At 55.0% G+C, this 57,671-nt stretch carries 37 protein-coding genes, 1 tRNA gene and 1 pseudogene (2 of these 39 running past the window's edge); 7 read left to right on the forward strand and 32 right to left on the reverse strand.

Annotated elements, in window-relative coordinates; translation table 11 throughout:
- Positions 1-64 carry the beginning of an AlgP family protein gene (locus tag TU76_RS18340; RefSeq protein ID WP_046808609.1) on the reverse strand. Its footprint begins 881 nt before the window's first position, so only the first 64 of its 945 coding nucleotides appear in the window; the start codon lies at positions 62-64; its stop codon lies off the left edge, out of view.
- Positions 65-311: 247 nt separating this feature from the next.
- Here TU76_RS18340 and TU76_RS18345 point away from each other — a divergent pair, with 247 nt between their 5' ends.
- Positions 312-977 carry an FKBP-type peptidyl-prolyl cis-trans isomerase gene (locus TU76_RS18345; RefSeq protein ID WP_046808608.1) on the forward strand — a complete coding sequence of 222 codons (666 nt, stop codon included), beginning with the start codon at positions 312-314 and terminating at the stop codon, positions 975-977.
- Positions 978-1,035: 58 nt separating this feature from the next.
- Here the strand turns inward: TU76_RS18345 and TU76_RS18350 are convergent, their stop codons facing one another.
- The 8 genes and pseudogenes from TU76_RS18350 to TU76_RS25495 all read right to left on the reverse strand — a co-directional run.
- The gene (locus TU76_RS18350) at positions 1,036-1,506 is read right to left on the reverse strand and encodes an Rsd/AlgQ family anti-sigma factor (RefSeq protein ID WP_019824437.1); all 471 of its coding nucleotides are present in this window, start codon (positions 1,504-1,506) and stop codon (positions 1,036-1,038) included.
- 191 nt (positions 1,507-1,697) lie between these two features.
- A complete protein-coding gene (locus TU76_RS18355) occupies positions 1,698-2,225 on the reverse strand; it encodes a disulfide bond formation protein B (RefSeq protein WP_019824436.1) in 528 nt (175 codons plus the stop codon).
- Between the two features lie 221 nt (positions 2,226-2,446).
- Positions 2,447-3,688 carry a heme biosynthesis protein HemY gene (locus TU76_RS18360; protein ID WP_019824435.1) on the reverse strand — a complete coding sequence of 414 codons (1,242 nt, stop codon included), beginning with the start codon at positions 3,686-3,688 and terminating at the stop codon, positions 2,447-2,449.
- Positions 3,685-4,812 (reverse strand): uroporphyrinogen-III C-methyltransferase, encoded by a 1,128-nt coding sequence (locus TU76_RS18365; protein ID WP_048352275.1) that lies wholly within the window; start codon positions 4,810-4,812, stop codon positions 3,685-3,687. Before TU76_RS18365 ends, TU76_RS18360 begins: the two co-directional genes overlap by 4 nt.
- A 16-nt stretch (positions 4,813-4,828) precedes the next feature.
- Positions 4,829-5,596 (reverse strand): uroporphyrinogen-III synthase, encoded by a 768-nt coding sequence (locus tag TU76_RS18370; protein WP_046808607.1) that lies wholly within the window; start codon positions 5,594-5,596, stop codon positions 4,829-4,831.
- On the reverse strand, positions 5,593-6,534 hold the full coding sequence (gene hemC, locus TU76_RS18375) for a hydroxymethylbilane synthase (RefSeq protein ID WP_019824432.1): 942 nt from the start codon (positions 6,532-6,534) through the stop codon (positions 5,593-5,595). Before hemC ends, TU76_RS18370 begins: the two co-directional genes overlap by 4 nt.
- Positions 6,535-6,661: 127 nt before the next feature.
- The gene (locus TU76_RS18380; protein ID WP_019824430.1) at positions 6,662-7,408 is read right to left on the reverse strand and encodes a LytR/AlgR family response regulator transcription factor; all 747 of its coding nucleotides are present in this window, start codon (positions 7,406-7,408) and stop codon (positions 6,662-6,664) included.
- A pseudogene (locus TU76_RS25495) lies at positions 7,405-7,524 on the reverse strand (sensor histidine kinase); the annotation flags it as partial. The gene TU76_RS18380 and the pseudogene TU76_RS25495, both read right to left, overlap by 4 nt.
- Positions 7,525-7,794: 270 nt before the next feature.
- Here TU76_RS25495 and argH point away from each other — a divergent pair.
- A complete protein-coding gene (gene argH / locus TU76_RS18385; RefSeq protein WP_019824428.1) occupies positions 7,795-9,189 on the forward strand; it encodes an argininosuccinate lyase in 1,395 nt (464 codons plus the stop codon).
- A 67-nt stretch (positions 9,190-9,256) separates the two neighbouring features.
- Here the strand turns inward: argH and TU76_RS18390 are convergent, their stop codons facing one another.
- Positions 9,257-9,916: a glutathione S-transferase family protein gene (locus tag TU76_RS18390; RefSeq protein ID WP_019824426.1), complete on the reverse strand. Its 660-nt coding sequence runs from the start codon at positions 9,914-9,916 to the stop codon at positions 9,257-9,259.
- Between the two features lie 124 nt (positions 9,917-10,040).
- On the opposite strand from TU76_RS18390, the gene TU76_RS18395 reads away from it, so the two are divergent.
- Positions 10,041-10,325, forward strand: coding sequence for a hypothetical protein (locus TU76_RS18395; protein WP_019824424.1), 285 nt, complete (start codon positions 10,041-10,043; stop codon positions 10,323-10,325).
- A gap of 8 nt (positions 10,326-10,333) precedes the next feature.
- Here TU76_RS18395 and dibA read toward each other — a convergent pair whose 3' ends face one another.
- A complete protein-coding gene (gene dibA, locus TU76_RS18400; RefSeq protein ID WP_046808604.1) occupies positions 10,334-12,256 on the reverse strand; it encodes a phosphodiesterase DibA in 1,923 nt (640 codons plus the stop codon).
- A 149-nt stretch (positions 12,257-12,405) separates the two neighbouring features.
- Between dibA and desA the strand changes: the two genes are divergently transcribed.
- On the forward strand, positions 12,406-13,590 hold the full coding sequence (gene desA, locus TU76_RS18405) for a delta-9 fatty acid desaturase DesA (protein WP_019824421.1): 1,185 nt from the start codon (positions 12,406-12,408) through the stop codon (positions 13,588-13,590).
- A gap of 113 nt (positions 13,591-13,703) precedes the next feature.
- Here the strand turns inward: desA and TU76_RS18410 are convergent, their stop codons facing one another.
- The 3 genes from TU76_RS18410 to gabD form a co-directional block, all read right to left on the reverse strand.
- The gene (locus TU76_RS18410) at positions 13,704-14,918 is read right to left on the reverse strand and encodes an HDOD domain-containing protein (RefSeq protein WP_048352276.1); all 1,215 of its coding nucleotides are present in this window, start codon (positions 14,916-14,918) and stop codon (positions 13,704-13,706) included.
- Between the two features lie 144 nt (positions 14,919-15,062).
- A complete protein-coding gene (gene gabT, locus TU76_RS18415) occupies positions 15,063-16,346 on the reverse strand; it encodes a 4-aminobutyrate--2-oxoglutarate transaminase (protein ID WP_048352277.1) in 1,284 nt (427 codons plus the stop codon).
- Between the two features lie 177 nt (positions 16,347-16,523).
- Positions 16,524-17,966 carry an NADP-dependent succinate-semialdehyde dehydrogenase gene (gene gabD, locus TU76_RS18420; RefSeq protein WP_019824415.1) on the reverse strand — a complete coding sequence of 481 codons (1,443 nt, stop codon included), beginning with the start codon at positions 17,964-17,966 and terminating at the stop codon, positions 16,524-16,526.
- 348 nt (positions 17,967-18,314) lie between these two features.
- Here gabD and TU76_RS18425 point away from each other — a divergent pair.
- A tRNA-Arg gene (locus TU76_RS18425) sits at positions 18,315-18,391 on the forward strand.
- Positions 18,392-18,677: 286 nt separating this feature from the next.
- Here TU76_RS18425 and TU76_RS18430 read toward each other — a convergent pair.
- The 18 genes from TU76_RS18430 to TU76_RS25785 form a co-directional block, all read right to left on the reverse strand.
- Positions 18,678-19,778: a hypothetical protein gene (locus TU76_RS18430; protein WP_048352278.1), complete on the reverse strand. Its 1,101-nt coding sequence runs from the start codon at positions 19,776-19,778 to the stop codon at positions 18,678-18,680.
- Positions 19,779-19,990: 212 nt separating this feature from the next.
- Positions 19,991-21,829 (reverse strand): hypothetical protein, encoded by a 1,839-nt coding sequence (locus tag TU76_RS18435; protein WP_231984133.1) that lies wholly within the window; start codon positions 21,827-21,829, stop codon positions 19,991-19,993.
- Positions 21,829-24,279, reverse strand: coding sequence for an AAA family ATPase (locus TU76_RS18440; RefSeq protein ID WP_048352279.1), 2,451 nt, complete (start codon positions 24,277-24,279; stop codon positions 21,829-21,831). The genes TU76_RS18435 and TU76_RS18440 overlap by 1 nt, the downstream gene beginning before the upstream one ends.
- The gene (locus tag TU76_RS18445; RefSeq protein WP_048352280.1) at positions 24,279-25,769 is read right to left on the reverse strand and encodes a hypothetical protein; all 1,491 of its coding nucleotides are present in this window, start codon (positions 25,767-25,769) and stop codon (positions 24,279-24,281) included. Before TU76_RS18445 ends, TU76_RS18440 begins: the two co-directional genes overlap by 1 nt.
- A complete protein-coding gene (locus TU76_RS18450; protein WP_048352281.1) occupies positions 25,753-29,151 on the reverse strand; it encodes a DEAD/DEAH box helicase in 3,399 nt (1,132 codons plus the stop codon). The genes TU76_RS18445 and TU76_RS18450 overlap by 17 nt, the downstream gene beginning before the upstream one ends.
- 6 nt (positions 29,152-29,157) lie before the next feature.
- Positions 29,158-30,561, reverse strand: coding sequence for a protein kinase domain-containing protein (locus TU76_RS18455; RefSeq protein WP_048352297.1), 1,404 nt, complete (start codon positions 30,559-30,561; stop codon positions 29,158-29,160).
- A 5-nt stretch (positions 30,562-30,566) separates the two neighbouring features.
- Positions 30,567-31,259 carry a PP2C family serine/threonine-protein phosphatase gene (locus TU76_RS18460; protein ID WP_048352282.1) on the reverse strand — a complete coding sequence of 231 codons (693 nt, stop codon included), beginning with the start codon at positions 31,257-31,259 and terminating at the stop codon, positions 30,567-30,569.
- The gene (locus tag TU76_RS18465; protein WP_048352283.1) at positions 31,259-31,918 is read right to left on the reverse strand and encodes a vWA domain-containing protein; all 660 of its coding nucleotides are present in this window, start codon (positions 31,916-31,918) and stop codon (positions 31,259-31,261) included. The genes TU76_RS18460 and TU76_RS18465 overlap by 1 nt, the downstream gene beginning before the upstream one ends.
- Before the next feature lie 290 nt (positions 31,919-32,208).
- Positions 32,209-38,544, reverse strand: coding sequence for a DEAD/DEAH box helicase (locus tag TU76_RS18470; RefSeq protein ID WP_048352284.1), 6,336 nt, complete (start codon positions 38,542-38,544; stop codon positions 32,209-32,211).
- Entirely contained in the window at positions 38,537-41,872 is a 3,336-nt protein-coding gene (locus tag TU76_RS18475) for an STY4851/ECs_5259 family protein (protein ID WP_048352285.1), read from the reverse strand. Before TU76_RS18475 ends, TU76_RS18470 begins: the two co-directional genes overlap by 8 nt.
- Before the next feature lie 517 nt (positions 41,873-42,389).
- Positions 42,390-42,722, reverse strand: coding sequence for a hypothetical protein (locus TU76_RS18480; protein ID WP_048352286.1), 333 nt, complete (start codon positions 42,720-42,722; stop codon positions 42,390-42,392).
- A 12-nt stretch (positions 42,723-42,734) separates the two neighbouring features.
- A complete protein-coding gene (locus TU76_RS18485; protein ID WP_048352287.1) occupies positions 42,735-43,709 on the reverse strand; it encodes a 5'-nucleotidase in 975 nt (324 codons plus the stop codon).
- A 63-nt stretch (positions 43,710-43,772) separates the two neighbouring features.
- A complete protein-coding gene (locus tag TU76_RS24470; RefSeq protein ID WP_048352288.1) occupies positions 43,773-44,948 on the reverse strand; it encodes a restriction endonuclease subunit S in 1,176 nt (391 codons plus the stop codon).
- On the reverse strand, positions 44,945-46,549 hold the full coding sequence (locus TU76_RS18495) for a type I restriction-modification system subunit M (RefSeq protein WP_048352289.1): 1,605 nt from the start codon (positions 46,547-46,549) through the stop codon (positions 44,945-44,947). The genes TU76_RS24470 and TU76_RS18495 overlap by 4 nt, the downstream gene beginning before the upstream one ends.
- Positions 46,550-46,581: 32 nt before the next feature.
- Entirely contained in the window at positions 46,582-48,438 is a 1,857-nt protein-coding gene (locus tag TU76_RS18500; protein WP_048352290.1) for a DNA recombination protein RmuC, read from the reverse strand.
- A 2-nt stretch (positions 48,439-48,440) separates the two neighbouring features.
- Entirely contained in the window at positions 48,441-51,827 is a 3,387-nt protein-coding gene (locus tag TU76_RS18505) for a type I restriction endonuclease subunit R (RefSeq protein WP_048352291.1), read from the reverse strand.
- A gap of 50 nt (positions 51,828-51,877) precedes the next feature.
- Positions 51,878-53,359: a sigma-54-dependent transcriptional regulator gene (locus TU76_RS18510; RefSeq protein WP_048352292.1), complete on the reverse strand. Its 1,482-nt coding sequence runs from the start codon at positions 53,357-53,359 to the stop codon at positions 51,878-51,880.
- 155 nt (positions 53,360-53,514) lie between these two features.
- Positions 53,515-53,640 (reverse strand): hypothetical protein, encoded by a 126-nt coding sequence (locus tag TU76_RS25785; RefSeq protein ID WP_269457741.1) that lies wholly within the window; start codon positions 53,638-53,640, stop codon positions 53,515-53,517.
- 48 nt (positions 53,641-53,688) lie between these two features.
- Between TU76_RS25785 and TU76_RS18515 the strand changes: the two genes are divergently transcribed.
- Together TU76_RS18515 and TU76_RS18520 are read left to right on the forward strand one after the other, a co-directional pair.
- On the forward strand, positions 53,689-55,452 hold the full coding sequence (locus tag TU76_RS18515) for a DUF262 domain-containing protein (protein WP_048654711.1): 1,764 nt from the start codon (positions 53,689-53,691) through the stop codon (positions 55,450-55,452).
- On the forward strand, positions 55,449-57,671 hold the 5' portion of the coding sequence (locus tag TU76_RS18520; protein WP_048654712.1) for a DUF262 domain-containing protein. Its footprint extends 168 nt past the window's final position; only the first 2,223 of its 2,391 coding nucleotides appear in the window; the start codon lies at positions 55,449-55,451; its stop codon lies off the right edge, out of view. Before TU76_RS18515 ends, TU76_RS18520 begins: the two co-directional genes overlap by 4 nt.

Here is a 57,671-nt window from a genome sequence, read left to right on the forward strand (position 1 = left end):
GACTGCCTGAGAGCTGTTGGAGCAAGTGCAACGGCGTATTAACGGGCTTCTTATTGGCCGACATGGTTTACCTCCTGGCTGAAGTGAGTGCGGCTCATACTAGACCTCTGTAACTACCGCCGCTAGGGCATGTTGACACTAAGGATAGCTGTGCGTTGCATGACGTCGAAAAACTTGTGCTGGATCAATCTTTAACAATCACAGCGACTAAATTTTGCGGGTGGTTCAACGTTATCCAAACCCCTGAATAAATCATCGGTGCACGCTTTAGCGCTGGCATAATCCCTCGCACTTCACGCCGGAGAACTACCATGCCGCGTTACTTGTTAATGACGTTGTTGTGCCTTGCACCTTTGGCTCATGCAGCCCCGGCGCCATCCCCCGATGCCCCGCACGACCTGGCCTATAGCCTGGGTGCCAGCCTGGGAGAGCGCTTGCGCCAGGAAATGCCGGACCTACAAATAAAGGCGTTGATTGAGGGGCTGCGCACGGCCTATCAAGGCAAGCCGCTGGCGCTAAGTGATGAGCGTATTGAACAGGTATTGACGCAGCACCAGGCCCAGGCCGACAACACACAAAACTCGCCCGAAAGTGACACTGCATCCGAGCCTGAGCGTGATTTTTTGTTGAAGGAAAAACAGCAGCCTCAGGCTCGTGAACTGGCTGACGGCATTATCCTGACAGAACTCAAACCCGGTACGGGGGCAAAACCTGACGCACAGGACTCAGTCTATGTGAGCTATGTGGGCCGCCTGCCCGATGGCACAGTGTTCGACCACAGCAACCAGCCTCAATGGTTTCGCCTGGACAGCGTAATCGCGGGCTGGCGCAGCGCACTGGTGCAGATGCCCGTCGGCGCGAAATGGCGATTGGTGATCCCTTCCAGTCAGGCTTACGGGGCTGAGGGTGCGGGGGATTTGATTGATCCCGATACGCCGCTGGTGTTTGAAATCGAACTGTTCTCTATCAGAAAGTGAATGCTCCACAACAAAAAACGGTGCGCCATGGCGCACCGTTTTTTTTACTGCCAACTGCTTAAGCCTGAGCGGCTTCTTTCTGTTTGTGCGCGTTATGCAGCACCTCAATCAGGCAGTCTTCAAGCTCAAAACGCTCATCCAGCAAGGCGCCAAGAATCTTGATTTCTTCTGCCAGCTTGTCGCAGTCGGGTCGATGGGCCTTACCGTCGCAATGATCGTTGAAGGCCAGGGCAGCTTCGGTAATCACGTTGATTCGCGGGTAGATGGTCTCGGCCAAGGCAAGCCCGCGCTCATCATTGAAGGCCTGGGCCTCCTGATTCAGCTGCTCGTAAATCTCGAAATGGCCTGCAGAAACGTAGTCGACCAGGATCTGGCAAAACTCTTTTTGAGGCCCACGCTTGGGATTGTTTTGCTGATCGATCAGAGCAGCATAAGCACTCACAAGTTTACGGCGCTCATGCAACCAGCGATCAACCAGTTGGTGGACGCCGTTGAATCGTTCCTGAGCACTCTCACATCTTTCGAGCATGATGATCTCTCTTCCCTTGTGGGCCCATGCCACCCGACTTCAGCCGGGCCTATGTGAACCAAAACCTGCGCGATTGCACCGGCATTGGGCGGCATAACTCCAGTAATACGTGCGGGCCAGATTATGCCCGCACGGCAACTGCTTCAAGGTACGCAGGAGAGAAAATTCATACAAGTGTTTAATCCAGACTGCTACGTCACGTCGCAGCCACGGCGTAATTTGCCAGCATGCATTGAGCGTGTTATCTGAAAGATGCTCAGCACAAGCAGGCCGATAAAGGCCAACAGGCTTAGCTCGGGAACGCTCAAATCAAAAATGGTCCAGTGAATATGCGTGCAGTCTTCACTGCCCCGATAAATCATTGAAAAAATTTCGCCGGGCGACATGTTGCGCCAGACACAGGTCAGCTCCGGCTGACAGAACATCAACTGCTCTGGCGTCAACACTTGCAGCCTTACCTGTCTCAAGGCACTCGCAGCGCCTCCAAGTGCCAACAACGTGGACGCAATGGAATAGCACCACAGGCCAAAACGCCGTGGGCCATGCACAAAAGCCAATAGGTTGACGAGACAGAACCCCAGCAGGAAAAGCCGTTGCACCTGACATAACGAACAGGGCTTGAGCCCGGGCCCATACTCCAGATATAGAGTTGCACCCATCACCAAGGCGCCGATGAGAAAGGCCAAAAAGAAAATGAAACGTGAGCCTGCCAAAAACATGGCTTTTCCGTAACAAAAGAGACAGTCGGTTACGGTAGATGAAAGCCATTGGCCCTTTCAAGGTGGGCCTATGCGGATACTTCTTGAAGAAAGTAAGGAATTACCAACAAGAGCTGAAGGCTTCTAGTGTATTGCGCGTAGGAAATACCGACTCGTTAACGTATTCGCTGGGTTAAGCAACCCGTCTGACGTGCGCTTAAACACGCGCCAGACGGCTTGTTTCAGAGGCTGGTGGCCGTCACTGGCAAAGGTGATGCCAGCAAACGCTCATCCAGCAGATTCAACCCTTCCTGAAACAGTTGATTGCTGCGCGTTGTATCCCCTAGCTGAGCCAGCAGTCGCGCCAGCTCTGCACAGGTTTCAGGATTGCGCTCAACCTTCAGGCTGCTTTCGAGATAGTCCCGGGCCTTGCCCCACAAGCTGTTTTGCAAGCACAAGCGGCCAAGGGTCAATAGCAGACTAGCGTCCCCCGGGTGGGTTTTTAGCCATCCTTCAGCGACCTGCAACTGCTTGACCGGGTCGCTGCCGCGCACCAGGCCATAGAGCCGCACAAGATGACTGTCGTAACTGCGCTTGAGCGCTCCACGCAAGACTTCTTCGGCTTCTGTTTGCGCGCCCAACTGGCGTAACTGCTCAGCGTAGGCCAGAACCAGTGCGGGCTCCTGGCGCTGAGCCGAGGTGAGTTGTTGCCAGGAACGTTGCAGAGATTGCAGCCCTGCCTCGCCTTCAGTTTCGCGCTGGGCCGCTAGGCTCAGATTTTGTCCCCAGGCCCGACGCTCAAGCTCTGCAAGCTCCTTGGCCGGCAAAACCTTGTCCTTGCGCAACTCAGGCAACAGACGAATCAGCGCCGCCCAGTCGCCACGCTGCTGGTGCAGACGCTGCAACTGGCGTAGCACCTGGACGTTATGCGGATGACGCTCGTGCATGGCTTGCAGGGTCATCAGCGCGCCATCTGTATCGGCGCGGTCCACTTGTAACTGGGCATGGCTCAAGGCAATGGCCAGTTCAGCCTGGGGCTGACGTTCCAGTGCACGTTCGAGCAAGTTATCGCTTTCTTCGTAATGCCCCTGTTCGTTGGCGGCGCGTGCGGCGCCCAGATAGTAGAGCAAGGGTTGAGGCTCAGCTTCAGCAGCACGCGCCAGGTGCTTTTGCGCACTGGCCCAACGACCTTCAGCGAGGTCCATCTGGCCTTGCTCGATGGCGATCTGCACCCGACGGGTGCGATTACGCCGCGACCACGGGTTCACCAACCCGGTAGAAGCCGTAACCAGCTCTACCAGCAGTTTGATCCCCCACACCAGCAACCACAGGACCGCCAGCAGAGCGAGCGTTGCCCATACGCTGGATTCGTAGCGAAAGCTTTTGTAAGCAATCAGCACATAGCCCGCGTCCTCAGCGATTGCCAGGCCGATGCAGGCCGCAGCTGCAATCAACAAAAACACAATCACGTAGAAACGCTTCATGGAAGAGTCTCCTGCGCCGGGTTGGCAGCGGCTTTACCTGGCTCGTCGGCTCGCACATGCCGACGCTCAAGATAAGCCTGCACCGCGCTCAGGGTGGCAGCAAGGTCCGGGGTTTTAATCGTGACCGGCTGCTTGCCGAGTTCGATTACTTGCTCAAGAATTTTTTTACTCTGCGGGTTATCCGGGTTGAAGTTGCCCTTGAGGACTTCTTGCGCTTGCGCCAAGGCCTGGGTGTACACCGATTCCTGACCATTGAGGGCCGCCCATTGGGCTTGCTCGAGTGCAAGACTCAAGGCCAGGCGAACTTGCGTCAGGCTTTGACCTGCCAACAGTGGGCGCACATTTTTGTCGGCATTGAAGTCAATACGAATGTAGTGCGAGATTTCATCCCACCACTGCGCCCAACGGCTCGCGCCATCACCGTCTGCCGTCAGGCCTGCCAGCGAATCACCTTGATTCTGATAGGCCGGGGCCAGGGCGCTGAGCTGTGCAACCTGATCACGCAAGGCGGCCAATTGCAAAAACAGGCCCGTGCGATCCGGTTGCTCAATGCTGCGCAGTGCCGCCAGACTTTTTGCCAGTTGTTCACGGGCCGCGAAAGAACCCGGATCATTTTGCTCGCGCAAAATGGCGTCCGCACCCTGAACCAGCGCCTCGGCGCTGGTGATGTCTTGCAGAGCCGACAGGCGCAAGGTCGCCAACCGCAGCAAGTGCTCGGCCTCGGCCAGACGCCAGTCTTTGCGGCTTTCACCCAGCACGGTTTCGAGGCGCTGGTTCAGGCGCTGCTGATCGCCTTGCAGCTGCACAACCAGTTGACGCTGGTTATCCAGCTCGCCCGCGGAGGGCAATTGGTTGACGCGCGTCAGCAACTGTTGCTCACCCTGCTTGATCGACAGCGTTTGCGCAGCCAGGGCGGGTACGTCGCTTAGCTGCTGCTGGGTGGTGGCTTGCAACTGACGCACCTGCCACACACCCCAGCCGCCGACGGCAATACCGGCAGCGCCCAGCAATAGGGCGAAAACGGCCAGACCATTGCCTCGACCCTGCGGCGCAGGCTCAGCATTTTTAGCCTGCGCTTCTGGCGCGGGCTGTACGTGTTCTTTGGACAAGACTGTTTCGCTCACGAATCCATCCTTTGCATTAGAAAGCAGGTGCGGGATGCTCCCGCAGCGCCGCCAGCAAAGCCGCGGCACTCGCGCCACGACAATCCACAACGTTTTGCGCCCCGGCGCTGCGTGCCATCTCAGCAACCCGAGGGCTTGGAACAAACAATGGCAAGCTTCCAAGTTGCGACCAGGTATCGCCTGCCAATTGGCGTAAATGTTCAAAACCCTGCCCACTGCTGACCACCAGCGCGTTCAGGCGTTCCACTTTAACTCGCTGATACAGGGTCGCAGGCGGGTATGACGGCAGTTCGCGACGATAGAGCTCAAGGTAGTCGACCTGCGCCCCAAGGCTACGCAGACGGTCCGCCAGCATCTCACGACCGCCCTCCCCGCGCAGGATCAGTACCTTGGGCTGATCACGGCCAACCGCTGATTCAAACTCAGGCATCGCCAGCAAGGCTTCGCTGTCATCCCCGCATTGAGGGTAGCTAACATCGAGGCCGTAGTCGGCGAGAATCTGCGCGGTGGCGGCGCCAACGCTGAACCACTTCTGTCGCGGCGCTTGTGGCCAGTATTGATTGACCAGCTCAAGCCCCAGGCGCGCCGCAGGCTTGCTGACGACAATTACCGCGCAGTAACGGTCAATACTCTCAACCAGCGCACGCTGCGCGTCGGTCAGGGCCAATGGCCTGATCGCCAGAAGTGGCAAGCTGCTGCTGTAAACCCCCGCAGCCGCCAGTTCATGGGCCAGGGCTGCCGACTCCTCGGCAGGCCGGGTCAGCAACAAGCGCCAGCCGGTCACTCGTGACCTGCCTCACCATAGACGGCTTTAAGGATATCCCCTGCGCCCTGGGCCAGCAGCGCCTCGGCCACTTGCACACCCAGCTCGGTAGCCGAAGTACGCGGCGCTCGGGCATCGGCGCTCAGCAACACGCCGCCGCTTGGCTCACCGACCAGCCCGCGCAGCCAGATTTGCTCGCCTTCCAGCACCGCATAGCACGCGATCGGTACCTGGCAGCCACCATTGAGATGCTTGTTCAGAGCACGCTCTGCCGTTACGCGCACGGCGGTATCGGCATGGTGCAAGGGTGACAGCAAGGCATGGATTTGGGTGTCAGCGCTGCGGCACTCGATGCCTACGGCACCCTGGCCGCCAGCGGGCAGGCTGTCATCGATGCTGATGGCAGAGGTGATGCGATCTTCGAAGCCGAGGCGGATCAGACCGGCAGCTGCCAGGATGATGGCGTCGTATTCGCCCGCATCGAGTTTGGCCAGGCGGGTGTTGACGTTGCCCCGCAGAAAGCGGATCTCAAGATCCGGACGGCGAGTCAGCAATTGAGCCTGGCGGCGCAGGCTGGACGTGCCGACAACGCTGCCATGCGGCAAGTCATCGAGACTGGAGAAGGTGTTGGAGACGAAGGCATCACGCGGGTCTTCACGCTCGCAAATGCAAAACAGGCCCAGACCTTCCGGGAAGTCCATCGGCACGTCCTTCATGGAGTGCACGGCGATGTCGGCTTCGTTTTCAAGCAGAGCCGTTTCCAGCTCCTTGACGAACAGCCCCTTGCCGCCGATTTTCGACAGCGGCGAGTCCAGCAGCTTGTCACCACGGCTAACCATGGGCACCAGGGTCACCAAAATACCTGGGTGAGCCTGCTCTAAACGGGCTTTAACGTATTCGGCCTGCCACAGAGCCAGGGCGCTTTTACGGGTAGCGATGCGGATTTCGCGAGAGGACATGGATCAATCCGTACTGAAAAGATACGGCTGATAATAACAGCTCAGCCAAAACAGCTTTGACTTGTATCAGAAAGTCCTCGGCCTCCCTGGCCCGAAAACGGCGCTCCAGCGCCTTTTTCAGCGCGAACTACAGCTGCTGCATCATTTTGCGCACTCCCGCCACATGCCGTCGGCTCACGATCAGTGCGTCACCGTTGAGCCCTCGAAGGAACAACTGAAAGTGCCCCAGCGGCGTGCGCTGCAAACGCTCGATCCGGTCACGCGCTACCAGTGCATTACGGTGAATTCGCACAAAGCGCTCACCAAACTCGTCCTCGAGCGCCTTGAGCGGTTCATCAAGCAATACTTCGCCGCCAGCGTGACGCAAGGTCACGTACTTATGGTCGGCTATAAAGTAGATCACCTGGTCGATCGGGATCAGTTCAATGCCTTTGCGGGTTCTGGCACTGATGTGACTGCGCGGGCCACTGCCGGTTTGCGCAGCAGGCCGGGTGAGCGCGGCCAGTTGCACGCGGTTGGGCCGATGGGCCTCTTTCAAGGCGGCGCTCAAGTCCTGCGCAGTGACCGGCTTGATTACATAGCTGACGCCGCTGTCTTGCAGGGCCTGCACGGAAAATTCGTCAGGCGCCACGCAAAACACCACCGATGGAGGTAGCTCGCGCTCGCATAATTTGGCTGCAACCTGCAACCCGTCCAGGCCCGGCAAACGGATATCGAGCAAAACGACATCCGGTTTCAGGTTTTCGATCAGGGTGAGTGCCTCTTCGCCATTTGTGGCGCCAGGCTCCAGCAACGTGTAGCCCCCAAGCGTGCTGAGCAAGTGGCTCAAATGCTCGCGGGCCAGGGTTTCGTCATCAACGATCAGGACATTCATATAGCGCTGTATTCCTGCGTGAGTCTCGCACAAGGATAGCGTAGACAGGTGAAGTGACGACTGTCACGGCGATCCACGCTAAGACTAGCGCGAAGGCCAAAAAGTGCCGTAAACCTCACAGCAAAATTCACCTGTCTCGGTTGCTCGATTTAATACCGGATACGTCTGGCGATCTACAAAGACCTGCAGCGACTGATCCATACGACCAACTGTAGACGGTTGCCAAGACGAAAGTATTCAAACGATACATTTCGTTTCGGATTTTTGTTTATACCGCACTTCACACAAAAACCTGCCGACCTGCGTCAACGCCTTGATTGGCAACCCTGTTATGATCCGCGGTAACTTTTTGTGTAACTCCCCCTCAGCCGATTACGAGCGAATCCATGAGCACCGACAAGACCAATCAGTCCTGGGGCGGCCGCTTCAGTGAACCCGTCGACGCCTTCGTTGCGCGTTTCACCGCCTCCGTCACTTTCGACCAGCGCCTTTATCGCCACGACATCATGGGCTCCGTGGCTCACGCCACCATGCTGGCCAAGGTTGGCGTACTGACCGATGCAGAGCGCGACAGCATCATCGATGGCCTCAAGTCCATCCAGAGCGAAATCGAAGCGGGCACGTTTGACTGGCGCATCGATCTGGAAGATGTGCACATGAACATCGAGGCGCGTCTGACCGACCGCATCGGCGTGACTGGCAAAAAACTGCACACTGGCCGCAGCCGTAACGACCAGGTAGCCACCGATATCCGCCTGTGGTTGCGTGATGAAATCGACGTGATCCTGGCCGAAATTACCCGCCTGCAAAAAGGCCTGCTGGACCAAGCCGAACGCGAAGCTGAAACCATCATGCCCGGCTTTACGCACCTGCAGACGGCACAGCCAGTGACATTCGGTCACCACATGCTGGCCTGGTTCGAGATGCTCAGCCGCGACTACGAACGTCTTGTCGACTGCCGCAAGCGTACCAACCGCATGCCCCTGGGCAGCGCCGCACTGGCGGGTACCACTTACCCGATCGACCGTGAGTTCACTGCTCAACTGCTGAACTTTGACGCTGTAGGCGGCAACTCGCTGGACAACGTGTCCGATCGCGACTTCGCCATCGAATTCTGCGCCGCGGCCAGCATTGCGATGATGCACCTGTCGCGCTTCTCCGAAGAACTGGTGCTCTGGACCAGCGCGCAGTTCCAGTTCATCGATCTGCCGGACCGTTTCTGCACCGGCAGCTCGATCATGCCGCAAAAGAAAAACCCCGACGTGCCAGAACTGGTACGTGGCAAAAGTGGCCGTGTATTCGGTGCACTGATGGGCCTGTTGACCCTGATGAAGGGCCAGCCGCTGGCCTACAACAAGGACAACCAGGAAGACAAGGAGCCGCTGTTCGACGCAGCCGATACCCTGCGCGACTCGTTGCGCGCCTTTGCCGACATGATCCCGGCGATCAAGCCAAAGCACGCAATCATGCGTGAAGCGGCATTGCGCGGGTTCTCGACCGCCACCGACCTGGCCGACTATCTGGTTCGCCGTGGCCTGCCGTTCCGTGACTGCCACGAAATCGTCGGCCATGCCGTTAAATACGGTGTCGAGACAGGCAAGGATCTGGCAGAAATGAGCCTCGAAGAACTGCGCCAGTTCAGCGATCAGATCGAAGACGACGTGTTTGCCGTGCTGACGTTGGAAGGCTCGGTCAATGCCCGCGATCACATCGGCGGCACCGCGCCCGCGCAAGTGAAAGCAGCTGTTGTTCGTGGCAAGGCGTTGTTGGCTACCCGCTAACTTCTGAGCAATACAAAAAAACGGGCACCTTCGGGTGCCCGTTTTTTATTCAGCGCCACTACCCGCGTTATTTCTTGCTGCTGATCCAGGCCAGAAACTGCGGCATGGCGGCCTCTTTGTCAGCGGCAATTTTTTGCACGTGCGGGTTTTGCTCCAGTCGCTCCAGCAACGCCCTGGCCCCCGGCATTTCAGCCAGCAGGTCCAGACCAAACACCTTGTGGCCTACGGCACAGGCCAGATTGACGCTGAAGACAAAGTAAATATCCGCAACACTCAGGGTTTCACCCGCCACATAAGGTGCGAACTTGCCGTGACGCCCCAATGAAGCCATGCCCTCCAGCAGCTCGGTCCGCGCTTTTTCCTTGATCGCTTCCGGCACTGTCATGCCGAAGAAAGCTTCGGCGTAGCACGCGCGTGCAGGTAATTCGATGTACAGCTCGATTTCCTTGGCCAGCGCCAGCACTTGAGCGCGCTCAAACGGATCCACCGGCAACAGTTTTGGGCCTGGCTGGGTCTGTTCGATGTACTCGAGGATCACGCTGGTTTCATTGACGTAACCTTGTTCAACGCCCAGTACCGGAACTTTGCCACGGGGGCTGATGGCGAGTGCCTCAGGGCTTTGACCGGCAAAAAACGGCACTTCCTCAAAAGGTACGCCCTTCTCCAGCAGCGCCAGTTTGACCATGTTGTAGTAGTTACTGACTGAGAATCCATAAAGCTTGAGCATCACAAAGCCTCCGGGCCGTGTAGGGGTTGGCAGCGACTCTTATAGAGCTTCGTTACTGGACTGGCTAGCAGCATCATCAGGCTGAATACCGTTAGACTGGCCGTCTTTACTTAAGGAGCCTGCCATGAGCGAGCCAGTTGATATCGATAACGAAGAAGAAGAGTTTGCCGAGTCCACGCTGATTCAGGCCATTGAAAACCAGATTGAAAGCGACAACCCGCCTGCCGCCAAAGCCACGTTCAACAAGCTGACGCTGGTCGGCTACGAGCGTGAAGACATTCTGCAGATGATGGCCCACGTGCTGGCCGTGGAGATTGACGCGATCCTCGAAGAAGACCGCGCCTTCAACACCGAGTGGTATGAAACCGCCCTGCGTGCACTGCCAACGTTGCCGCCAGAGAAGAACTGAACCACAGCTCAGGTGCGAATGGCAGGTGCCCGTTGCCAGTCAAGTTCCTTTGCCGGCATCGGACGCCCGAACCAGTAGCCCTGACCCAGGTTGCAGTTAAGGTCGAGCAGGAACCGCGCCTGCTCGACTTGCTCTATCCCTTCGGCATGCACCTGCAGGCCCATGCTTTGGCCTAGCGCGATAACCGCGCGCACGATCGCCACATCATCATTGTCACCGGGTAACCCGGCGACAAATCCCTGATCGATTTTCAGCTTCTGCACAGGTAATCGCTTGAGTCGCAGCAACGATGAAAAGCCGGTACCAAAATCATCGATGGCCAGGCGCAAACCCAGCGCTCGAAGGCGATGCATCTGCTCCAGTGCGACTTGAGAGTTATCCATCACCGCACTTTCGGTCACCTCCAGCTCCAGCAACGATGGGTCCAGCCCCGTGTCTGCCAGTACCGTTGAAACCAGCGTGTACAACTCAGGTCGCGCAAATAACCGGCTGGAAATGTTCACCGCCACAAATGACAATTTCAGGCCAGCCGCTTGCCACTGAACCATCTGCCAACAGGCCTGCTCCAGCACCCAGGCGTCAATTTCTGCAATCAATCCGGTGCGCTCGGCGATCGGAATAAACTCTCCGGGCGACAACAGCCCCCGCAGTGGATGCTCCCAGCGCACCAACGCTTCAACACCAATCAGGCGACTGGTGTGCAGATCGTGCACCGGCTGGTAATACACTCGCAGTTCTTGCTGCTCCAGGGCGCGGCGTAAATCACCGGCTACCTCGATACGGTATTGCGCATGGGCGGTCAGCTCTTCGGTGTACAAGGCGTAGCCTTCACGCCCGATGCTTTTAGCCTTGAACAGGGCCGAGTCGGCATTGCGCAACAGTTGCTCGGCGTTCAATGCATCTTTGGGGAACACGCTGATGCCAATACTGGCGCTGATAAACAACTGATGTTTATCGACATCGAATGCACCCTTCATGACTTCCAGGACCTGTTGCGCAGCATTGGCGGCATGAGCCACTTGCGGGCAATTATCGACCAGCACGGCAAATTCATCGCCACCCAGACGGGCCACCGTGAAGCCCTTGCCAAATATCCTCAGCAAACGATCAGCGACTGCCTTGAGCAAAAGATCACCGATGTTATGGCCAAGGCTGTCATTGATGATCTTGAAGTGATCAAGGTCGATCATCAGCAGCGCACAACCCGTCTCATGGCGTTGCGCAAACGCCAGGGCCTGCTCGGTACGGTCAGTAAACAACAGCCGATTGGGCAAGTCTGTCAGCGGATCATGGTGAACCAGTCGTGCCAGTTCGTTCTGGGAGTGCTTGATCGCCGAAATATCCGAAAAAACTGCGACATAGTGAGTGATCTGCCCCTTGTCATCAGTAATGGAGCGGACTGTCTGCCATTGCGGATAAACCTCGCCACTCTTGCGCCGGTTCCAGATCTCCCCGTGCCAGTCACCGCTTTCATCAATCGACTTGAACATCGCCTCATAGAATGCAGGACCGTGGCGACCCGACTTGAACATGTTCGGTCGGTGGCCCAGCACCTCTTCGACCGAATAGCCGGTGATCTCAACCAACGCTCGGTTCACATGCACAATCACGCCGCGACTGTCGCTGACCAGCACTCCTTCGCGCGTACAGTCAAAAACCACGGCTGCCTGGCGCAGGCGTTCTTGGTCCTGACGCTGGCGCTTCAAGCCGGGGCTTATGCCCAAAAAACCGAACAGGCGAGCCCGGGCAAAAAAAATCAACACGGCACTGAACAGAGCAAAAACATAGCCGTTTATCAGTTGCCACTTCGCCAGCTGGGCTGAATCATCGAAATAACTGTTCAATAAATGATCAGTTATCAGCAGCCAGAAAACCGATAGCAGCCCGTATAACAAGGCCGTACGCAAGGCATCTCGAGAGGAAACGGACATAAGAAAGATAAAGCACCTACAAAAAAATGGGAATTATAGTGTAAGAAACATCCAGGCACTCTTATCTGAAAGGGCGACTGGTTTTATCTGGCTGCATGGTGATAATGCGTGTTGCAGTTTTTTTCATCTTCCCGAGGGCCAAACAGCCTATGTGGTACAACGGTTTTCTCGACTTGTCGGCCTGGCAACTGGTGGCAGTCACTCTGTTGATGACCCACGTGACCATTATCGGTGTCACGGTTTATCTACACCGCTACTCAGCCCATCGCTCGCTGGAGCTCAACGGTGGCCTGAAACACTTTTTCCGCTTCTGGCTTTGGTTGACCACGGCACAGAACACCCGTGAGTGGACAGCCATCCACCGCAAACACCACGCCAAATGCGAAACCGTTGATGACCCGCACAGCCCGGTTATCAAAGGGTTATCGACCGTTTTGCGAAAAGGTGCAGAGCTGTATCGCGAAGAAGCTCAAAATCCTGAGACATTGCGTATTTACGGCAAAAATTGCCCTGAAGACTGGATTGAGCGAAATGTTTATTCGCGTTACAAAATGCTGGGTGTGGCAATCATGCTGGTCATCGACCTGCTGCTGTTCGGCGCCATCGGCCTGACCATCTGGGCCATCCAGATGATGTGGATCCCGGTATGGGCTGCAGGCGTGGTCAACGGTCTGGGCCATGCAGTGGGTTATCGCAACTTTGAGTGCCGCGACGCGGCCACCAATCTGGTGCCGTGGGGCATCATCATTGGCGGCGAAGAGCTGCACAACAACCATCACACCTACCCCAACTCGGCCAAGCTGTCGGTCAAGAAATGGGAGTTCGACCTGGGCTGGGCCTGGATAAAAGTCTTCAGCTTTTTGCGTCTGGCCAAGGTGCAGCGTGTCGCGCCAATTGCCCATCGGGTGGAAGGCAAAGGCAATCTGGACATGGACACCGCGATGGCGATCCTCAACAACCGTTTCCAGATCATGGCGCAGTACCGAAAGCTGGTCATTGCGCCTCTGGTTCAGCAAGAGCTGGCCAAGGTCGATCACTCGGTGCGCCACCAGTTCCGCCGTGCCAAGCGCCTGCTTTCCCGTGAGACCAGCCTGCTTGAAGAGCGTCATCACCAGCGTATCGAAACGATGCTGGAGCATAGCCATTCGCTCAAAGTGATTTACGAGAAGCGCCTGGCCCTGCAACAGATCTGGGTCAAGACCAGCACCAATGGTCACGACATGCTGGCAGCGATCAAGGAATGGATACACGAAGCAGAAGCCAGCGGGATTCAGTCGCTGCGCGAATTTGCTCACCAGCTCAAGACCTACTCGCTGCGACCTGCGGCGGTTTAAAGACTGGCCCCGCCTCCACCGATCAGGTGGGAGCGGGCTTGCTCGCGATGCAATCACCGCGGTTTGCCTGACAAACCGCGACGCCTGAATCGCGAGCAAGCCCGCTCCCACCGTTACGGTTTATCGATCAACTGCAAAAGCTGCGACATGCCTACTCGCAACAAGCGAGCCGTCTTCCCGCCAGCCACCTCGGCAATCCCCTCTTCCGATTCCAGATTGGCGACTTGCGCCGCCAGACTCATCACCAGCGCTTCGCGTGAATACACTCCGCCACCCAAGTGATAAATCGCCGCTATCAACTCACGCAACTCCAGCGGCAAACGCCAGCGCGTGCGCAAGGCCGAGCCGTAGGCGGCTCCGAATTCGCTCAATGACGCGTCAATGGCAAGGGTGTCGAGCTCGCCACCGGCCTGCTGCCACGCCTCAAGGCTGCGCAACAAGGCCAGATCGCCCAACCGATGCAACAACCCGGCACAGTAGCAACGCTCTTGATCTAGGTTAAGCATGCCCGCCAGCTCAAAACCATACTGCGCCGTACGCAATGACACAGCCCACTGCTGTTCGGCGTAATCCGCCAGGCAAGGGTCCGTCAGTTGCGCGCTGCGCTTTAGCGTCAGCCCAAGGACAAGGTTCATGCTCTGCGCAGGTCCGAGCAACTGCAACGCTTGGGCAAGTGTCTGGGCAGGGTCAATGCGGTGCTGTGCAGCGCTGTTGGCCGCCGCAATCATGACCGCGGTAATTTGTGGGTCAGTGCGTACGGCCTGCTCTAGCAGTGCAAGGTCCAACCCCTCGGGAGTGAGGCTGCTGTTGAGCGCCGACTGCGCATCCACCAGAAGCGGCGCGCCATCTGAAGAGGCTCGGTGCTGCTCCAGAAACCGCTTGAGGGTCATGCCGGGGACCAGTGCCGGCACTTCGCACGAAATCTCTTGCCCCGCGGTCAGCAGCAGCCCCTTGAGGCGCCTGGTCAGGCCGGCAATGTCCAGCGGTGTCGTCAGGTAGGCCGTGGGTGCCAGTGGCAATGCTTCGCGCACACTCGCGCTGTCATTGCGCGCACTCAGCAAAATAAAAGGCTGCGCTGGAACAGCCCGGCGCTGACGCACAGTGCGCAACAAATCCAGGCCGCTGACTCCGGGCAAATCACGATCAGCAATCACAAGTCCGTAGTGTTTTTTGCTCAACTGCGCGAGCGCCTGCTGACCATCCCCACATACATCCAGCTGAGCATCACAACGTACCGTCAGCACCACCTGCTTGAGCAAGTCCTGAGTCCAGGGGTCGGCCTCGGCGATCAATACAGTGGGCACCGCGCTTAAATCTACAACCGTCATCCAATTTTCTCTCCGCACAATGCCTGCACCTTAGTCAAAGGCCGTACGGGGTTACAGAAAAAATCACCCAAACAGATAGTTCAAACGCAAAAAAACCGCCGAAGCGGTTTTTTTGTGTCTCAGATCACACCCTCAAGGGTGGACTCAAGCCAGTTCAGCGAAGCACTCTTCGATGATGGCCAGGCCTTTGTCCAACTGCTCGTTTGGCGAAGTCAGTGGAACCAGCACACGCAGGACGTTGCCGTAAGTGCCGCACGACAGCAGGATCAAACCTTTATCGCGAGCCTTGGCAACCACTTGCGCCACTGCAGCCGCGTTTGGCTTGTGGGAGTCGCCGCCTTCGAACAGCTCGACCGCGATCATCGCACCCAGCGCACGCACGTCACCGATCACGGGGTACTTGGCCTGAATGGCCTTGAGGCCAGTGACCAGACGCTCGCCAACTTCTTTGCAGCGATCCAGCAGGTGTTCCTCTTCAAACACCTCAAGCACTGCCAGGGCAGCTGCGCAAGCAATCGGGCTACCAGCATAGGTGCCGCCCAGACCGCCTGGTGCAATGGCGTCCATGTATTCAGCCTTGCCACACACACCGGCCAACGGGAAGCCGCCCGCAATGGATTTGGCGAAGGTGGTCAGGTCGGCAGTAACGCCCATCTGTTCCATGGCGAAGAAGGTGCCAGTACGGCCAGCGCCGGTTTGCACTTCGTCAGCGATCAGCAAGATGCCGTGCTTGTCGCACAGTTCGCGCAGGCGGGCCATGAACGCTTTGGGCGCCACGTAGAAACCACCTTCGCCCTGTACCGGCTCGATGATGATGGCTGCGATGTCTTTAGGCTCGGCATCGTTTTTGAAGATGCGTTCGATGCTGGCGATGGAATCGACAACCGAGACGCCATGCATTTCGCACGGGAACAGAGCGCGGAAGATGCCGCCTGGCATCAGGCCCATGCCTGCCGAGTACGGTACGACTTTGCCGGTCAGGCCCAGGGTCATCATGGTGCGACCGTGGTACGCGCCAGTGAACGCGATCACGCCAGCACGGCCTGTAGCAGCGCGGGCAATTTTCACCGCGTTTTCTACGGCTTCAGAACCGGTGGTGACCAACAGGGTTTTCTTGTCGAAATTGCCCGGCACTTTGGCGTTGATCTTTTCGCACAGTTCAACGTACGGCTCGTAAGCCAGTACCTGGAAGCAGGTGTGGGTCAGTTTGGTCAGTTGCTCTTGCACCGCAGCAATGATTTTCGGGTGCAGGTGACCGGTGTTCAGTACCGCGATACCGCCTGCAAAGTCGATAAACTCACGACCTTCAACGTCAGTTACGGTGGCGTTCTTCGCTGACTCGGCAAAGATCGGGTGGATCTGGCCAACACCGCGCGGGACAGCAGCTTCACGGCGTTTCATCAGGGATGCGTTGGTCTTGTTGCTCATGGTGTTCCTCATTCGCCGCTCATCAAGCGGCGTGGTTCAAGGCTGACGCGCCGGGAAGACAACAGGCCAGCATGCGATGATCGACTGGCATGGCGCTCCCGGCCACAAAAATTAACAGTTTGAAACGCAGGGGAAGCATCGCTCTCGTGCCCCCTCTGCTTGAACCACCCGCCGGGTTTAGATGCCCAGGCAGAGATATTTGATTTCCAGATAATCTTCGATGCCGTACTTCGAGCCTTCACGGCCCAGGCCCGAAGCCTTGATCCCGCCGAACGGCGCGACTTCGTTGGAGATCAGGCCGGTGTTTACACCCACCATGCCGTATTCCAGGGCTTCAGCCACACGGAACACACGGCTCAAGTCGCGGGCATAGAAGTACGACGCCAGACCGAACTCGGTGTCGTTGGCCATTGCGATCACTTCAGCTTCGTCTTTGAAGCGGAACAGTGGCGCCAGCGGACCGAAGGTTTCTTCCTTCGCCACGGCTGCGTTTTTCGGCACGTTGATCAGAATGGTCGGCTCGAAGAAGCTGCCTTCCAGGCTGTTGCCGCCAGTCAGCAGAGTGGCGCCTTTGCTCAGTGCGTCAGCGATGTGCTCTTTGACCTTGGCCACGGCCTTGTCGTCAATCAGGGGGCCTGTGGTGGTGCCTTCGTCCAGACCGTTGCCGATCTTGAGTTTGGCCACGGCCACTTTCAGTTTTTCAGCGAACGCGTCGTAGACCGAATCCTGAATGTAGAGCCGATTTGCGCAAACACAGGTCTGGCCGTTGTTGCGGTATTTGGAAATGATCGCGCCTTCGACGGCCTTATCCAGGTCCGCGTCGTCAAACACGATGAAAGGTGCGTTGCCGCCCAGTTCCAGCGACACTTTCTTAATGTCTTTGGCGCATTCGGCCATCAGTTGACGACCGATTTCGGTCGAGCCCGTGAAAGACAGTTTGCGCACGATCGGGTTGCTGGTCAGCTCGCCGCCAATGTCACCCGCACTACCGGTCACAACGCTCAGCACGCCTTTAGGGATGCCGGCACGGTGTGCCAGCTCAACCAGTGCCAACGCCGAGAACGGAGTTTGCGAAGCAGGCTTGATCACCATGGTGCAGCCAGCAGCCAAGGCCGGGCCCGCTTTACGGGTGATCATGGCCGCAGGGAAATTCCACGGAGTAATGGCAGCGGTCACGCCAATCGGTTGTTTGATCACGATCAGACGCTTGTCTGGCTGATGGCCCGGGATCACGTCACCATAAACGCGCTTGGCTTCTTCGGCGAACCACTCGATGAACGAAGCGGCGTAAACGATTTCGCCCTTGGCTTCGGCCAGAGGCTTGCCTTGTTCCAGGGTCATGAGGCGACCAAGGTCGTCCTGGTTTTCGATCAGCAGCTCAAACCAGCGACGCAGCTTGTTTGCACGCTCTTTGGCGGTCAGTGCACGCCAAGCGGGCAACGCATTGTCAGCGGCTTCAATGGCACGACGGGTTTCAACCGCGCCCATTTTTGGCACTGTACCGATGATTTCACCGGTAGCCGGGTTGTTGACCTTAATTGTCTGGCCACCGTCCGCATCAACCCAAGCACCATCGATATAGGCTTGTTGGCGGAACAACTGTGCGTCTTTGAGCTGCATGTGGGCTTTCCTTAACAGCACCGCGCAGGCGCGGAGCGAATTATTAAAAGTAGAAAGGCGCCATAGAAGGCTGCCGTCAGGAAGTCATTCACTGCCAAAGTATCTAGAAAACGCACAAAGAGTTAGCCGTGCGGTTTAGCACTCAGACAAGAGCGTTTGAAATCTCAAACGAATCCTAGGGTCAAAGGGGGTAAAGGACAATAGCCTGTTCGAAAAAAAGAACAAGCGGCTATATTTTACGGCTTTTTCACCCGGCCACCATTAATAGCCCATAACGCACCAATAAACACCTGACGAATCAGCAGCATGGACGGGCGACACGCAGATGAGTATTATGGCGCCCGCGTCGCACCAGTAGCTCAGCTGGATAGAGTACTGCCCTCCGAAGGCAGTGGTCGTGGGTTCGAATCCCGCCTGGTGCACCATACAAAACAAGGCCTTAGGTGAAAACCTAGGGCCTTTTGTTTTGAGCTGTGCCAATTCTGTGCCTAAACCGTGCCTCCCTATCCCATGCGGCTTATGCGCTGAGTATGCCTTTGACTACTAGCTATGTGGGCTGGAAGAGCTGAGAGGATGTATCCATCCCTGCAATTGGCTCAGCCCAACGCGCCTTCCACATACACCAAGCCCTCATTGGCGGCTTGAGGTGCTAGGCCTAAGGCCTGGGGGCGCAAGACTCAACATTGCCCAAAACAGTTGTGGCAAGGCTTGTCAGAAACGCAGGCTGCTCAACTTGGCGATAAACATATCCACTATCCTCCCTGGATCCAGGTCAAATTTTTGCTCTTCACTGATGTTCCAGTCATCGTCATACGGTGATCGCCATGATGGCCAATGCAGGTCTGCTAGAGATGGCTCGAGAGAGCAGTTAGGTGCGGAGATCGAGAGCATAAGACTCAGCAGGATCTTTTCGCGCAGAACACCCCTTGGAACGCTATCAGCGGACTTCGCCAGAGCTTGAAAGAGCTTCTGGAGGTAGTGAATGAAGTGTTGCACCGCGTCGCCCAAAGGCGGTGCGGTTCCAAGCTCGTAAACTTCCACGAAAAGGGAGGCTTTCTCATCGCGCACTTCTTCTGACGCTTGCTGATGGAAGCTATCCGTCAGATGCAAGATATCGGTCGGCATCTCGTTTACGACGAAACTCCCCACGGAATACCTCGGCGCCTCTCCCGGGCTGCTATAGAAAACTCTGGCCGCAACAGCGACATCTTCGATTTTCTCAGCTGGAAACATTGCATTCACACCGAATCCTACTTGCGCAGCATCAGCGAGCGTAGATCGGACTAGCTCGATCAGCTCGACCCTATAGTCTCGATTGGTCGCGCCTTGGTAATCGAATATATGCCCATATCCGACATTCTCAACCTTGCCCAGCAACCGACGCAAACCCCGCCATCCGCCTGCGTAAAAGTTGCGCCAGCCCCATGACTCCCTGGTTTCGATAGCGGGTAGCGGAGTGGGAGCAGCTTCAAGAGAAGCTGACCGCTCCTCCAAGCTTTGATCCAACCTGGATTGCAACTCCTTGAGGGTCCGTTGCTGGCGGCGAAGCTCGCTGGCCAAACCCAGACCCATTGAGCTAAGGCGCGTTTGGCCCACAACCTCCTTATGGTTGATGGCAACCCGCGGGCGAAGCCCTGAGCCGAACACCTGCTCACACCAAGCGGCATAGGTCAAGTTTTCGCCAGTGGTGCGGGGCAGTCTGTTCGCCAGCTTCTTAAGGAGGGAAGTCTCCAGATAGGAGCAATCGACCAAAACGTCGAACCTCTTCAAAATCCTGAACTGAACCCACTGCTCTAACTCTTCACGGTCCATCCAGTTACTCCACTTCAAGTAGGATCAATGTTCGTTCTAATGTTATTCAACCACCGGACAACTTGGCATTGCCGAAACTGTGCGGGGCACATGTCTTAGCGCTGTGGGGTTGGGAGCTGACTCGGCTGGACGCGCACCGAAAGACATGTGCACGACCAAGGCGAGGTGGAGGCGGTGATAGATATCCCAACCCAACTCTGGCATTCCCCTGCTCATCTCAAGCCAGTTGATGCTGCAATCCGCGAAACATCTAAAGAGAATGCTCTGCGGCCGAGAGCAACAAAGCCCTTGCGACCTGAAACGGTTTGGTCAAATACAAGTTGTGTACCCTCACGCCGCAGGTAGCGTTCAGTGCCACATTTACCGCAGTTAGCTCGGAAGCCGATAGGACTTTGAAAAAAGACATCAGCCTTAGCTTCACAAACTGGGCATTTTTCCAAGGCGATGATTTCTTGATTATGTCGCTCCAGAGCTTCCGCTTGCCGAGAAGAGTTAGCAGTAACGAGAGCATCTTTGAGCACAGCAATCGAGTCTTTGGAGATAGCTTCCCTAAGCTCCAGTGCGTGATTCTGGCGGTCAACATGCAACCCTTTGATACCGTCAGCCAAAGCCAATGCCTTCATCGGAATCTTAGTTAACGGCTGCCCGTACGACTGCAAAACCATACGGTAAAGGACTGTATCAACGAGCTGGCCAAAGCGCTCCACGCAGTACATGTCAGATGGTGATAGAGCAATCCACTGCCCCTGATATGCAGCCTGTTGAGGCTCCTGCACAATAGCAGGCCAGGCGATGAATCTCTCCAGAGAAAGCTGCAGAGTTTCATCCAACAAATGCGCATCAGTTAACCATGGCACTACAGTGAGAAGAACTTCCTCAGAAGCATGCTCACCTGAAACAACGCTGACCAATTGCCAATCCAACCCGCTCTGCTGGAGACGTATACATCTGCCCGCCCATATGCCCTCGTCTTGCTCAGGCAGATATGGGCGTAGCGCATGACGCAGCACTAGACCGGCATAACGTGAGTAAGCATCAGCCAAATACTGATTATGACTGAACAGCTCTTCAGGACTGCTGCGAGTAGCCACCGTCGTTTGCTCCAGAAGATCCCAGAGTAACGCTAGATGCCGATAATGCGGGTCATGACTCAGGATGTTGGTCAAATGCAGCGCACCCACGACCTGGGCTTGCCGGCTGACCAACAGGTACACACCACTCTGCTGCAACTCCGAAATGACTCGGTGCAAATACTCAAGAGTTCCCAACGTTTGGCTCAACAACTCAGAAAGCCTACTGGTCGCAGCTTGGTCAAATGTCATCCCCCAGAGTCGGCAAACCTCGCGAGAAAGACGAAAATCAACGCCTTCAGATTCATAGAACTTCAGCGCCTGATCCAAGGTTGCCTGCAACCCCTTGAGCGCTGACAGGCGTCCCTGTAGATGGCGTTCGGTTTTATCAAGCAACCGGGCGTAAATACGGTTTTCGTAAATACCGTAGTCATCCTCGCTGAATCGTGCCAAAACCTTCTTGGGGATCACTCCGCTAAGTGTCTGCCGTTGCCAGAGCTCCGAATGGGATGCCAGATGAACCAAGGCCCCTTTAGCCAACCTACGTGCCCGTGCGACATCGGCGACCTCATCCTCGTAGTGAAGATCCAGCCGTGGCCTCTGAGAAATTTGATGCAGGTGACCTTGTTTCACCACATCAAGCAAATACTCCTCAAACGGCAGAAGATTACTCTGGGTATCAATGATCGCCGCCGGCATCAGCGGAGACATCAACGGATCCTGAGACAGGCCAACATCAATCGCCGCTACGGCTTTGCACAACGTCTCTATTTCCGCAGATTGCGCTTGCGGGGATAAAGAGAAAGAGTGCACCTCATTGCCCAGTTGGCAGCGTTCGCCTCCATCACTCACTAGAACGCCTGTAAAAACCGGCGTGTGCCCATTGAAGGCTGGCCCATTACCAGTGTGCTGATAACGGCCTGGCTCAATGATTTCTGGTAGCTGCCGAGACTGCTCGCCAGTGAGTCGGTCGAGCCACATCAGTGTCGACCGTCCAAGCGTCGAATATCCGCATCCAGCAATTCGATTGACTTCTGCGGCTCGCCATCAAGGCCAGCTTCAATCCAGAAGTCTTCTAAGGCGCCTCTCAAGTTTCTGACTGCTTCAACCCCTACGTTGTAGCGGCCTGTGACCTTACCCTGACGCATGACGCGTGTAGACAACAAGTGATCCAGCGCCTCGCCCGAAGAAGCACCGCATGCCAGCATCACCGGAATGAAATCCAACGCCTGCTTTTCAAAACGGTTGCCCCATCCCAACGCGAACCGGCTTCCCAATTGCTCAGTGAAGGCATCCCCCGTCAAGCGCTGCAGCAACTCTACAACCTCCTCCTTATGGTCTGCCCGAGCCTTGGTAAACGCTTTGCGCAGTGAGCGATAGGAGTAGCTTGCCGGCTCCATTCCCTTGATTTCAAAGCGATGATCCTGCTTAGGCAGCGTCATGACATGAGCACGATCATACGTCTTGTCAGCCAGTTCATTGGTGGTTTCGTCGTGGTTGGCTGTACCGATGAACCACACGTTCTCTGGAACCAGGATCTTTCGCCCTTCGCTCAGCATGGCGGGAGCATTGGGAAGCGCCGTCTCGGAAAGGCTGATCAAGCGCTCGCCCCGGTTGTTCTTTTCCAGCGCCGAGAGAAACTCGGCAAAGTATTGTTCTGGACGCGAGAGATTCATCTCATCCAGCAGGATGACGTTGCAGGTGTCCTGCCAACGAGGTGTCTGCGCTTTGTACAGCGCCTGCAGGCAATCCTTCTCATAAAACCGCCGCTCAAAAGCGTTGTAATGGCCGAGCAGATCATCTCGATCACGCCAGCCAGCCTGCACGGCAATGTCTGTGCAAAAACCACCCATCGCTTTGGTGAAAGCCTTGGCCAAGCTCGTTTTGCCTGTACCGCTGATACCCTGGAATACATGCAACTGGCTCATGGCCAAGCCGCCGAGCAATACTCGGATATCTTCGAGGGGGTAGAACAGCTCTACATGCTCTTCTGCCCGGGCAATACGGTGCTGCAACTGCTCGGCAAAGACCTTGAGGTCAGGCACCTCATCCAACTCCATCCTGGCCCTGTACTCACGGTCGGAATCCATAAGCGACATGGCCGGGAAGGGTGTCTGAGTTTTCTGGGAGTTGGTCAGTTGCTGGATTCGGCTTTCAAGGTCATCAATATGCACAGCCAGCGTGTTTTTATGCTGTTCCAGCACACGTTTCTCCCGCGCGACAGCCTCCAATTCAGTCGAGGCAACGCGCTTGCTGCTCATCTCTCGCCGCAACTCATCGAGCTCAGGCCGGATAACTGAGATATCCCGCTCCAGATCAGCTTTGCTGCTCCGCAGATATTCATTTTCTCTGTGCAGCTCGGTGGCGTCAGACTGTTCAAGATCACGCTTCAGGGCTCTATTGTTCTGCCTCAAGGTTTCCAACTGCTCAAGAATCTCAGCCCCCGATTGCTCACCCAGTGCCTGCCTGAGTTCCTGAATCTCTGCCCACTTCTCCTTCAATTCTTCGGCTTTATTCCAGGCGTTGTCACGCTGGCGCTCTAGCCTGGAAATGTCTTGGGCATGGCTGACACGCTCCACATCCATTTCAGCGGCGATACGCTGCTCCAGCCCATCCTCTGCAGCCTTGATGTCAGCCCACTCGCGATCAAGCCTGCTACGCGCACGATCTAGCTCCATTTTGCTTTGCTTGATTTCGTGCTCACGCTGATCCAACTGCCTGATACGTTCGGCCTCCCCCTCAGTGCAGTTGAACTTGACCTCGGCCAGACGCCGAGCTGCCTGAGAAAGCTCGCTATCCAGCTCGCGTTTCTCCTCCTGCAACTGCTGCAGTTGAGCCTCATATTGCTGAGTCAGCTGACGCTTACGATCCTCAAGCTGGCGTAACGCTTCTTCGTTTTGCTCGAAGAAATCGGCTTGCGCGTTTGCTTCACGCAGACTCAGCGAGCGCTCAGTATCCAGTTGCTCCGACTTCTTCTTGGCAAATACCTGCTGCTCACTCGCCAGATCGGCCCTATCACGCTCTAAGGCTACGCTTGCAGTCTCAAGCGCTTGCTGCTGATTCGTTACAGCCTGCTTGCTCACTTCAGCATCCGAAGCGATTATATTGGCCGCGTCCCAGCGCTCGGCATATTCGTCATACAGGCGCTCCTTGAACTTCACCAGCTCCCTGCACACATCCGCAAACTGCTCAATCCAACGAGCCAGATTGGTATCGCCATGAAAACGCTCGCATACGCTATGCAACCAGTCCGGATCGATCTGGATATCCAGGCTCATATCGAACGACTGGTAAACCTTGGATGCGCTCTCGAATGAAGCGCTCCATACAGGAACTAGCTTTTCCAACGAAGGACGTGAGGCTCCGGCCATGACTGGTACCGCCGCCGGAATCTGTTGCGGGCCAAATTTGTTCGAATTCTTCTTCCCCATTACATCCATTCCTTAAAACATGCAGTGAAGCTCAGGGCGTACTGAATGCTGTCCAGCGCCATCTGACGGGTGAGTTGTGTTGTTTCTCGTCCGGTAAAGCTGCTCTGGGCGTGACTACTTCGATTTCGCAGATCAGCAAGATCTAAAAGCTTATCCAGCTGAAGGTCACGATCACCCAACACCATGAGCGGATGCTGCGGCGTATTAAGAGTGCCTATGGCTGCGGCAAAAGTGAGCGCTTTAAGAGAGGACTCAGGTTTAGAGCAAGCCCAGATAACCTGATCAATCTTCTGTCTAGCCAGCAGCCTGATAACACCCTCGGTGAAGGCCGGGATCTGCAGCGCTAAGAGAATCCGTTGATTGAGCTTCTGGTCGGGTCTCTGCAGTTTTGGTAACTGCCCTACGTTCGCTGGATATGTGCGAATCAGCCACTGCATGACGACCTCCAGTAGCTTCTGACACTCCATCAGCGCCGCGTCCAACTCTTGGTCGTGGCTATCACCTTGATGAAGCTTCTCGTTGCGTACTAGTAGTGCAGCTAAATGGCGTTTGATATCGGGCTGGCGTTCCACCCAGGGGAATTCGACGAGAACCTGCAGCTCAGCCTGCTTACGCACTGCCTCCAGCCACTGCTCCACCGTCTGATCGTCCGCACGCGCCATACCCACTAATGACTCCAATCGGGCCAACAGTTTTGGGTCACGATCGATCACCTGCCGCAGAGTGCTCTGCAGCCACCAGGCATTTTCTCGGAGCTCAAACGGATCCCTGACTGACCACAGTTCAAGGCCGGAAGCATCCCCCGTTATCCAAACCAGAACCCGCGCTGATTGAGGAGCATCATCAAGTCGCTGCCCCCCCTGCAGACTGATTTGCCTAGGTACCCAACTACCCTGGTCAAGTTGTTGGTTGGCTCGATAGTCTTCCCGATAATCCCGGTAAGCCAGCATCAAGGATTCGTGATCAAGGGCTGGTAAGTCGGATTTCCCGCTTGGGATCATGAAGGGTTTGATCGTACGACCGGTTTTTCTTTCATCCGTGAACTCTGGATACCGAGCCAAAGGATCTCTGGGCTCGACCTGATTGATCTCTGCAATCAACCGCGGCCAGAACTTTCCGGTCAGAGCGTCTTGTAGCAAGTAGCCAGATTTAAGGTTGCCATCGCCTTCCGCCTCATCATTCAGGGTCTTTTCGCCCTTGGGAGTCAGCGCACTCGCACCATCAACTAACCACCCATTGCTAATGCCCTGTGCAAGCACCAGCTTGATCAAATTCAGATGAAGTCCGGTTAGCTCGGCAATGATCTCGGGATGGCTGGTACGCGCACGGATAAGACCAAACACTGCACGCTGAAAAAGATTCAGCAAAGGCCGTTTAGCCTCGGGGTATAGCACGCGATGCACTAAAACCGGCCAGAGGACAGGCTTTTTAGCCCCTCTTGGAGCCGCGCCAAACTTCAGATATGAGCGGGTCTCAGCGAATACAGCCATGCTCACCTCCGCAAAGTTTATACAACGCGGCTAAGGCCGGCACCGCTACCTCGGCATCCGGACTGGTCGCCAAACTCGCATCTCCCACACAGATCAGCATTTGCCTTTGACGACTCATTGCCACGTTCATACGGTTTGGTAATCGTAGAAAGCCAAACTGGCGGTTCAGCTGTTGTTCATGATCAAGCGCTTGATCGCCAGCATCATTACCCGCCTTCATTTGCTGGTGAGTACGAACACACGACAGCAGCACCACATCAAATTCCTTGCCTTGGAAAGCATCGACAGACCCGACGCGCAGACGCTCTTCGACACTAACCGTTCCGTCACTGCGGACCTTTCTGGCCCATTTGAAGTGCTCATGTGGCTCGTATGTGCCGTCACGTCGCTCCATCAACGGCACACCGTCGATCTGATGCTGGGCAAGCTTCTCCATGATCAGATCTCGCTGTGCCGCATAAAAGGTAATGATGCCAATCGACAAGACATCGCCACCGGCCCTCAGCAGCTTTACAACTTCCTCAGCAATGCGTTTAGCTTCGCTTTCCCTGATTCGGCTGCGGGTGCCTTCCCGGTGCTGATCCCGGCCTTGCGCTGCAGGGACGTCGAGCCACTGACAAACATGTCCGCGATAATGCTCTGCCGATAGGCCCAGACCGTCGAGAAACTCGCGAGTGAAAGCAAACTCTTCCGCCCCCTTACCAGAATCGAGGACTTCCAGGCCAACAGACTCGTAGAACTGCTTGCTGATGAAATCGCCTAGTATCGGATGCATACGGAACTGGGTATTCAGCATCACCACCCGAGGAATCGAGCCCGGCACATCCAAATCCCGCAGCTTTATGCGCATGCGCTCGAACAAGCTGGACCGAAACGCAGCAAGTTGCAGCTCTGTCAGGGCATGTTCCTCTTGCAACTTCCCCTCAATGTCTGGCTCGAGCATGTGCGGTAGCTGCCGGTCATCCCCCACCAAGACGATGCGACGTTTGGCCATGGCCATCGGCACAAACAGGTCCAAGGGGTTGGCACGAGCGGCCTCGTCGATGACCACGGTATCGAATTCGATTTCGGTGCTATCGAAGCCCGCCACCGACTTCAGACTTGCCATCTGCCTACCAGCCGATTGCTGACAGGTTGCTCCCACTACCATGGAGTATTCGTTGACCACGGCCTTGGCTGCATGGCGATCAACTGCCAAGCCATCGGCAAGTTGCTCCAGCACCCAGGCAACGCCTTGCTTGCGCTGCCGAAGCTTGCCCTCCAGATGTCGGTCGATATCGTCCAGCAGAGCCAGACCTTCGGGGTCCGCCTGACGCTTCAGTTCTGCAGGCCGATAGTCCGGCAAATACTGCTCGAGCAGGCTGGTCTGGCAATCTGCGAGTGCATGCAGGGTCGGCTCAGCCAGCTCAGAGCTGTCTGCCGCCTCTTGCAGCAAGGCCAGTAGCTCGGCGCGGCAGTTCTGACCGTGGCGCCTCAACCAGTTGAGCAGATCCCAGGCTCGATCCGGGCCATCGTCGGCGAATGAGGATGTCTTGACACGCAGTGCTCGGATATGTCGCAAGGCCTGGACATCCAGCCGGCTCCCGGTAGGGCTCGGCGCCTGTTGCTTTAACTTCGCGACATAGTCCTCAAGCTGGCTTTCAAGCTTGGGCGGCAATACCACGCCTCGCTGATCCAAGTCGCGTAAACCATCCAGAATGCTCTCGAATGCTTGAGCTTGTTGAGCGGGTAATGCACCTGAAACTCGAGCGAGTGCCAGCTTGACTGATAGCCCCCTTACCAGTTCCAGTTCAGGGTACTTGCAATACTCTGCGGCTATCTTCTCTTGCAAGTGGGCCGCTTGCCGCTCCAGCCATGGATCAATCAGCGCCGCCTCATCATGGGTACCGCGCTTACCGCCCACACGAGCCCCGGGCAACCCGAAGACATCGCTGCGATCCAGCGCGTTGTCGACCGCATCGTGCTGAAAGCTGCTGATCAAAACCTGCGAGGCTATATTCCGCTCCTCTGCCACCTCGGCCAGACGGCGTTGCAATGCCGCAATTACCTGCGTCTTCCCTGTACCAGGCGGGCCGATAATGATCGCGAGATCAGGGGTATTAAGTGCGCTTACCAGAGCCAGCTTTTGCCTCTCTGTAGGCTTCCCCCCCTTAAAGGCCTCCAGCACATAAGGTGTAAGTCCTTCGATGGTCCGGCGCCTTGCCGCAGGCACCGCCACTCCCTCCAGCAGCCATTTCAATTGCGGCAGTCGCTTGCCTGAGTCAATCGATTGTTTGGCAGCAAGACGGCGCTTGCCTACAGAGCGCTGGCCAGCCAATGACAGATACAGCCACCCTTCGCCCTGCTTTGGACGAACGTCACGCTTACTAGAGGCCGGTTTGAAAACCACACAATCGGGCTCGAACCGTATGGTACCTCTTGGTACTTTTGCAGCTGTCTTCGTTTCCTCAGTGGAAAGCTCTTCCAACCAGTCAGGTCGCTCATCACCTAGGTCAACTTGGGTATCAGCGGCCAACTCAAGATTGCGCCAGCGCTCTCTGAACTCTCTATAGTCGTCTTGAGATTTCGGCGTCAGACGCCAAATATTTTCACGCCCTTCTTCATCCCCTTGACAATGCACATAACGCAGAGAACGTAAGGTCTCTGCCTTCATCAACTCACCCTGCCACTCTTTATCGTTGTAGAGGTTCCACAACTCCAGATAGCTGGCGTTATCGCGTAAAGCGGCATCCAACAACGCTTGCTGACTGGCGCTGTTGAGAGACGTTGCGACAGAGGCGTCACGAAATTCAAACTGGCCAATCAGCAATGAAAATGCACTGTCACGACGAGAGTGGCGAGTAACACGTTTGATCAGCAGCCCACGGTCCTGCCGCTGTTCCACATCGGCGCGCCAGCCCTTGCCCAGCAACTGGAAACTACCTCTGGAGGTGCTGTTGCTAAACCTGGCGACGCTGAGCCAGTCACCTTCGGACAGCCCGCTCACCTGAAACTGCTCTGCGAACCAGCGGCAGGCAAGGTCGATGCTGTTATCGGCAATCTCCTGCTTGGTGTAGAGCTCATCGGCAAGCAACTCGTCGACACCCAGTTCAAGTTGCATGGCGGACACTTCGACAGGTGCGCAATACTGCATCAGGAGCTTGCCGCCTTGTTTACCAGTCAGCAGCCAACGGGTCTGATCACGCAGTACCAAGCGGCTAAACAGGCCATGATCAGCCGCAGAGCATTTGACTCTGATGCATACGTCGCCCTGTGCTGCCAGCCATTCATCCTGATAGCTCTGCAGGAAAATTGCCTGACCAGCCTGAAGGGTATCGATGCGTTCATCCGTAGAGAGCGTCAGCACATCTTCGGATAGCATCGGGAAGTCTTTAAATTCCATGCGCGATCACCACCTGAACTGCCAAATGACATGGGATTGGTCCAGTTCGCCGACATGGATCTGGTAAGGCTCTGCATGCTGTCCGCGCAGACTTTCCTTGAGGCCTTGATAACGCTCCAGTGGCTTCGTCGCCGCCCCGCGTTGGATATACAGCTTGCACTGCGGCAGAGGGTGAATACCCAGCCCCTTCTCGCCATACTCGATACGGATGTGGTCGGCAGGCCATTGGTCATAGCTGAAAGTTGGTAGCAGCCGTTTGAGCTCCACCTCGCCCCCCGGCTGCAGCCAGACCTTCCGGCCCGTTGCGATCATCGGGGCAGGTGTATCAGAGGAAGCTTGCGACTCAGCAGGCAAAGCAATGAACTCCTCAAAAAGCACAAAGCGAGTGTCCGCAGGCTCATCGCAGAAAAAGCATGAAACGTCGTCGACAGAATCCACATCCACTGGCAGCAAGCTGGTGCTGCCGCAGCCCGTGCAGCAGTAGGTGCGCTCATCAATCTCAACCAGAGCCTCCAGCCACTCAGCCATACTCGGACGTTCGCTAGGGCTATGAAGTCCCTGTTCGAAGCAGCAGCTGAAAAGTGCAGGCAGCTTGCTGTGCTCAAGTAACTGAAAGGGCAGATTGGCAAAGCTCTGATTGGCATCGTCCTGCATATCGTTAACCCAAGGACGCTCACCACGTAGCGCGGCTTCCTCTTCCTCGGGCTCCCCATCACAGACCAGCTCGCCCTTGAAAGGGTGATTGTGGGTAAGCAGCTGATAGGCGATGACGGCGAAGCTCCAGCTATCGGTCAGGCTGGACAGAAGCGCATCTCCGCGCACCACCTCAGGCGCCCCGTAGTCGGCTGTGTGCACGGTCAGACCGCTATGTGCATCCAGGCTGATGTTGTCGCAATCGATCAGCCAGGTCTCTGCATGTTCAGGGTCATCCGACACGAAAATGTTGCTCGGGGATAGATCGCCATAAAGCATGCCACGCGTATGAAGTTGATTCAGTGTTCTGGCCAACTGGCTCAGAATACGAATGCGCCGCCGCAAACCACCCTGCCTCAGATAATCGGCAGGCGCACCCTCTTCGGCATTTACGAAGCTATCGAGCAGACTTTGCAATGGCACCAACCCATCCATCAGTTCCATGACATAGCCAAAGCGTGGAGCTGCTAGAAGCGCCAGCGGTCTGGCGAGTTTCAGTCCGCCGAGATCCTGATTCACCAGCCAGGCGATATGTTGCTGCCAGCGAAGGCGCGCTTGCTCATCCTTCTTCGTAAAACCCTTGATCAGAACCTGCGGGTACTGTGTCCGATAAACAATTCCCTGTCCGCCTCGGCTCAATTCGTCCCTCAGCTCGTATACTGAGCCTTTGTTATCTTGCACCATGCGCTTCTGCTGCACTGTCGTAGTAGCGGTCATCTGCATCAATCCGTTAAGAATATTCCAGCGATAGTCTTGTCATCGCCATGACGTGGCGTGGACCATCCGTGCAGCTCTCGAGTCAGCCACTGGCGCATACCACGCCTGCTGCTGCGCAACTGACGCTGATAGATCGCATCGAAAAATGGCTCGAGTTGCTCAGGGATCAGGTCATCCGATATACCATCTGTCATCAGCACCACCCCGTCGCCTGGCTGACTTAGCTCGAGATCGGCGCTGTAGCTTTCCTTAGAATCCGCTTGCGCCAAGGTAGTGGTCTGATTGCTGAAGCCCAGACGCGGGCTAGTCAGCACCTTGAATACGCCCAGGCTTCTAACAAGCAGCAAACCATCACCAACCTGACCAACCACACCTCTCCCAGAAGCATCTACCTGAGCCCAGAGGCATGTTGTTTCATAGGCCCTGTAACGATCACCAAAGTGGGTAAGCCAAGCATCGCGCAAGGCCGAGGCTACCGTGCCATGCGGCACGCCTTGTCTCTGACGCGCTATTTGCCTGAAAAGCTGAACGACTTTTCGAGAACCCAAATGGCTAAGTGGACGACTGCCCAACCCATCTGCCACGGCAATACACCAACCGCTGCGTACACCGCTGACGCACAGGGCATCTTGGTTAGGAGTACCGTCCAGCTGATGCGCCGGACCTCGCACCGATGCCCCGCCTCCCAGCAGACGCATCAGAACTCCCAGTCTTGGTCGTCGGCGCTTGGTATCAGTAAGGGCGTTGATTGATTAGGCGTAGCCGACTGGCTGCGGGCGCTGACACTCATGCTCACCGCCCGGAAGAAGCGGTGAATGTCTCGAGCATTCTCGGCACGAAACAATGGTGCTTCGGGGTCGTTGGCGAAGTCACGGAGCATCTGCTCATCCGCATCGGCGCCAATGGCCATGGCAAAGCGAGTGGCTTTAGAGGAGCGCTCGCCATTGATCAGGCGAGCAAAAGGCACTTCCCAATCATCATTGGGATAGCCATCGGATACCAATACGACAACCGGTGTATAGACGCGGGTAGAGTCTTCGATCATTTGACTGGCCAGTGACAGGGCTCCACCCAACGGAGTCATACCCTCTGCCACCAATGGTGTGAAGCTCTGTAACTGATGAGCCGGTGTCAGCGGCAAATTCAACTCAGCCTGGCTACCACCAAAAGTGATCACACTAACTTGGATCTCTGCGCGAAGACGGCTCTCGCTGGAGAAGCCGGCGATCATGTCCTTGAGCCCTCTGTTCAGGGCTTCAATCTTGCCGTCTACCGCCATGCTGCCGCTGGTATCAGCCAATACGATGATCGGCAGCGGGCGAGCAGTTTGGACCTGGAATTTCTTAAGTTCTGACATTGGCACTTTCCCTGTTGACTAATAGGAGATATTCATCGCTAAGCGCATTTCATGCCAAAAACATAAAACATATAAATTTCAAATGCTTGTGTTCATTCCACTGCATTGAAACACCGGAATGGAAGTAAATTTATTTATTATTTAGTAACTTATTGATCATTCTCCGTCAGCGCTGACGCCTCTCCGCAGAACATTTTATGGGCATCCGAGCGCCACGATGCACTCGGGCCGGAGCTGAATCTCCGGCTACGAGCGCACGAGAATGGTGCAAGAAGGAGGCCCCTCGGGAGTTAACCGTTGAGCTCCACAAGCACATCCGTCGACCACTTCTGCTCTGAGTTCTGCACCTGAGCTGTTTCAACCACTTTAGCCATGTGCATCACTTGATCACGGGCCTCGAGATCAAAGTCAAACCACATGTCTGCATGAGAGCGAAAACGAACCTGCCAATAGGCAATTCCTTGGTCGAACCTCACCGTTAGGCTTCTGCCATCTTCAAATTCCAAATCAAGTCGGCGCCGATGGGGGATATCACGGTTTGAGGTCTCAAGCACGAGATTTACGGTCTGACCGGCCATCGCCGATAACCATTTACTGACGAAGAATTCGAAGTCGTCTTTTCTGGACCAATCATCAAAAGCCTTGCGGCCTTGCAGCTTTCCGAGCTTGAACAACGTAGAAACCTGAAGCTCGGCATCATCAGCAATACGCCCTTTAAGAAACTTGAACAAAGTACCCAGAATCGCGATTACGGATGGGTTTTGGATATATCGATCCGAGTACCGGATTCTGCAGATGGTTGCAGTTTCCAGCACGTCCGCAATTTGCGCGTTCTCAGCGAGAAGCGACCAGAAGCGATCGCCAAATGTCAGTAAAGGACCGTTGAGTTCTTGGTGAATCGGTAAGTCTATGATTAGGCTACTGCCGGCGGGCTTACTCCCAGCTCTTGTAAGGTCAAATGCATTCCAACTGATTGCAGGTTGAGACCGTGAAACCACCACCAGCGCATCACTCTGATGCCACCAACGACCTGGCACAGCTGCCAGTTCTGAGCGCGAGGCAAGCGTAATTATCTCGCCCGCCCTGCTTGCCTGTACGAGGAAATGATTTTTGTAATCAGACGAGTAGCAGCCGACACTTACACCAAGTAGAGAAAGGCGCTGCAGATCCTGCAAAAGATCTTCATCGGTTATGCCATTCGGCACAAGAAGCTCGACGGCCACTTCATCAATATTCAAATAACGCTGGATTGCCTTACGGAATTGCGGGGCAAGTAGATCCCATTCATTCGGATCTCCTGCAGCTACCAGCGTAACTTTCTCCACGCCTTCATTGATCAAGCGACGCAAAACGCTTTCGATACTGCCAGGCGCATATTTTCCATCTGGCAAGGACAGCTTGTCTTCAATGGAAAGGCCGACGTAGTGGGCGAAGTCATCGCCCAACCAGTCCTTGGCCAGTTTTCGATCCAGCTTGTCATGATCATGCCGGGTCTGAGAGTCCAATAGGCATTCACTGCAACCGCTCTCGCAATGATCGCAGTGCAGAGTTTTAACCATCCTGCTCAGCAGATTTTCGACATGCAAGGGAGCGCTCGAGGCGAAGCCTGCACCACCACTGATCACGTCATAAAGCTGCAGAATTCTGATGGGCTGGCCGTTTTCCAGCTTGCTTGGTCGGGTTGCATAACCAAGTTCAGAGGCAGAAACCCCTAGTATCTCGGCAAGAGCTGAACGCATGGCCACAGCCAAAGTCATTGCGATACAACGCCCTTGGTCGTTATCTGCGATGTACTCTCCACTTACTGGATGGTGCAGCATCAACTCGAACACGTCAGTAAAGGAGGTAACACCCAAGCTGACATTGGGAACGATACTACCGCTGCCTTGGCAAGGCAGCCTTTTGTTGTTCTGGTCTTTATCAGCTTTGCTAGGCCGGGGTGGAAAGTGTTCGCCGGATGGGGACAGGCTTTGCGGGAACTCATCTGCTGACAGCATTGATGCCGCGCGACCGCAACTCATGCATAGTGCAAAACCAGCACCGTTCTCGCCGGAACTGTGATGAAAAACCTGGCCTTCCGTGCCATAGGCCATTGCTCCCACCGCCGGATTCGGTAGCGGGGTTTTCGCAGCCCTCACAAAGACCCATGCAGTTTCGACGGGTACAAATTTTTGATGCTGGATATCGTTCGACGCAGACTGATATGCATCTGTAATAAAACCAGATGGCTGCAGCACCTTGCGGATATTTGCCGACTTAATGATGGCGAGGCACTCATCGTTGGTACACGTCAGCTCATCACTTTTGACCAAGCCCTCCTCATAGCCGAGCTCGCCGCAGACGTCACAACGCCAAGCGATATCCATCCTCTGAGCTTCATTGGTATCAGCGTTTAGATTGTGCCAATGCAAAGAAACACCAGCTGATTTAAAGACTCGTCCGTCCAATACAATCTCGGCTCCCGGCGCATACTCTCGTATGGCAATCGCCAGGTTGCGAGAAGGAAGTCCCTTATACCGGGACACATTATCCTCACGGTCGCGCTTTACCTTCCTCTCGGCTCCTCCCTCACGGATATAATCCTCAATAGTGAAGTTATCGAAGTTGACTACATCAGTAGGAAACCCATAGCCCGGTAGGAAGGTGCGAGCAGAAAGGTCACGCAACAGGTACTCATTGCAATGGCGTGCTTTCTCGACCTGAAGACGCTTGAGGTAAGGGCTGTTAGGTTTTGCCTGCTGCTCTTCTGAAAGCAGATAGCGGTAACTCCCCAACCAGCGGCCTTGTAACGCCTTTAACTGATCCATTGAGCGCCTGCGCAGCTGATCAGGCGTTATCCCTGCCAAGGCGGTTCCCTTGACCAATAGCGAAAGCGCCTCATCCATGTCGCAAACAGCGAGCCCCAAACGTTCAAGAAAGCGGTCGCACTGCGAGCCGCCTTTCGTATCGTCATAGAACCACTGAGCGTTGAGACTGGTCTTCTCAGTTTGAGTCGGGCCAACGACATTGCAGAGGAAGTCAGACAGCACCATTGAATTCACATGCCGCTGTACAAGACGTGCGGAGTTTAGCGCTACCGCGGGCGCAGGGATTTTTGTTTCAAATGGCCAGCTAGGGTTGGCAAAAACCTGCTGGTCATGCGGATTATTTTTGCAAAGTGTATAAGCCAGTGCTCTGGACTCTTTGCTGCGGCCTGCCCGACCTGCACGCTGAAGATAATTAGCCGGATGTGGCGGCACGTTGTTCATCACCACAGCGGAGATGCCGCCAATGTCTACACCCATCTCCATGGTAGTGGAACAATTCAGGACGTTGATCTGCCCCTTTTTGAACATGTCTTCATAGGAGCCGAGGCGCTCGGAAGACTGCTGCGCCGAGTGCTCAGCAGTGCGGTAATAAAAGCCGCCTTCAACTGCCCTGTCATTGATATCTGTCCAAAGATTCCGCGTACGCAATTCGTTGATGGGAGCATCTGCCGCAACCTGGGTCCTGATTTTCGCCAGGCCCGGCGCATAGTCTTCCTGCGAACGATCAAACTCCCAAATACTGGGTAGCTCAACCTGCTCGCAAACAAAACTTTTACGCTTTTCATCTGTAAGCTTCGAAAAGTCCATGTGCGCAGGTAGGTAAGGCGTAAATCCCTTGAAGGTTGTATCAAGCAGCTTGTTAGTAATTGGACAAACAAATGCTCGATCAACCAACAAAAAAAGCATGTGCTCTCTGGGCAAATAGTACCGATTCTCATCAGACTTCAACGCCGCGCCAGGCCTGGTTAACTGTAGCCAGGCGTCTCGTAACCAGGCGTTGACCAAGTCAACATCAGATGAGCTTGAGGGATTCAGACCTGCCCCCAACAGTAGTAGCTTAGCCAAGCGGTGTGAGTGGTTGCCGTTACGAATTTGCGGCCAGCGTTTCACTCGATTATCGTCAGCTTCTTTAGATTCGGGGTTGCGCAAAGTTTTGGAAGAGAAACGGCTACCAATCCAGTCTTTCCACTCCTCAGTCATTTGGATGAAGCTGTTTTCGCGCACATAAAAGTCCAGCGCGACCTTCAAGAAGTCGCGCCAATCGTCCGGCCTCAGGCCCTTCTGCTCCCAATAGGCTGGGGCTTCTTGAATTTTTTCTAACCCAAGATAACTGACCTTCACCAGCCCTTGAGTTTCCAAACTGTTTTGGCGCTTAGGCCTGCGCATGAACTCACGGAAAAGCAGCATCTCAGCCAGCTTTTGTGGTCCATCCGTCTCTTTAAATATCTCCGGCTTCTGATACTTGTTCGCAAGCAGCATAGGGCCTTTCTCTTGAAGATCGGCCCGTTGTTTTAGCTCATTCACAAGCTCTGACCAAGCCAAGGACACAAGCTCCGGCCGAACCTTTAACCCAGTGGCCGCAGCAAGCAGCGCCGTAAAGCGCGCTACCTTGTCCTCAGCAACCCTGACCTCCTCCTTGATACCTAGGCTGCGGTATAGCGTCACATCTTCCTTTGCTTTAGCAATTAGTTGCTGCAGAACCTCTGGTCCAACACTACTTGATAGTGTCTGGGCATTGCTGTGGCTTTTCTGATGCCAGTTCAAAATCTCTACAACGAGCCCACGCAACCTGCTGCGCTCGGCCTCTTGCTGCATACGCACTGCCATACGCGCCGTACCTTGGCGGCTATCTGTAAAGGTAATCAGTCTCCGTCCTCGCCCTGGCAAAGACTGCGGGCCAAACTCCGGTTTTTGCTCGTCATCTTGATAGTCTTGGCAATACTCAAGAACCGTCGGTACAGCGTTCGCTACATAAAAAGGGCCGCCCAACATCGCACGACGGAACGGGAAAGCACCTTGATATCCGCTGTAGCTGCAGTCTTTCCGGCTACAAACCACATCGAGGTCGTTCATGCGCAGCGGCACACGCTCGCCGGAGACACCCATAAAAGACCCTGCATGCTTATCGAACTCGACAGGGATATACGACGGGCCGTCACTGTTAACAGTACCGAGCACCAAAGGAGTGTTGGTTAGCAGGTTCCCACCAGGACTATCTGCATCTTCCTCAACCGAGGCTTCAGCTTGGAGCGAAAACTCATCCCCAGCTGAACTCTCCCACTGGATTAGCTTTCCGCCATGATCTCGCGCCAGTAGATGGGGCTCATTGCAGTCATTGCAGAAAACCAACTCGAAAACAGGGCTGCCACAGGAGCACGCTTGTCGCTGGTTCACATAGACATAACCAAAGGGCCACTTCTCCTGTAGCGGCGTACCATGTTTGGCTGAACAGTACTTATCGAAGCAAGCCCAAAGACCGTGGGTGGTGCGCTGGAAGAAGTGGGCCCGCAGTTTCAAGAACGCAGGCTCAGACTCATTGGGGCGAGTGCCAGAGCACAGATCCAACCAGCGCAAAATCTCATCCTGTGTTAACGACTGCCCCTGATGTCGACTCATATGGCTGGCCATCTCGGTCAGCTTCAACGGTTTGGGAGCGCTCACCAGAACGTTTCTCAATTCATGAGCTATGGGCGAATGCACAAGCGCTTCATAACGGTCGGGGTGAATCTCCGGATCCTCTTGGTTTGCAGCTGGCATAGACTCGAGCTGCTGCAAAGTAACCGGTTTCTGCCGGCACGATGCAAGCTCAGGAATGACCCGCTTACCACCCCAGACGTCAATCTGAGTGACCGGAACCCCTGACAGATCAGAGAGGAACTGTTTCAGTTGCTCGGCAGCGTCATCGCCGGCGATAGTTGCTGAGGTCGCAACAAAGCGGACATCCTTAGGCATGACACCGAAGGCTGTCATCACGCGTCGTAACTGTAGCGCCAGCTCAGCAGCCTGCGATCCTACATAGGTGTGAGCTTCATCTAGGACAATCCAGCGGAGCGACTTCTGCTCTCTCGATTTGCGCACTATAGGTGCATCGACCTGACGGACCATCATGTATTCAAGCATGGTGCCGTTGGTAACCAGGATCGGGGCTGGCTGCTCACGCATCAGCTCTCGCGACAGAATTTCGTTGGGCCGTTCAATCTGCTCGGTGCGTTTTTTGGCCTGCAACTCCTCGGTATTGCCGTTATATAAGCAATAACGTATCCCGGAACCAAAGCTCTGTGTCCAGGCATTCAGACGCTCACGCTGCGAGTTGATCAGAGCATTAAGCGGATAGAGAAAGAGTGCTCGAACACCCACAAGCGGCTTGCTGCCGATATCGCGGTACTCCCGGTAGAGATCATCGAGTACCGGAACCATAAAGCACTCGGTCTTACCCGAGCCAGTACCGCTGGTGACCACTACTGAGTGCTTCTTTTCCAGCAGGGAGTGCCAACTGGCCAATTGGTGCGTGAACGGCCTCCAAGTCGATCCAAAGCGGTAGCGCCCGTTGGCTTTACCATCAAGCGACGCCACGATCTCTTTGCTAAGTAGCTGCTTTTGAGCCGCCAACTGCGCCATCGTAAAAGGCGACTCCTCCCAGCCGAAGGTCTGCTCAAACAAGGGCGGGGCCAGGAATGAGCCCTCCTTGCCACACTCGGCTCGCATGAGCCCTCCAAGGTGCTCACGCAAGCCCGGATCTGTAATGCTCAAAACACTTAAGGTTGATTCTGTGGTGCGGGACAGCGCCTGCTCGACAAGCGAAGAGAAATACTTATCCATTGACTGGTGCCGCCTTATGCATACCCATGACATTGTTCAACAGACAATATTGGTAAATGCTGTTAAACCAACTCGAATCAAAATCGCGAACCTGCCGAAGGAAAAATATCGCCTCGACACTATCCTCGAAAACATCGGAAAACTGTGCTTCACCACTAGCGATAGCAGCAGCGAAAACAGGCAGGTAGACCACAGCATTTCGGTAATCCATTTCTAGCCGAAAAGAAATTACCGAATCACTCTGTTTGTTGTGCCAGCGCTCCAACCTCTTGCCACCATATTTAGGCCAAGTGGCGTCACTCCGATCTCGCATCAATTGGATATACCAGCCGTGAATTACAGCCCTGAATGTTTTGAGATCCATGTGGATTTCCGGCCCCACAGGTTTTCCTGAAAGATATCGCTGCACACTCTCCCCATAGGTTGGGAAGGCCTCCCCTAATCTGGCGAACATTCTGCCAACCAATGCAGATACGGCTTCATCAGCAACGCCCTTAACCTTAAGAAAAGCGCCGAAACGCTTGGCAGCTAGATGAATTTCAGTGACGGGGAGAAACTCCCAGAAAATGGGGAACTCGGACTCAATTCTACTAAGAAACTTCGGTTCCATTTCAAACTTGAACAGCGCCATCGACAACGCACGGGGGTGTCCCACGAGCGCTCTCCAAGCCTCAAACGTCGCTAAAGGAAGATAACCGTAGCCGTCATACAGCGCTCTAAAAAATTGCCATCCGCTGTGCATGGGGTTCACTGACATGGAATCTAGAACAGGCGCAAAGGAGCTGACGGGAGAAGCATGATCAAAGGTCAAAACAGCTTTCTGCAAACTGTGGGCGTCGTCGCTTTGCGGTACAGGCTCCCAACCACCGGCAATAAACAGGGGCCTGAATGACACGGGTGATCCTTGCCTGGGCAACAAAAGCCAAGGACCGTTTCTTTCAACCAATCCCGGTAGCTCAAACTCGCCGGTGGGAACACCTTCGCTAAAACGCGAACCGAGGTGAACGGCACCGCGCATCGGCTCATGCAGCAACATCAAAATCGGCTCAGGTAAGGCGGTATTGCCATCCTGAAGATTGGAGGCGCGAAGCACCTGACGATCACGATCCAGCACCATCTCCGTTGCGTACTTGCGAACTCGGAAATTGGCGTCTTGGCCGTTACCAAACACCCGCAATTCCACGACCTGATCGATGCCAGACTGCAATGAAAGCAGATCAACAATCTGCTCACGAATGTTAAACAGGCTGATATCTACAGGCTTTTCAGTAGCCGTATAAGACCAACTGTAAGAAGCATTCTTTGCGGTATTCCCCTTGAGAGTCAACTCAAGCCCGAACTTGGTAGGCGCGCCGTGGCGACCAAACAAATAAATACGCGCGCCTAGCAGATCATCAACACTGATATCACGCTTGAGTTGCTTACCTCTACCATCAATCGCCAGACAGCCCGAGTTGGGGAAGGGCAGCTCAATCTCAACTGGATCTGACAATAGGCTGGGCGTGACTGAAAGACGGATCCTGACCGGCGGCAAACCCTCTGTCGAGAGTTTTAGCTCGACATGATCCTCCCGCTTGATCTGCTGAGTGTGAAGACCGTCGCCTACTATTCTCAACAAGCAACGCTGCTGGGTATGCACTAGAATGCTGCCCTGACCAGGCCTTTCGCCACTGCGCAATTCAAGACGGAAGTCAGCCGGTAGGATACCGATCTTACGACGCAACAACGTGTCGCCACTGCGGTTGCGAACTGCTACATATTGGGCGCCAAGCATTTCCTGTAATAAGCTGCTACCGGGTTGCTTGCCGCCAACGAAAAGATCGCCACCTTGTGTTTGCAGCTCACCTGTAGCTCCAGGCCATTGCACCTTGGGCAGACCTAAAAAAGTAAGTGCGGGTTTTGTAGCCCAGCCTAACTGGCTACCCGCCAGCTCCAGTCCGAGGCCCGAACCAGCTGAGTGTCCTGTGCGAATTCTGTAAAGCCCTTCGCAATCAACTTTGAACTCCGCTTTACCCTGTACTTTGAATGCACGCAGAGCTAGTACCGAAGATATCTCGGTGATGCTGACATCGCCCGGGGCGTCTACCTGGCCCAATGCGCTGTCGGGCGGTAGCACAAGCAATAGTTCTTCACTGAGGCTATCGAATGATGCCTGACCACATAGCTGCCAGCGGTCATTCACCGGTTCAAAGCCCACAGGAACCTCTCCTAGCGCTACGGTGCTATTCTCAATGGGTAATGAAGCGATAACCATGCCCCCCGCCATAGCCACCAAGCTCAGTGACAGAGAGCAATCACCACGGCGCCCCATTACCTCACGCTGCCGCAACCTAATCCGGGCGGCACCCTTGTCTACAACAGCATAACCGGGGCCAAGTCGAGCAACAGCCTCACCGCCTTCCAAAATCGTAAGTTCGAAACGAGTGGTAGACGGTTGTATAGCTAATTGGAAAACCACTTCTGCCGGCAGCGATACCTGCACCTTTAGCACATTGGGTTCTGCTTCGTGCAAAAAGTGTCGACAGGCCCAACCGCCAGATTCTTTGCGACGTTTTCCATCCTCTACCGTGGCGGTATTCAGCAGCCCGTTAAGCAACTCACTGCCGGTTTGGTTATCCAGCGGTAGTGGGAACAGCTCACGCCATTTCGGATTCATGGTATCCAAGCGAGCAACAGGCTCGGCTGCCTGCACCAAGCCATAGTCGCGCACCAAGGACACCAGCTGATCGGCCATATGCGCAATCAGCTCCACCGAAGTCTGCGAGGCAAATACCTTCGGTAAGTTCGCCTTCTCCAACTGCTGCTCTACTTGCTGTGCCGTGCTATAGCCCAGAATATGCCACTGGTCATACTGCTTGAGGATTCGGTCGAACAATGCGTGAAAACGGCTTCCACCTTCACGTAGTACTTGAAAAGGCAGCCCGCCCTCACTGAACAATGAGCCGAGAAAATCCCTACGCTCAGACTCGTAGAAGTGCATCGGCCGCTTCCAGTAGTGCTCCAACCCTTTTGGAATCGTTTTGCCGAGATCGCCCGGCGATAGACTGAACCCCAGCGTCTTCCATATCGGTTCCCAGCTCCAGCCATGATCGCGCTGGTACTCACGCCGGTACCATTCTGAGCAGAAAAGAACCAAACAGGCGCTGGCAGCTGTGTCATTTACTGCCTTGTCGAAGGTTTCTAAATCCCTGAGCTGTTGCAACAGGTCTAGGTACTCTTCATGACTGCAGTGATAGGCGTACAAGCCGCGATAGTCAGGTGCCTGAACACCTCGGCGTAGAAGAAATGTACCGAGCCAGCTAGAGAATTTGAATACAGATTGAGGCATGAGCTACTTCCTTGATTGAGCCACGACCTAACAGAGGCGTCGAAACTTGCAGCTCGCTTTACCCCTGTACACGCCGACAGGCCGCGACAACCCTGCCGTGGGCTCTCACACCCCAGTAATATTGCTTAATTTTCTGGGCCATTAGCCGACGGCGTTCGACCAGGAAGACTTCGAATAGCTCGGGCTGGGGGCAGTTGAAGGCCATGTTGGTTTGAGGTCATCCAAGCGGGTGATCGAGCCATAGTGCGCCATGTCACGATCACACGAGTAGGCATGTCGACCGCACCGATGATGTAACCGAGTGGGAAGCATGATCCAGGCTGTCCATTTGGCCACGCACCTTGAAGGCATCCCATAGGGGAGGGCGCTGAATTTCCGGAATGGCGATCTCTCAGGATCAGCTGCTGATTGACGGAATACTTTTGTGAAGACATGAACAACATCCTTGTTGGGCGACTTGGTCAGATTGAGAAATTCAGATCATCAGCGTTTTCGACTACGCACAGCGAATCAACGATCAAGTCAGTCCAATCCACTCGCCTTCTCCGACCCCAGAGCGAATAGATCTGATCATCTGCTCGACTGCGGCCCGCTCAATTCGCTGGGGGTTTCCGGCCTGATAACGGGCTTGAAAATACTCTTGTCCAATGCGAGTCAACCGGTACCCGTCAGGTCTGATTTCGATTCGGCCACCATCCAGATGAGTCTGAAAATTCACCATGAAACGCTTCAATGGAAAAGGTTTCCCCTGGTCCATCTCAGTGGCCTCGAGGATGGCGGCCATATATGTCCACAGCCGACGACCTGTGGGGGTTACGGCGAGTTTGTAGAGCCGATTATCGCTATCCACTACTGATTCCTTTCACTCCACCGAGCTGACAACACCTGAGTCGATATTGGGTCTCGTTAAGTATGGCACTTTGCCCGAGGGTACCAGATTTGCCGCAGCTTCCAAGTGGACGTCCTGGTCGTCGAAGAAAATATGCGGGTTGAAGGCCGTGAGCACTTTGGGCTTGCCTACGCCGCCGAGGAAGAAGGCTTCATCAACGTATACGCCCCAGGCTCGCAGAGTGTTGATCACGCGCATTTCCGACGGGGAGTTTCGAGCGGTGACAATGGCGATTCTGATCGGTGAATCCTTGCCACCGGTGGGTAAACGCTCCTGCAACTTGGCCAGTTTTATGAGCAGGCTGGCATAGGGTCCCTCTTCCATGGGCGTGTGCTGCAGTGCATCTTCCTGCGCCTGAAAGGCATCCAGCCCTTGGGTTTTGTAGACCAGCTCACTGGCATCGGAAAACAGCACTGCGTCACCGTCAAAGGCGATTCGTACCTGCCCTTTAGGGATTTTTGGGGCGTTGGCTGGAGGCGCCTTAAGAATTGCAGCGGCGCATTGCCGGGAATCGATCACCTTTTGCGCGTCGTCCACGTTAGTGGTGAGAAACAGATCGACATCGAAGGCATCCATGTAATCAGCCACCGACTCGCCGCCGGTGAAGGCTGAACGTGTGATCGCCAGCTGATCGCGGCGAATGGTCTTGAGTACGCGAATACCCGTGTCAGGGCTGTTGCGCGACATCACGACTACTTCGACCAGCGGGGATAGGTCGCCACTTTCCATATGCCGGTTGAGATCGAGCAGCGCTTTGACCAGATGGTAACCGGTACCTGGCTCCAGCGGCTCGTCCTCATGCTCCTGCATGAAACGGCGATAGTGGTCAATCACACGTTCCGGATCGTCCTCCAGAGCGGCCTTGAACATCTGGTCGGACTCGCTCATGTCGAACAAAGCGGTAGCGGAGATACCAACCACCAGTGTGTTGCTCAAATCAAATGCCATCAACCAACTCCCTGCGAGAGTGGGGGAGCTTTACGAACTTGAGCCGCATCGAGATCTCCTTATTTACAAGCGGCCAGAAAAAGCCTTCTGACAGAGTGCATCAAATGCGCTTCTTAACTCACAGCTAGAAGAAGCTATCTTTCCTTCGACAGCAAGAATACTAGTTACTACTGCGCTAAACTTTTTCTGCTCTACTATAGGAGGAACAGGAATCAGAAGCCCTCTCAAAATTTCAAGATTAATATTTTTTTGCGCAGCTTGAGGTGCATTTGCTTCTAAGTTCTTCTGCAAAAAACCAAGCCAGTGTTGAACGAACTCCACTGTCACATTTTCATTTGGTATAAAACCAACCACACTATCTGGAAAGCAAGCTGGGAATGTGAGAATGCCGGTTTTAGCGATGTTGGCAGCGATTGTAATGCATAGCGTTCCCACGTCCCATTTCTTGCTCTGGGCCAATCCAAGATCAGAATATGTTGCGGAGTACTCTTTTATGTAACCTCTAGAATTCGCCACCTCCCCAGTTTGAATCAGCGGATGAGGACCTTCCAAAAGAGCGGGATCATTTCTTGGCCTATGCCTTGACTTCCCTCTATCAAGAGTACCGACCGTTGAAAACGGTAATAGCTTCCATCCCATCGGGTTGGTCACTGGGTCCCCGAACATTTCGAGAAACACGGCACGGAGGAAATCGTCGGCAAGCTGGATGGCTTGCTGGCGTTTGCCACGGATGGCATCAGCCTGGTCGAGGATGGCGGCAATGCGCTTTTGTTCGGGTAGAGGAGGCAGCGGAACCTCTAGCTCCCTAATCTGACCCAAGCTTAGATTTGAGATTGTTGCCGTGACCTTTCGCCCACTAATTTGACCAATAGCATCATCGGTTGAGAGCCAATGTAGCAAAAATTTAGGCCACAGCTTATCTTCGTCTAATCGGAGTATTGCCACCGCTTGATTACAATTACTTTCTGGAAAATTTTTTGGAACTATAGCCGTGCGACCAATCGTCCCCGCAATGGTAAGTAAAAAATCCCCTGGCCTGATTTTTGACCGCCCAAGAGTGTCATGCGAAGAATGATCGATATATAGAGCATCGTCCAACGACACATTATTGTTACTTATATTCTGGACACGCAGGAACGGTATGCCCCGTTCAGAAAAACTAAGCCCTACAGATGTAGGCGTAGTGCCTTTAGTGACGACACTACAAAGCTCACCTAGTTTTACCCGCGGCCAACTCATAGCATCCCCTCCAACGCATCCAGATCCGCCAAAATTTCCTCTTCCAGGCCTTTAAGCCGTTTCAGAATCACCTTCGGGTCTTCGTACTGCTCCTGCTGGTACTCCGCCTCTCTGTAGCGGTTAATGGAGAGGTCGTACTTATTGGCAGCGACGTCCTCTGCAAGCACGACAAACGCCTTCTTGCGCTTGTCGCCGAACAAGGTGTTGATGGTGTTAGCGCTGACATTGCCTTCGACCATCTGACGATATTTGTGCCACTGGGCGATAGCATCAGGCAGATCGTTACCGCCTTCGCCTTTTAGCTCGGTGCGTTTGTCATCGAGCGAATAGCCATCGGCCTGTAGGTCGTAGAACCATACGCGTTCGGTGGTGCCGCCCTTGGTGAAGATGAGGATGGCAGTGCTGACACCGGCGTAGGGTTTGAACACGCCGCTGGGCAGGCTGACGATGCCTTCGAGCTGGTTGTTGTCGAGCAACTCCTGGCGCAATTGCTGGTGGGCCTTACTGGAGCCGAAGAGTACGCCATCCGGGACGATCACCGCTGCACGGCCGCCAAGCTTGAGCGAGCGCAGGATATGGGCGACAAACAGCAGCTCGGTCTTCTTGGTTTTCACCAGGCCCAGCACGTCGGGGTTGGTGTTGCTTTCGTCAAGCGTGCCTTTGAACGGCGGATTGGCGAGCACTACATCGAAGAAGTCCTGCTCCTGACGCGGGTAGTACTCTTTGATGGATTTGCTCAGGGAGTCCTGATAGCGAATATTCGCGCCATTCACCCCGTGCAGCATCATGTTCATGCTGGACACCCGCAGCATGGTGGTGTCGAAGTCGAAGCCCCAGAACATGTGCTTGTTGATATGGTCGCGATACGGCTCAAGCAGGTCGCCACTGTAGTGCGGATTGCCGTCCTCATCCTTGAAGATGCCGGCATCACTGGAATGCACTTTGTTGAGGTATTCCATGGTCCGAGCCAGGAAGCCTGCGGTGCCGCAGGACGGGTCGCAAATCACATCGGTGGGCTGCGGCGCGATCAGTTCGATCATCGCATCGATAATGTGCCGCGGCGTGCGGAACTGGCCGTTGATGCCGGCGGTTGTGAGCTTGCTCAGCAGGTATTCGTAGATGTCACCCTTGACGTCGCTCTGGGTCAGAGGCAAGTCGTTGACCATCTCCACAGCGGAGGTCAGTACCGACTCGTTTTTGATCTCCAGATCAGCGTCCTGCATGTACTCGCCGATATGGCCCAGGCCTTCCAGCGCACTGCCTTCCTCGCCCAGGCCGTCCGCCGCATCGGACTTCTTGCCCAGTTTGGCGAAATAGGGATAGACGTTCTGCTTGAGATGCTTGTGCAACTCCTTGCCACTGAGGTGGTGGAAATTCTTCCAACGCAGCAACTGGCCTTCCGGCGTATTGGGGAACAGACGATCAAAAGATTTACCGGTACGGTTGGCCTTACGCTCGGCCACGTCTTCCTGCATGTCGAGCATGCGCGCGAACATCAGGTAGCTGATCTGTTCGATCACGGTCAGCGGGTTGGTGATACCGCCAGTCCAGAACTTTTCCCAGAGCTTGTCGATATCATTGCGGATTTTGCCAGTAAGCATGTTTTGCTACTTCTCTTTATCAGAATTCGGAATCACTGCTGAGCGGACAATTCGCCAGCAAAAGGATCATGTGCGCCAGCGGGCAATAGCTCGTTTGACGCGGGAGTTTCTTCGATGGCTTCGACGATCAGGGACAGGCGCTCCGCCTCGAAATCCATGTGTACTGGCTCGAGCTGCGGCAGAGTCTTGCTGACCTTTGCGGATAGTTTGTCGAAGCGCTCTACTTTGCCGTAGAGGCCCTGCTGACCTGCCAAGGCTTTTACGGTGTTGTTGTAATGATTACTGGCGGTGTTGAGGCTACCGCCCAATTTGCTGAGGCGCTCGGCAACAATGCAGACTTGGTTGTAAATTTCCCCGGCCTTTTCACTGATCTCACGCGCATCGGCATTGCTGCGTTCAAGCATCCATAGGTTGGAGACGGTACGCAGAATCGGGATCAGCGTGGTGTGTGAGACCAGCACGATACCCTTCTTGTAGCCGTACTCAAACAGATCCTTATTGTGCTTCATGGCCTCGATATAAGCTGGCTCGATGGGCATGAACATCAGCACAAAGCTTGGGCTACGCATACCAATCAGGTTGGTGTAATCCTTGGACGCCAAGTCGTCGATGTGTCTGCGCACAGACTTCACATGCTCCACCATTGCCAACTGATACTCCTCCGGCGTGTTGGCGGAAACAGCGCGATCATATGCGACCAGCGAAACTTTGCTGTCGATGATCATGTGCTTGCCGTCTGGGATCTTGATCAGGTAGTCCGTCTGCTTGCTCCGGCCTTCAGAATCCTTGAACGCGCTCTGCACTTCGTAGTGCGCCTCCTCGACCAGCCCGCTCATTTCCAGGGTGCGACGCAATTGTGCTTCGCCCCACGCGCCACGTTGCTGAGAATCACCCTTGAGGGCCGAGGTCAGGTTGTTGGCCTCGCTGCTCATCTTCAGCCCAATATCCAGTACCTTCTTGATCTCAGCATTTAAGCTGGTGTTGCCTTGCAGAGAAGCATCGTGAACATCGTTGATGCGCTTCTGAAAGCCCTCGATCTGATCACGGAAGGGTTTGAGCATGCCGTCAATGCTGGTCTGGCTGGTCTGGGTGAAGGTCTTGCCTTTTTCCTCAAAGATCTTGTTAGCCAGATTTTCGAATTCCTGAGTCAGCGATTTTCGGGTATCAGCCAACTGAAGCATTTGCTCCTGGAAGTGCTCTTCGCGCTTTTGCAAAGTGGTTTTAAGTTCAGTGTGCTCGGACGACAGTCCGCCGAAACGCTCCTGCAATGCATTGAGTACCTGCGCCCGCTCAGTCAACGCCTGCTTGGCTTCGCTCAACTGCTCACGTACATCACGCTCGGAAGTCTCCAGAGACTTGGCCCGCTTACCCTCGTTGGCCAGCTCATCCTTGAGGCGGTCACGGTCTGCCTGCAACTGGTCGTTGGAAGTCTGCGCTTTTTCCAGACGATCACGCAGATCGGTGACCCGCTCCTGGAATGCCCGCCCCTCAGCCTGGACAGTATCCAGGCGCTTAGCGGCTTCATGATGCTGCCGACTTGCATCTTCTAGCTTCAGCTGCACAGCAGCAATGACGTCCCGGCTCTGCTGTTGCTCCGTGTTCAGCCGCGTCACGTTTTCGATGGCGGACTGTAATTGCGCGTTCAACTTGCTTTCTGCAACTTGCAACTCGTGGCCGCGCCCCTCTGCCACCTTGAGCTGCTCAGTGAGAGCAGCCTTCTCTGCGATTACCGATGCCTGAGCGGTGTGCGACTGCTCAAGCTGGGCTGTCAGTTGGCTCAGTTGCCTTCCCTGGCGCAACGCTGCTGCGAAGTAACCTAGCAGCGCTGAAGCCACTGCGAGCACTGTACTGATAACAATGATGTCCGTAGTCCATTGACTGGCTTGCATGGTCACTCCTGAACACCAGATGGCGAGTTGTTCTCGCGAAGAAAGGGTTTGAGCACTGCGACTAACTGATCAATGTCCGTTGGCTTGAAAACGCCGTCGATTCCCTCATGGGAGATGCTGTTGAACGGCACGTCGTAGAGTTTTTCGATGACGATGCTGCCGTGCTGGGCGATGTAGTTCTTCAGCAGGTTCATAAAGCTCACTTGCTGAGCAGTAAGGGTTGGGTGGCTGTGAAGGAATTTCTTGAAATGCTCTTCGATGGCCTGAGCATCTTGTCCGATCATCTCGCGAATCGTGACGTGCAGCTGCTCTGCGGTACGGCCATAGAACTCATTCAGCACATTCAGGCTTACCCCTGGATGGCTGGTGAGAATGGTCGAGGTCAAAGTTTTCAGTTCTGGCTCCGCGATGGGCTCGCCTTTGTGGATTTTTTGCAGAATCGGATTGGCGGCGAGCATATCTGTGAGGATTTTTTTGAGTCGACCGCGATAAAGCATCGCCTCGTTGGCTCCAGCGATCACGACTCGACGCTCCTCAGCCACGACGTTGTCATCCTTGGCCTTAGTGGTGCCGATCCCGTAAGTTAAGGAGCTACCTGCCTGCCGATACTTCATGATGCCGCGCAGTTCCTTGCGGGCGTTTTCCAGCTTGCCTATGCTCGGTTGGAGCCAGAAAGCGGCACTGCGCACCTCGGCGAGAATCTCATCCTTCTGGCGCACGGCCTGAATATTCACCGCGAGCCTGTCCAGCTCGGTCAGCAGCGTGATTTTGCCGTCCTCGAAACAACTTGCCTGTTCCACCAGGCAGCGTTCGATGTTGGCGACCAGCTTGTCCAGTGCGGTTGCGTGTTTGTCGTGCAATATCCGAGCGGACATTAGCGGGGCGATGGTGTTGCTCAAGAGGTGCTGAGTATTGGCCTCGAACCGTTTCAGCAGATCGGTCTGCTGCAACTGGTGCACGTTGCGCAGCTCGCGCTTGACCGCCACGCTGGTTTCCGGAAGGTCATTGATGTCGGCGCGCAGCAAGTCAATGGCGGCATCGAAAGCTTCAGCATGGTTCAGTGTCAGCGCGGCCTGGGCCAGTTCCAGCCGAGCCTCGAAGGTAGTTTGCAGTAGGGACTTACTACCAGTGTCTTCCGGCTCCTGGTACTCCTGCTCGAAGAAGTCGAAGTTGCCATAGTGATCGAAGATCAGAAACTCTTGCTTGTCTTTGCCCCGACCGAACAGATTGAGACGCAGGCGGGTGCCTCGACCAATCATCTGCCAGAATTTGACCCAGGACTTTACCGGCTTGGCGAACACAAGATTGACCACCTCCGGCACGTCGATACCGGTGTCCAGCATGTCGACCGAAATGGCTATTCGGAAATCGTTATCCGGCTTTTTGAACTCCTTGACCAACGTGCCGACATGGGCGATGCCATTGTGGATAACCTTGCAAACCTTGGTCCCATACTGCGGATAGAGTTTGCAGAAGAGCTTTTCGAGATGCTCGGCGTGATCCTGGCGCTGAGCGAAGATGATTGTCTTGCCTACCAGAGAGCCGGTTTCATCCTTGATGCCGTTGTCGATCAGGTTTTCCAGAATGATGCGATCGGTGTCTTCACTGAAGATCTTGCGGCCAATGTCCTTGCCGGCGATGGTCGTGCGCTGGGCCTCCTCTTCGCCGAGATCTTCCTCAAGCTGGGCCTTTTGTTCGTCACTCAGGTCTCTGTAATGAATGCCATCACGCAGAAAATCGGTGGTTAAATCCTTGACGCGAAACGGCACCAGATAAGGCGGCTCGTTGTTGATGGCGGCATCCAGACCAAACTCAAACGTAGGGTCGGTGGTCTCGCAGTCAAAGATGTCGAACGTGTTGCGGCTGATGAATTTGACCGGTGTGGCAGTGAGGCCAACTTGCAGCGCATCAAAGTAGTCGAAGATATCGCGATATCTGTTGTAGATACTGCGGTGACTCTCGTCGGCAATGATCAGATCGAAAAAGCCCACATCGAGCTGAGCGAAGCGGTTCATCATCCCCGGATAGGTGGCGATGAAAATTCGCGCTGTCTGATCCACCTTGCTCGTTTCACCGATGACGCAGCGCGGCTCGCTAGGCAAGTTCTGCTTGAATGCATCGTCAGCCTGAACGCGCAGCTCTTTGCGGTCGCATAGAAACAATACTCGCTTGGCCCAGCCGGTGCGAAGCAGCAGCTCAGCCAGGGCAATGGCCACACGGGTCTTGCCGGTACCGGTGGCCTGAATGATAAGCGCTTTGCGCCGCTGCTTTTGAAAATGGGCGGCAACGGTCTTGATGGCCTCGATCTGATATGGGCGGTCGGCGATGCTCAAGTCAGGGTTGTGCTGCTCCAGCTTGGCGATACGATACTGGCGCTGGTACGCCAGGTACTCGAGGCTGCTCTTACTATAGAGGCCGTACACCGGGCGGTAGGTGTTGTACTGCGCGTCATCCCAGATGAAGGTTTCGTAGCCGTTGCTGCAAAAGATCACCGGCCTCTGCATGCCCATGCGCTCGAAACCATCAGCGTACATGCGCGCCTGCTCGCGACCGGCGTGCAGGCTGACGTTGCCGGTCTTCTTGGCTTCGATCACCGCCAACGGCTGGCCGTTATCACCCCACAGCACATAATCCGCACGGCCCTTGCCACTGGCGTTGTCAGGAAAATCGACTTCGACTTCCTGCCCAACCTGCGCGGAATCACTCACATCCCAGCCGGCTTGGCGCAGCATGAGGTCGATCATGAGCTTGCGAGTCTTCGACTCGCTCCATTGCAGGCTGTCAGATACCTGCTGACTCTGATGCAGACGCTTCTGCTGGTCGTGCTTGGCTGGAGGATCAAGCTTGTCGAGATTGCGAATACGCTCTTGCTCAAGCTTGTCCATCACACGCTGGAGCTCTTCCTGCTGCTGATTCAGCTCCTTTTCATAGCTGAAGACAGTCTTCTGCAAACTAACCAACGCCGCAGTTGGATCCTGTACATCGGCGAACTCAGGGATCGCAGCCTGGGCAACTCCGTAGTATTTGATAGCCATGTACATAGCTAGCTGATGGGCAGTTTTCAGCGCCTGCTGGGCATTACGCAAATTACCTTCAGCACCATGGGCAGTGTCGTTGCCCTGGACACGCAGAAAATTGATCTGGTGTACAAGAGGCCTGCTGACACAGTCCGTGAAGACCGAGTTTTTCACCAAGTCGTAGAAGGTTGACTGTGGCATACGCGGCAGCAACTCTTCCTTATAGACGGATTTGGTAAATTCCTCTGCGAAGCTGCGCAGACGAGTCAGTGCACTGCCCGGATCAATGTGCAGTACCGCCTCGGCTAGGCCAGCGAGATTCGCCAGCAACTCATTGCCGGAGCGGAGGAATTCGAAATTGACTGATTTCATAAAGGCTATTCTGTCCATATCGATCCTATAGCGAGGACCGTGCCAAATTTTTAGTCGATGCCGTACTTGCTCATCCAGTTGCTCAGCGTCTGCTGGCTTTTGAGACCTAGCAGGCCCGCCGCCCGGGTTTTGTTGTTGCCTGTAATCTTAAGTGCCTGGCGAAGGTAATGATCAGCCACGCTAGAAATTACCTCTTGCAAATCAATACCTTGAGATACATCAAGGGACATTAAACTTTGCTTATCCTGAGGCAGCTGAAACAACGCCTGCTCGACGTCAGCCGCGCCTATCACGCTGCCTGAACACCAGAGAGCTGCCCGCAACAAGGTGGATTGCAATTCCCGGACATTGCCTCGCCAAGGGTGGCGAAGAATAAGATTTTTTGCATCGATGGAAATTTTCTTACCCTTAAGGGAGTTATCCTGAGCCGTGATTTCCTTCAACAGGGAATCCGCCAGCAACAGCAGATCTCCCTCACGCTCACGAAGCGGTGGTAGATGCAAGACACCTACGGCTACGCGGAAGAAAAGGTCTTCCCTGAAGCGCCCGTCCGCCACGGCCTGCATCAGGTTGCGATGGGTAGCAGTGATCAGACGCACATCCACCTTGATTTCCTGACTAGCTCCCACCGGAGTTACCACACCCTCTTGCAGCACCCGCAGCAGGCGAATCTGTGCGTCTAACGTGAGCTCACCGAACTCATCCAAAAAGAGAGTTCCCCCATGAGCTTGCTGGAAAACACCGACTCGATTCTCGACCGAACCAGTAAAAGCACCTTTGCGGTGACCAAACAACGTGGAGTCGATCAGCTCTGGGGGGATCGCCCCGCAGTTAACCGCGATGAATGGCTCAGTAGAGCGAGGACTGGCATTGTGAATCGCTCTAGCGAACAATTCCTTACCGGTGCCTGTCTCTCCATAGATCAGGACTGGCACCTGCTTTTGCGCCAGAATTTGTGCTTGAGACTTGAGCGTGAGAATGCGCTCGCTTTGCGTGATGATGCTGTCGAAAGCCGCGTTGACTGGGGCATGGCCATCAGCGAGCTCTAGCAGCTTGTCACCACTGATGGTATTAGCAGCCGGCACATACTCCGCAGCAATCTCGAATGGCACATCAACCTTCTGCACACCCTGTTCTAGCGAGGACTGATAGAAAGTGGCGGGGTACCGTGTCTTGCCGAGCAGAATCCAGACAGCCTGCATGGCTGGTGTCCCGGGACTGATCAGTATCGAAAGATCCGCCCGAGATGAAGACAACTGCTCCAGATGTGCTTGCGCTGCCTTGTAGATTTCTCCGAAATGAACCGGGGAACTCAATGACTCGTAGCGTGGCTCAATGGCTATCTCGACAGTCGACCTAAGCCATTCGAGATAGGGTTCTACACGCTCGGCCGGGTATGAGCAAAGCAGTTCTAGGCGATCAAAGGAGGCCGCCCGCAGGGTGGATAAAATTGGACCGACTTCTCCTCCGCCCGGAGCTTTGAGATCATTCCCACCCACCCAACATGTCAACACACGCTGCTTTTTAGACACTGTCCTTGTACTCCCGGCTCATACTCCCGACTGGATCCAGACAGGGCAGGTTGTGCTGTTATTCACAGTGCGGATAGTAAACCATCGACACAATTTGAGCTTTGCAAACAGCACAAATTGCCCCCCCTACTGGACATTTCGCCCCCGATACGGCCTCAATTGTTGAGCAGGTCTTCAATCTTTGAGATCAGGAAGGTCAGCGGACTGCGGCCTTCCAGGCGCGTCTCAAATATGTCGTTGCGGTGGTAGGCGACCCACGTCAGATCGTTGGTGAGCAGCACCCGGGCATGTAATCTCCGCGCAAGATATCTCTGACAGGACGTTGAACGATGAAGCATTCGGTGTTTGAAACCAGGTCAGTTCACGATCTGATCAGCAATAAAAATGGTCATCCTAATCAGTTCTGGATTCCTGCCTACCAGCGCGGATACCGTTGGAAACCGACTCAGGTCGTTCAACTGCTTGATGATGTGCGTGAGTTTGGCAAAAGGGCCAATTCGCTTCCTGAGGAGTACTATTGCCTGCAGCCGTTAGTACTCAAGGCAGCGAGCGATGTTTACGAAGTCGTCGATGGCCAGCAGCGTTTGACTACGCTGCTGCTCATCCTGCGTCACTTCAATGAGCGCATGGCACCCAAGTATCAATCAAAGCATTTTAGCTTGAGCTACGAAACCCGTCCCGAGTTGCCGCGTTTTCTCGACGACCCCAGTGCGGAGCGGGCCGCACGGAACGTCGATTTCTACTACTTGCACCAAGCCATCGAAGTGATCGAAGCCTGGTTCGCTCAGCGAGAACACGAGTTCGAGGGATTCAAAGCTACGCTGCTGAACAAGACACGTGTGATCTGGTACGAGCTGGATGAACACGAGAACGCAGTCGAAGCATTCACTCGCCTCAACGTGGGCAAGATTCCGCTGACCAATGACGAACTGATCCGCGCATTGTTTTTGCGTCACCCGGTCAATGACGGAGACGGCGTGACTGGAGAGCAATTACAGATTGCCCATGAATGGGACCAGCTGGAAAAGGCCCTGCAGAACGACGCCTTTTGGTATTTCCTCAATGCAGAGAAAGGCACCACCCATAACCGGATCGGTTTTCTGTTCTCGCTGGTAGCCAAGCTGGAAGGTGAATTGAACGTAGACCAGCGTTATGGCGTGTTCCACGCCTACAGTCGTCGCCTTGGGCTACCTGGCGCGGGTGCTGCCCAGGAATGGCGTCGAGTCAAGCAGGTATTCATGCAGATCGAGGAGTGGTTCGAGGATCGTCGCCTCTACCACATCATCGGTTTTCTCGTGCAGCAGGGTGTCGCGGTCGACGCCGTTCTAAGCTGGGCGGCCAAGGGGCCAAAGGCTGAGTTCGAAGCACTATTGCGTCGAGAAGCATTTTTCAGGCTCACCGGTAAGCGGCTTGAAGCATTTACACCGGTAGAGCAACTGCAAACAGAATTGCAGGGCTTCTTGCAAGCGCTCGTGTACAGCAAAAGTGATGCAGCGAAAATTCGTGCCAGCCTGTTGATGTTCAATCTGGCGACGTTGCTGCAAAGCAAGGCGTCCAACACCCGGTTTCCGTTTGATAGCTTCAAGAAGGAAAGCTGGGACATCGAACATATCCGTTCGGTAACCTCCAGTCCGCCAGTCGATAAAGCCGATCAAGAGAACTGGTTAAGGCACGCTTGTGCTCAGCTTCGAGCCATCGGGTTGTTTGATCTACGCTGCGAAGAAATTGAAACCTATCTGGCCGTCCCCAAGCCGACGTCCGATGCTTTCAAAACGCTGTATTCGCACGTCCTCACTGACTTCCAGGAAAATCAGGAGGTAGACGACGGGATTGCCAACCTTACATTGCTCGATCTTCACACAAACCGAAGCTACAAAAATGCAGTGTTTGCGGTCAAGCGAGACCATATTCTGGCGCTCGATAAATCAGGCGTTTTTGTTCCCCTATGCACGCGCAACTTGTTTCTTAAGGGATACAGCCAGAACGTTGACCACCTGTTGTTCTGGAGCGCGAAGGACAGCAAATCCTACTTCAAGGCGCTACACGATGCGCTGGCTGGTTTCTTTTGGCAGGCGCAGGAGCACAACGCATGAGCAGCAACGGAAAGCGGGTCATATTTCAGGATTTATTTGGCCCCGAGACCGGGGTCTGTATACCACTGATCCAACGGGACTACGCACAGGGGCGACCCGATAGCGTCGATGTGCGCAACGATTTCCTGGCCGCACTGCTTGGCGCGTTCAAATTGCCTGCCCACAGCGCCGAACTGCCATTGAACCTCGATTTTGTCTATGGCGGGCTCGATGAGGACCGCCAGTTTCAACCCTTGGACGGTCAGCAACGCCTGACTACGTTGTTCCTGCTTCACTGGTATCTGGCCCAACGCGATGGCCAAAGTGAAAGCTTCCAGGGGTTGTTTTGCCACAAGGGAAAATCGCGATTTAGCTACAAGGTGCGCCCCAGCAGTACCGAGTTCTTCGACGCATTGAGCCTGTTCAGCCCCCAGCGTGCAATTTGCGGTGCCGAGTCGCTGGTAGAGCTGATATGTGACCAACCATGGTATTTCCGCCGCTGGCGCCTCGACCCCACCATCCAGTCAGCCCTAGTCATGCTGGAGGCCATTCACGCGGCTTTTCACGATGCACCCACTGCAACTTTCGCGCGCTTGAGCGACAGCGAGCGACCCGTGATTACATTCCAGTTGCTGGACCTGAAGGCGTTCGGGCTGGCCGACGATCTGTACATCAGAATGAACTCGAGAGGTATGCCGCTCACGCCCTTCGAGACATTCAAAGCGCGTTACGAACAGACATTGCAGCATCAGTACGACGGCCAGACCCGCACCGCGGATGGCGTCAAGCAAGGCGTTGCTTCGTTCATCGCCACACGGCTGGATACGCGCTGGGCCGACTTGTTCTGGACCACCTGTAATGAAGGCGGGGCGAGTGCCGGACTGATCTCCATGCAGCTGTTCGACGACGCAATGATGAATGTATTGCGAGTCGTTGCGTTGGCAACTCGCGACCTCGACAGCCCAGGTTACGCTGCAAATTTCAATACGCTGAGAGCGTCGAAATGGAGCAATACATTCCACACTTTCGATGACAACGGATGGCTCGATGAAGCCTTTTCCGACACGGTCGTACTTTTGTTCGAAGCGTGGTCCAGTAACGCTGCAGGCTTCTGCTCACTTTTACCTGATACCCGTTACTTCAACGATCGCGAGTTCTTCAAGGCTGCCTGTACTGACCCGTTCAAGCTGAGCTATACCCAGCTCGTCCAGTTCTCCGGTTACGTCCAGTTTGTGGCAACGCATGGCGATAAGCAGCCACAAGCGCTGGAACAATGGATGCGCCTAGTGTGCAATCTCTCTTCCAACACTGCCTATGTGCGACCCGAAGATGCCCAGCGTAGTCTCAGAGGGCTGCGCGACATGCTTCCCGATGCATTGGATATTCTGCCGTTTCTTGTCGACGCTACACGCCCGGTCACTGGTTTCAACGGGGCTCAGACCAGTGAAGAGGTGATCAAGGCCAACCTGCTGCTCTCTGACGCCATCTGGCGCGAGCCCCTGGAAAAAGCCGAGCTGCATGGTTATTTCCAAGGCCAGATCGGCTTTCTTCTTGAGCGTAGCGGGCTGGCAATTGCGGTACGTGCGTCACCCAAAGAGTTATCCGATCACGCGGCCCTCAAACAACCTTTCAGCGATGCGCTGCGAATGGCCGAGGCGATGTTTGACGCTCAAGGGTTGATTACCGTCGACAAGGCATTTTCATGGGAGCGCGCATTGCTGTCGCTCGGGGACTATTTGTTAGTTAATGGCAGCAACTACTCGTTCCTGGTCAATGCCGCGACTGAACAAGGCAGCTGGAAACGTCTGCTTGGCGAAGACAGCGAACGGCGCGAACTGCTATTCACACTATGGGATCAACTTGATGTCGAAGAGTCCTTGGCGCCTCAGCTGCATGCCATCATCGAGCAAGCCGAGCCTGATTCTCATTGGCAGCAGTTGCTGGTGCAAACGCCTAACGCTTTTGCATATTGCCGCAAGCGTCAAATACGTTTCGTCGGCGGGGACACAGACGACATCTATCTGCTGGCAAGAGAGCGCATGAGTGGCAGTCATGCCGAGCTTCATACATTTGCCTTGCATGACCGGCTGAGCAGAAACTCCCCCACAGAGCTCGCAGCTCTGACCCTGCAGTCGTATGAATCAGTGTCAGGGGATGCGGAGCAACCTTATTTCTACTTCCATCACGAAAAACACGGTCAAAGCCTTCACGTGTATGTGTCCCATGAAAGCCAGCGCTTT

The sequence above is a fragment of the Pseudomonas psychrophila genome, assembly GCF_001043005.1.
Classification (GTDB): Bacteria; Pseudomonadota; Gammaproteobacteria; order Pseudomonadales; family Pseudomonadaceae; genus Aquipseudomonas; species Aquipseudomonas psychrophila.

Excerpts from the sequence above, each read along its gene's own strand:
- TU76_RS18345 (WP_046808608.1), top strand. The coding sequence starts at position 312 with ATGCCGCGTTACTTGTTAATGACGTTGTTGTGCCTTGCACCTTTGGCT.
- TU76_RS18350 (WP_019824437.1), bottom strand. The coding sequence starts at position 1,506 with ATGCTCGAAAGATGTGAGAGTGCTCAGGAACGATTCAACGGCGTCCAC.
- TU76_RS18355 (WP_019824436.1), bottom strand. The coding sequence starts at position 2,225 with ATGTTTTTGGCAGGCTCACGTTTCATTTTCTTTTTGGCCTTTCTCATC.
- TU76_RS18360 (WP_019824435.1), bottom strand. The coding sequence starts at position 3,688 with ATGAAGCGTTTCTACGTGATTGTGTTTTTGTTGATTGCAGCTGCGGCC.
- hemC (WP_019824432.1), bottom strand. The coding sequence starts at position 6,534 with ATGTCCTCTCGCGAAATCCGCATCGCTACCCGTAAAAGCGCCCTGGCT.
- TU76_RS18380 (WP_019824430.1), bottom strand. The coding sequence starts at position 7,408 with ATGAATGTCCTGATCGTTGATGACGAAACCCTGGCCCGCGAGCATTTG.
- argH (WP_019824428.1), top strand. The coding sequence starts at position 7,795 with ATGAGCACCGACAAGACCAATCAGTCCTGGGGCGGCCGCTTCAGTGAA.
- TU76_RS18390 (WP_019824426.1), bottom strand. The coding sequence starts at position 9,916 with ATGCTCAAGCTTTATGGATTCTCAGTCAGTAACTACTACAACATGGTC.
- TU76_RS18395 (WP_019824424.1), top strand. The coding sequence starts at position 10,041 with ATGAGCGAGCCAGTTGATATCGATAACGAAGAAGAAGAGTTTGCCGAG.
- dibA (WP_046808604.1), bottom strand. The coding sequence starts at position 12,256 with ATGTCCGTTTCCTCTCGAGATGCCTTGCGTACGGCCTTGTTATACGGG.
- desA (WP_019824421.1), top strand. The coding sequence starts at position 12,406 with ATGTGGTACAACGGTTTTCTCGACTTGTCGGCCTGGCAACTGGTGGCA.
- TU76_RS18410 (WP_048352276.1), bottom strand. The coding sequence starts at position 14,918 with ATGACGGTTGTAGATTTAAGCGCGGTGCCCACTGTATTGATCGCCGAG.
- gabT (WP_048352277.1), bottom strand. The coding sequence starts at position 16,346 with ATGAGCAACAAGACCAACGCATCCCTGATGAAACGCCGTGAAGCTGCT.
- gabD (WP_019824415.1), bottom strand. The coding sequence starts at position 17,966 with ATGCAGCTCAAAGACGCACAGTTGTTCCGCCAACAAGCCTATATCGAT.
- TU76_RS18430 (WP_048352278.1), bottom strand. The coding sequence starts at position 19,778 with ATGGACCGTGAAGAGTTAGAGCAGTGGGTTCAGTTCAGGATTTTGAAG.
- TU76_RS18435 (WP_231984133.1), bottom strand. The coding sequence starts at position 21,829 with ATGTGGCTCGACCGACTCACTGGCGAGCAGTCTCGGCAGCTACCAGAA.
- TU76_RS18440 (WP_048352279.1), bottom strand. The coding sequence starts at position 24,279 with ATGGGGAAGAAGAATTCGAACAAATTTGGCCCGCAACAGATTCCGGCG.
- TU76_RS18445 (WP_048352280.1), bottom strand. The coding sequence starts at position 25,769 with ATGGCTGTATTCGCTGAGACCCGCTCATATCTGAAGTTTGGCGCGGCT.
- TU76_RS18450 (WP_048352281.1), bottom strand. The coding sequence starts at position 29,151 with ATGGAATTTAAAGACTTCCCGATGCTATCCGAAGATGTGCTGACGCTC.
- TU76_RS18455 (WP_048352297.1), bottom strand. The coding sequence starts at position 30,561 with ATGACCGCTACTACGACAGTGCAGCAGAAGCGCATGGTGCAAGATAAC.
- TU76_RS18460 (WP_048352282.1), bottom strand. The coding sequence starts at position 31,259 with ATGCGTCTGCTGGGAGGCGGGGCATCGGTGCGAGGTCCGGCGCATCAG.
- TU76_RS18465 (WP_048352283.1), bottom strand. The coding sequence starts at position 31,918 with ATGTCAGAACTTAAGAAATTCCAGGTCCAAACTGCTCGCCCGCTGCCG.
- TU76_RS18470 (WP_048352284.1), bottom strand. The coding sequence starts at position 38,544 with ATGGATAAGTATTTCTCTTCGCTTGTCGAGCAGGCGCTGTCCCGCACC.
- TU76_RS18475 (WP_048352285.1), bottom strand. The coding sequence starts at position 41,872 with ATGCCTCAATCTGTATTCAAATTCTCTAGCTGGCTCGGTACATTTCTT.
- TU76_RS18485 (WP_048352287.1), bottom strand. The coding sequence starts at position 43,709 with ATGGCATTTGATTTGAGCAACACACTGGTGGTTGGTATCTCCGCTACC.
- TU76_RS24470 (WP_048352288.1), bottom strand. The coding sequence starts at position 44,948 with ATGAGTTGGCCGCGGGTAAAACTAGGTGAGCTTTGTAGTGTCGTCACT.
- TU76_RS18495 (WP_048352289.1), bottom strand. The coding sequence starts at position 46,549 with ATGCTTACTGGCAAAATCCGCAATGATATCGACAAGCTCTGGGAAAAG.
- TU76_RS18500 (WP_048352290.1), bottom strand. The coding sequence starts at position 48,438 with ATGCAAGCCAGTCAATGGACTACGGACATCATTGTTATCAGTACAGTG.
- TU76_RS18505 (WP_048352291.1), bottom strand. The coding sequence starts at position 51,827 with ATGAAATCAGTCAATTTCGAATTCCTCCGCTCCGGCAATGAGTTGCTG.
- TU76_RS18515 (WP_048654711.1), top strand. The coding sequence starts at position 53,689 with ATGAAGCATTCGGTGTTTGAAACCAGGTCAGTTCACGATCTGATCAGC.